This window comes from Candidatus Pelagadaptatus aseana (genome assembly GCF_040362265.1).
Classification (GTDB): domain Bacteria; phylum Pseudomonadota; class Gammaproteobacteria; order Pseudomonadales; family Cellvibrionaceae; genus Pelagadaptatus; species Pelagadaptatus aseana.
In genome coordinates, this window is sequence record NZ_BAABNJ010000005.1 from 1 (window position 1) to 57671 (window position 57671).

At 51.6% G+C, this 57671-nt stretch carries 54 protein-coding genes and 1 pseudogene (1 of these 55 running past the window's edge); 26 read left to right on the top strand and 29 right to left on the bottom strand.

Annotation, left to right across the window (positions count from 1 at the left end):
• The 10 genes and pseudogenes from ACPXV9_RS08585 to mnmG all read right to left on the bottom strand — a co-directional run.
• Positions 1 to 677, bottom strand: a pseudogene (locus ACPXV9_RS08585) (F0F1 ATP synthase subunit alpha); the annotation flags it as partial.
• 32 nt (positions 678 to 709) lie between these two features.
• Positions 710 to 1246, bottom strand: a complete 537-nt coding sequence (locus ACPXV9_RS08590) for a F0F1 ATP synthase subunit delta (protein WP_423896042.1) — start codon at positions 1244 to 1246, stop codon at positions 710 to 712.
• Positions 1247 to 1260: 14 nt separating this feature from the next.
• On the bottom strand, positions 1261 to 1731 hold the full coding sequence (locus ACPXV9_RS08595; protein ID WP_423896043.1) for a F0F1 ATP synthase subunit B: 471 nt from the start codon (positions 1729 to 1731) through the stop codon (positions 1261 to 1263).
• Between the two features lie 52 nt (positions 1732 to 1783).
• Complete coding sequence (gene atpE, locus ACPXV9_RS08600; RefSeq protein ID WP_423896044.1) at positions 1784 to 2032, bottom strand: F0F1 ATP synthase subunit C; 249 nt, start codon at positions 2030 to 2032, stop codon at positions 1784 to 1786.
• Between the two features lie 54 nt (positions 2033 to 2086).
• On the bottom strand, positions 2087 to 2995 hold the full coding sequence (gene atpB / locus ACPXV9_RS08605) for a F0F1 ATP synthase subunit A (protein WP_423896045.1): 909 nt from the start codon (positions 2993 to 2995) through the stop codon (positions 2087 to 2089).
• 82 nt (positions 2996 to 3077) lie between these two features.
• Complete coding sequence (locus tag ACPXV9_RS08610; RefSeq protein WP_423896046.1) at positions 3078 to 3428, bottom strand: ATP synthase subunit I; 351 nt, start codon at positions 3426 to 3428, stop codon at positions 3078 to 3080.
• A 280-nt stretch (positions 3429 to 3708) separates the two neighbouring features.
• Positions 3709 to 4629, bottom strand: coding sequence for a ParB/RepB/Spo0J family partition protein (locus tag ACPXV9_RS08615; protein WP_423896047.1), 921 nt, complete (start codon positions 4627 to 4629; stop codon positions 3709 to 3711).
• Positions 4630 to 4660: 31 nt separating this feature from the next.
• A complete protein-coding gene (locus tag ACPXV9_RS08620) occupies positions 4661 to 5464 on the bottom strand; it encodes a ParA family protein (RefSeq protein ID WP_423896048.1) in 804 nt (267 codons plus the stop codon).
• A gap of 20 nt (positions 5465 to 5484) precedes the next feature.
• A complete protein-coding gene (gene rsmG, locus ACPXV9_RS08625; protein WP_423896049.1) occupies positions 5485 to 6120 on the bottom strand; it encodes a 16S rRNA (guanine(527)-N(7))-methyltransferase RsmG in 636 nt (211 codons plus the stop codon).
• A complete protein-coding gene (gene mnmG, locus ACPXV9_RS08630; protein ID WP_423896050.1) occupies positions 6120 to 8009 on the bottom strand; it encodes a tRNA uridine-5-carboxymethylaminomethyl(34) synthesis enzyme MnmG in 1890 nt (629 codons plus the stop codon). Before mnmG ends, rsmG begins: the two co-directional genes overlap by 1 nt.
• A 631-nt stretch (positions 8010 to 8640) precedes the next feature.
• On the opposite strand from mnmG, the gene ACPXV9_RS08635 reads away from it, so the two are divergent.
• Positions 8641 to 9252 (top strand): chemotaxis protein CheC, encoded by a 612-nt coding sequence (locus ACPXV9_RS08635; protein WP_423896051.1) that lies wholly within the window; start codon positions 8641 to 8643, stop codon positions 9250 to 9252.
• A gap of 52 nt (positions 9253 to 9304) precedes the next feature.
• Positions 9305 to 10258: a sensor domain-containing diguanylate cyclase gene (locus ACPXV9_RS08640; RefSeq protein WP_423896052.1), complete on the top strand. Its 954-nt coding sequence runs from the start codon at positions 9305 to 9307 to the stop codon at positions 10256 to 10258.
• 28 nt (positions 10259 to 10286) lie between these two features.
• On the opposite strand, the gene mnmE is transcribed toward ACPXV9_RS08640, so the two are convergent.
• Genes mnmE through rpmH form a run of 5 tightly spaced genes read right to left on the bottom strand, consistent with a single transcriptional unit; the run spans position 10287 to position 14164 of the window.
• On the bottom strand, positions 10287 to 11651 hold the full coding sequence (mnmE, locus tag ACPXV9_RS08645) for a tRNA uridine-5-carboxymethylaminomethyl(34) synthesis GTPase MnmE (protein WP_423896053.1): 1365 nt from the start codon (positions 11649 to 11651) through the stop codon (positions 10287 to 10289).
• Between the two features lie 7 nt (positions 11652 to 11658).
• Positions 11659 to 13347 (bottom strand): membrane protein insertase YidC, encoded by a 1689-nt coding sequence (yidC, locus tag ACPXV9_RS08650; protein ID WP_423896054.1) that lies wholly within the window; start codon positions 13345 to 13347, stop codon positions 11659 to 11661.
• A 9-nt stretch (positions 13348 to 13356) separates the two neighbouring features.
• Positions 13357 to 13599 (bottom strand): membrane protein insertion efficiency factor YidD, encoded by a 243-nt coding sequence (gene yidD, locus ACPXV9_RS08655; RefSeq protein ID WP_423896055.1) that lies wholly within the window; start codon positions 13597 to 13599, stop codon positions 13357 to 13359.
• Between the two features lie 16 nt (positions 13600 to 13615).
• The gene (gene rnpA / locus ACPXV9_RS08660) at positions 13616 to 13993 is read right to left on the bottom strand and encodes a ribonuclease P protein component (protein ID WP_423896056.1); all 378 of its coding nucleotides are present in this window, start codon (positions 13991 to 13993) and stop codon (positions 13616 to 13618) included.
• Positions 13994 to 14029: 36 nt separating this feature from the next.
• Positions 14030 to 14164, bottom strand: a complete 135-nt coding sequence (gene rpmH / locus ACPXV9_RS08665) for a 50S ribosomal protein L34 (RefSeq protein WP_423896057.1) — start codon at positions 14162 to 14164, stop codon at positions 14030 to 14032.
• A gap of 468 nt (positions 14165 to 14632) precedes the next feature.
• Between rpmH and dnaA the strand changes: the two genes are divergently transcribed.
• From dnaA to gyrB, 4 genes are read left to right on the top strand one after another with little or no spacing between them, the layout of a single operon-like run.
• The gene (gene dnaA / locus ACPXV9_RS08670; RefSeq protein ID WP_423896517.1) at positions 14633 to 16117 is read left to right on the top strand and encodes a chromosomal replication initiator protein DnaA; all 1485 of its coding nucleotides are present in this window, start codon (positions 14633 to 14635) and stop codon (positions 16115 to 16117) included.
• A 45-nt stretch (positions 16118 to 16162) separates the two neighbouring features.
• Positions 16163 to 17263 carry a DNA polymerase III subunit beta gene (gene dnaN / locus ACPXV9_RS08675; RefSeq protein ID WP_423896058.1) on the top strand — a complete coding sequence of 367 codons (1101 nt, stop codon included), beginning with the start codon at positions 16163 to 16165 and terminating at the stop codon, positions 17261 to 17263.
• Between the two features lie 35 nt (positions 17264 to 17298).
• Positions 17299 to 18402 (top strand): DNA replication/repair protein RecF, encoded by a 1104-nt coding sequence (gene recF / locus ACPXV9_RS08680; RefSeq protein WP_423896059.1) that lies wholly within the window; start codon positions 17299 to 17301, stop codon positions 18400 to 18402.
• A 59-nt stretch (positions 18403 to 18461) separates the two neighbouring features.
• Positions 18462 to 20885 carry a DNA topoisomerase (ATP-hydrolyzing) subunit B gene (gyrB, locus tag ACPXV9_RS08685; protein WP_423896060.1) on the top strand — a complete coding sequence of 808 codons (2424 nt, stop codon included), beginning with the start codon at positions 18462 to 18464 and terminating at the stop codon, positions 20883 to 20885.
• 98 nt (positions 20886 to 20983) lie between these two features.
• Here the strand turns inward: gyrB and ACPXV9_RS08690 are convergent, their stop codons facing one another.
• The 10 genes from ACPXV9_RS08690 to def form a co-directional block, all read right to left on the bottom strand.
• On the bottom strand, positions 20984 to 22834 hold the full coding sequence (locus ACPXV9_RS08690) for an ABC transporter substrate-binding protein (RefSeq protein ID WP_423896061.1): 1851 nt from the start codon (positions 22832 to 22834) through the stop codon (positions 20984 to 20986).
• A 68-nt stretch (positions 22835 to 22902) separates the two neighbouring features.
• On the bottom strand, positions 22903 to 23445 hold the full coding sequence (gene gmhB / locus ACPXV9_RS08695) for a D-glycero-beta-D-manno-heptose 1,7-bisphosphate 7-phosphatase (protein WP_423896062.1): 543 nt from the start codon (positions 23443 to 23445) through the stop codon (positions 22903 to 22905).
• Between the two features lie 11 nt (positions 23446 to 23456).
• Positions 23457 to 25538 carry a glycine--tRNA ligase subunit beta gene (gene glyS, locus ACPXV9_RS08700; protein WP_423896063.1) on the bottom strand — a complete coding sequence of 694 codons (2082 nt, stop codon included), beginning with the start codon at positions 25536 to 25538 and terminating at the stop codon, positions 23457 to 23459.
• A gap of 3 nt (positions 25539 to 25541) precedes the next feature.
• Complete coding sequence (gene glyQ, locus ACPXV9_RS08705) at positions 25542 to 26498, bottom strand: glycine--tRNA ligase subunit alpha (protein WP_423896520.1); 957 nt, start codon at positions 26496 to 26498, stop codon at positions 25542 to 25544.
• Between the two features lie 154 nt (positions 26499 to 26652).
• Positions 26653 to 28815, bottom strand: coding sequence for a sensor domain-containing phosphodiesterase (locus tag ACPXV9_RS08710; protein WP_423896064.1), 2163 nt, complete (start codon positions 28813 to 28815; stop codon positions 26653 to 26655).
• Between the two features lie 19 nt (positions 28816 to 28834).
• The gene (locus ACPXV9_RS08715) at positions 28835 to 30283 is read right to left on the bottom strand and encodes a TrkH family potassium uptake protein (protein WP_423896065.1); all 1449 of its coding nucleotides are present in this window, start codon (positions 30281 to 30283) and stop codon (positions 28835 to 28837) included.
• A gap of 36 nt (positions 30284 to 30319) precedes the next feature.
• A complete protein-coding gene (trkA, locus tag ACPXV9_RS08720) occupies positions 30320 to 31705 on the bottom strand; it encodes a Trk system potassium transporter TrkA (protein WP_423896066.1) in 1386 nt (461 codons plus the stop codon).
• Between the two features lie 77 nt (positions 31706 to 31782).
• Positions 31783 to 33081: a 16S rRNA (cytosine(967)-C(5))-methyltransferase RsmB gene (gene rsmB, locus ACPXV9_RS08725; RefSeq protein WP_423896067.1), complete on the bottom strand. Its 1299-nt coding sequence runs from the start codon at positions 33079 to 33081 to the stop codon at positions 31783 to 31785.
• A gap of 2 nt (positions 33082 to 33083) precedes the next feature.
• Positions 33084 to 34034: a methionyl-tRNA formyltransferase gene (gene fmt, locus ACPXV9_RS08730; RefSeq protein ID WP_423896068.1), complete on the bottom strand. Its 951-nt coding sequence runs from the start codon at positions 34032 to 34034 to the stop codon at positions 33084 to 33086.
• 63 nt (positions 34035 to 34097) lie between these two features.
• Positions 34098 to 34604, bottom strand: coding sequence for a peptide deformylase (gene def, locus ACPXV9_RS08735; RefSeq protein ID WP_423896069.1), 507 nt, complete (start codon positions 34602 to 34604; stop codon positions 34098 to 34100).
• Between the two features lie 228 nt (positions 34605 to 34832).
• Here def and ACPXV9_RS08740 point away from each other — a divergent pair, with 228 nt between their 5' ends.
• The 5 genes from ACPXV9_RS08740 (at position 34833) to aroE (ending at position 39552) form a co-directional block, all read left to right on the top strand.
• Positions 34833 to 35858 (top strand): LysM peptidoglycan-binding domain-containing protein, encoded by a 1026-nt coding sequence (locus ACPXV9_RS08740; RefSeq protein WP_423896070.1) that lies wholly within the window; start codon positions 34833 to 34835, stop codon positions 35856 to 35858.
• A 133-nt stretch (positions 35859 to 35991) separates the two neighbouring features.
• Positions 35992 to 37128, top strand: a complete 1137-nt coding sequence (dprA, locus tag ACPXV9_RS08745) for a DNA-processing protein DprA (protein WP_423896071.1) — start codon at positions 35992 to 35994, stop codon at positions 37126 to 37128.
• Positions 37129 to 37196: 68 nt separating this feature from the next.
• Complete coding sequence (locus ACPXV9_RS08750) at positions 37197 to 37766, top strand: L-threonylcarbamoyladenylate synthase (protein ID WP_423896072.1); 570 nt, start codon at positions 37197 to 37199, stop codon at positions 37764 to 37766.
• A gap of 44 nt (positions 37767 to 37810) precedes the next feature.
• A complete protein-coding gene (gene hemF, locus ACPXV9_RS08755; RefSeq protein ID WP_423896073.1) occupies positions 37811 to 38719 on the top strand; it encodes an oxygen-dependent coproporphyrinogen oxidase in 909 nt (302 codons plus the stop codon).
• Positions 38716 to 39552, top strand: coding sequence for a shikimate dehydrogenase (gene aroE, locus ACPXV9_RS08760; protein WP_423896074.1), 837 nt, complete (start codon positions 38716 to 38718; stop codon positions 39550 to 39552). The genes hemF and aroE overlap by 4 nt, the downstream gene beginning before the upstream one ends.
• A 286-nt stretch (positions 39553 to 39838) precedes the next feature.
• On the opposite strand, the gene ACPXV9_RS08765 is transcribed toward aroE, so the two are convergent.
• Both ACPXV9_RS08765 and ACPXV9_RS08770 read right to left on the bottom strand, forming a co-directional pair.
• Positions 39839 to 40519: an enoyl-CoA hydratase/isomerase family protein gene (locus tag ACPXV9_RS08765; RefSeq protein ID WP_423896075.1), complete on the bottom strand. Its 681-nt coding sequence runs from the start codon at positions 40517 to 40519 to the stop codon at positions 39839 to 39841.
• Positions 40520 to 40536: 17 nt separating this feature from the next.
• The gene (locus ACPXV9_RS08770) at positions 40537 to 41094 is read right to left on the bottom strand and encodes a gamma carbonic anhydrase family protein (RefSeq protein ID WP_423896076.1); all 558 of its coding nucleotides are present in this window, start codon (positions 41092 to 41094) and stop codon (positions 40537 to 40539) included.
• 147 nt (positions 41095 to 41241) lie between these two features.
• Here ACPXV9_RS08770 and prlC point away from each other — a divergent pair, with 147 nt between their 5' ends.
• The 3 genes from prlC (at position 41242) to amt (ending at position 45968) form a co-directional block, all read left to right on the top strand.
• Positions 41242 to 43284, top strand: coding sequence for an oligopeptidase A (prlC, locus tag ACPXV9_RS08775; protein WP_423896077.1), 2043 nt, complete (start codon positions 41242 to 41244; stop codon positions 43282 to 43284).
• Positions 43285 to 43294: 10 nt separating this feature from the next.
• Positions 43295 to 43540, top strand: a complete 246-nt coding sequence (locus ACPXV9_RS08780; protein WP_423896078.1) for a YheV family putative zinc ribbon protein — start codon at positions 43295 to 43297, stop codon at positions 43538 to 43540.
• Between the two features lie 199 nt (positions 43541 to 43739).
• Positions 43740 to 45968 (top strand): ammonium transporter, encoded by a 2229-nt coding sequence (amt, locus tag ACPXV9_RS08785; RefSeq protein WP_423896079.1) that lies wholly within the window; start codon positions 43740 to 43742, stop codon positions 45966 to 45968.
• 31 nt (positions 45969 to 45999) lie between these two features.
• On the opposite strand, the gene ACPXV9_RS08790 is transcribed toward amt, so the two are convergent.
• Complete coding sequence (locus tag ACPXV9_RS08790; RefSeq protein ID WP_423896080.1) at positions 46000 to 46716, bottom strand: hypothetical protein; 717 nt, start codon at positions 46714 to 46716, stop codon at positions 46000 to 46002.
• Between the two features lie 425 nt (positions 46717 to 47141).
• Here ACPXV9_RS08790 and coxB point away from each other — a divergent pair, with 425 nt between their 5' ends.
• Genes coxB through ACPXV9_RS08810 form a run of 4 tightly spaced genes read left to right on the top strand, consistent with a single transcriptional unit; the run spans position 47142 to position 51392 of the window.
• Positions 47142 to 48290, top strand: coding sequence for a cytochrome c oxidase subunit II (coxB, locus tag ACPXV9_RS08795; protein ID WP_423896081.1), 1149 nt, complete (start codon positions 47142 to 47144; stop codon positions 48288 to 48290).
• A gap of 11 nt (positions 48291 to 48301) precedes the next feature.
• On the top strand, positions 48302 to 49852 hold the full coding sequence (gene ctaD / locus ACPXV9_RS08800; protein ID WP_423896082.1) for a cytochrome c oxidase subunit I: 1551 nt from the start codon (positions 48302 to 48304) through the stop codon (positions 49850 to 49852).
• Positions 49853 to 49874: 22 nt separating this feature from the next.
• Positions 49875 to 50426, top strand: coding sequence for a cytochrome c oxidase assembly protein (locus ACPXV9_RS08805; RefSeq protein WP_423896083.1), 552 nt, complete (start codon positions 49875 to 49877; stop codon positions 50424 to 50426).
• Positions 50427 to 50477: 51 nt separating this feature from the next.
• Positions 50478 to 51392 (top strand): cytochrome c oxidase subunit 3, encoded by a 915-nt coding sequence (locus ACPXV9_RS08810; protein ID WP_423896084.1) that lies wholly within the window; start codon positions 50478 to 50480, stop codon positions 51390 to 51392.
• On the opposite strand, the gene ACPXV9_RS08815 is transcribed toward ACPXV9_RS08810, so the two are convergent.
• The gene (locus ACPXV9_RS08815) at positions 51389 to 51652 is read right to left on the bottom strand and encodes a twin transmembrane helix small protein (RefSeq protein WP_423896085.1); all 264 of its coding nucleotides are present in this window, start codon (positions 51650 to 51652) and stop codon (positions 51389 to 51391) included. The genes ACPXV9_RS08810 and ACPXV9_RS08815 overlap by 4 nt on opposite strands.
• Before the next feature lie 112 nt (positions 51653 to 51764).
• On the opposite strand from ACPXV9_RS08815, the gene ACPXV9_RS08820 reads away from it, so the two are divergent.
• The 8 genes from ACPXV9_RS08820 to ACPXV9_RS08855 form a co-directional block, all read left to right on the top strand.
• On the top strand, positions 51765 to 52457 hold the full coding sequence (locus ACPXV9_RS08820; RefSeq protein ID WP_423896086.1) for an SURF1 family protein: 693 nt from the start codon (positions 51765 to 51767) through the stop codon (positions 52455 to 52457).
• Positions 52454 to 53089, top strand: a complete 636-nt coding sequence (locus tag ACPXV9_RS08825) for a hypothetical protein (protein ID WP_423896087.1) — start codon at positions 52454 to 52456, stop codon at positions 53087 to 53089. The genes ACPXV9_RS08820 and ACPXV9_RS08825 overlap by 4 nt, the downstream gene beginning before the upstream one ends.
• 3 nt (positions 53090 to 53092) lie before the next feature.
• Positions 53093 to 54181 (top strand): COX15/CtaA family protein, encoded by a 1089-nt coding sequence (locus tag ACPXV9_RS08830; RefSeq protein WP_423896088.1) that lies wholly within the window; start codon positions 53093 to 53095, stop codon positions 54179 to 54181.
• Positions 54182 to 54204: 23 nt separating this feature from the next.
• Positions 54205 to 55125 (top strand): heme o synthase, encoded by a 921-nt coding sequence (gene cyoE / locus ACPXV9_RS08835; protein ID WP_423896089.1) that lies wholly within the window; start codon positions 54205 to 54207, stop codon positions 55123 to 55125.
• 18 nt (positions 55126 to 55143) lie between these two features.
• Complete coding sequence (locus ACPXV9_RS08840; protein ID WP_423896523.1) at positions 55144 to 55830, top strand: SCO family protein; 687 nt, start codon at positions 55144 to 55146, stop codon at positions 55828 to 55830.
• 27 nt (positions 55831 to 55857) lie between these two features.
• Entirely contained in the window at positions 55858 to 56349 is a 492-nt protein-coding gene (locus tag ACPXV9_RS08845) for a SixA phosphatase family protein (protein ID WP_423896090.1), read from the top strand.
• A gap of 131 nt (positions 56350 to 56480) precedes the next feature.
• Positions 56481 to 57326 carry a UDP-2,3-diacylglucosamine diphosphatase gene (locus ACPXV9_RS08850; RefSeq protein ID WP_423896091.1) on the top strand — a complete coding sequence of 282 codons (846 nt, stop codon included), beginning with the start codon at positions 56481 to 56483 and terminating at the stop codon, positions 57324 to 57326.
• A 32-nt stretch (positions 57327 to 57358) separates the two neighbouring features.
• A protein-coding gene (locus tag ACPXV9_RS08855; RefSeq protein WP_423896092.1) for a GNAT family N-acyltransferase crosses the window boundary here: on the top strand, positions 57359 to 57671 show its 5' end (the start). Its footprint extends 1406 nt past the window's final position; only the first 313 of its 1719 coding nucleotides appear in the window; the start codon lies at positions 57359 to 57361; its stop codon lies off the right edge, out of view.

Here is a 57671-nt window from a genome sequence, read left to right on the forward strand (position 1 = left end):
GCTACGATGATGGTGTGATCCATGGCGCCGTGCTCTTCCAGCTTACGTACAACGGAAGCGATAGAAGAGGCCTTCTGGCCAACAGCTACGTAGATACACTTAATGCCAGTGCCTTTCTGGTTGATGATGGCATCAACGGCAATAGCGGTTTTACCGGTCTGACGGTCACCAATGATCAGCTCACGCTGGCCACGACCTACAGGTACCATGGAGTCAACGGCTTTCAGACCAAACTGAACAGGCTCATCAACTGACTGACGATCAATTACGCCCGGGGCGATTTTTTCGATTGCGTCAGTTTTGCTGTTACCGATTGGGCCTTTACCATCGATTGGGTTACCAAGTGCGTCAACAACGCGACCCAGCAGTTCATCACCCACAGGTACTTCAAGAATACGACCTGTACACTTACAAGTTTGACCTTCGGCAATGCCTTTGTAGTCACCCAGGATAACAGCACCAACGCTGTCACGCTCCAGGTTCAACGCCATGCCGTATACGCCGCCGTCAAACTCGATCATTTCACCGTACATCACGTCTTCGAGACCGTGAATACGAATAATACCGTCGGTTACGGAAACCACGGTGCCCTCATTCTGGGCTTTAGCAGTTACATCGAGACCATCGATGCGCTGCTTGATAATGTCACTGATTTCAGAAGGATTCAGTTGCTGCATGCTCTGTTCCTCAATTTCCTGATCCGCACGGATCAGGAGTTCATTGCTTCGGCAAGTTTGGTCAAGCGACCGCGTACCGAACCGTCAATTACTGTGTCACCCGCTCGAACCAGGGCGCCACCCAGCAGACTTGCGTCTACGTCAGTGGTGAGATTCACTTCACGGTCCAGCTTGGCACTTAAAGATTTCGCCAGTTTGTCTTGCAATTCACCGGTTAGCTCAAAGGCTGTAGTCACAACCACATCAACAGATTTTTCGCGCTGCGCTTTGTGCAGTTCGAACAACTGTTGAATCTGAGGCAACAATGGCAGGCGACCATTGGTGGCCAGGGAACCAATCAGATTGGCAACCTTGGCGTCAATTTCTTCGCCACACACACCCACAAAAGCTTCCGCTTTTTGCTCGGTGGTCAAGGATGGGGAACCCATTACCTTGGTCATTGCTTCCTGCTGTGATACAGCGGCAGCCAGTTTCAGCATTTGAGACCACTGCGCCAGAGCGCCAGCCGCGTCGGCCGCTTCAAAAGCAGCTTTGGCGTAAGGTCTTGCGAGAGTTGTAAGTTCGGCCATTGGTATTACCTCACTTACAATTCAGCTGCTAACTGGTTTACCAACTCGCTGTTAGCTTTTTCATCGATGGACGCAGCCAGTACTTTTTCAGCACCTGCCAACGCCAGGGCAGCAACCTTGCCACGCAGTTCTTCTTTAGCGCGGTTCATTTCCTGCTCAATCTCAGCTTCAGCTGCGGCTTTCAGTCGATCGCCTTCAGCCTTGGCTGAATCTTTGGCTTCCTCAACAATCTGGCCAGCGCGCTTGTTAGCTTGCTCGATGATTGCTGCGGCTTCTTCTTTCGCTTCACGAAGTTGTTGAGTGGCTTTTTTCTGAGCCAGCTCAAGATCTTTGTCTGCGCGATCCGCGGCTTCCAGACCATCGGCGATTTTCTTTTCGCGCTCTTCCATTACGGAAGTCAGCGCAGGCCATACGAACTTCATGCAGAACCACACGAAGAACGCAAACGAAATCGTTTGGCCGATCAAAGTCAAATTAATGTTCACACCGACACCTCATTCATCTTTGTTAAAAAGTTACAAAAGGGATGGGGTGTAATTAACCTACCAGGCCAGGTGCAACAACAAAGATCAGGTACATGCCGATACCAACACCGATCATTGGAACCGCATCCAACAGACCAGCCATCAGGAACATTTTACCTTGCAGAGCAGGACCTTGCTCAGGCTGACGGGCAGAACCTTCCAGCAGCTTGCCGCCCAGCAGGCCGAAACCTACAGCAGTACCCAGGGCGCCCAGGCCAATCAACAGTGCGCTCGCGATGTATACCAAACCAAGTGCTTCCATTAGTTTTCTCCAGTTTTTAAGTTGAAAAGTTAAAGTTAAAGGTTGAAATCGTTATTAATGGTGTTCGTCTACGTCGTGCGCCATCGCCATATATACGGTGGTCAACACCATAAACACGAAGGCTTGAAGAGTAATAACCAGAATGTGGAATACTGCCCATGCCCACTGCAGAACACCGCCGAATACGCCAAACACCAGGCCAGCAGAGTAGAGCAGAGCAATCAGGATAAAGATCATCTCACCGGCATAGAGGTTTCCGAACAGTCGCAATCCAAGTGAAATTGGCTTGGCGATCAGACCAACCAGCTCCAGGAACAGGTTGAACGGAATCATTACCGGGTGATTAAACGGGTGCAGGGCCAATTCTTTGGCAAAGCCACCGATACCTTTGTTCTTGATACTGAAGAAAATCATCAGCAGGAATACACCAATCGCCATACCAAGGGTGGCATTGGGGTCAGTGGTTGGTACCACTTTAAAGAACAAGTGAGGATCGCCAGAAACAGTAGCAGCGGTCAGCGGCAGCCAGTCAATGGGCACCAGATCCATCAGGTTCATCAGGAACACCCAAACAAAAATGGTCAGCGCCATCGGAGCAACCAGCTTATTGGAGTGATGAAACGTATCTTTTACGGTGTTATCGATGAACTCGACAACCAGCTCAACAAAGCTCTGCATACCACGTGGTACATCAGTAGTTGCTCGCTTGGCCGCCTTAAAGAATACAAAACTGAACAGGAAACCCAGAACCAGAGACCAACCAATGGTATCCAGGTGAATCGCCCAAAAACCCATATCCGCCGCTTCCTGAGAAGTGTGCGCCAGAGTCCAGGTGGCGTTTTCTAAGACATGTACATTGCCTTCCGCATCCACACGCTCATAACCCGCCGGCAATTTGCCGTAAGCCATGTTTTGCAAGTGGTGTTGAATGTACCCCGTTTGAGTCAAACCTTCGCTTGCCATAATTTTCTCAAGCACCCTTAATTTAAAATGTTATAAAAAAACTCTGACACCAAAGCGCTTTTAAAACATCTCAGCTTATCAGTTAGCTGCCCTGATAGCGGTTGATTACTTTCGCTGTCAACCACCATTGCAACAGCAGCATAAACAAGTAACCACCAAACAGCGCGATCATATCGACATCTTTTACCTGCAAAAACACCAGAGCGAACCCCACCAGAGTCAGCAGGTATTTACCAAGCTCACCTTTGTAAAAAGAGCGGGTGATATCTCTGGCTGCTCGCGCACCCATATAACGAAAGGCATAAATCGAAAAGTAGAGATGTGGTATGACCGCAATCAACCCACCGATCAGGTAGGAAACAGGATCCAGTTTGTCATCACGGGACAGCGCAACGGCACTCAACCCCAATACCACGGCCTGTACAGCAGGCACGATTAAAACTGGCGGTTTTTTTATGCTGGTCAAGGCTTCCTCTCAGGCTCTGTTTTGTAAGCCAATCAGGCAACGTCCGGAACCAACAGGTCTCACTCTCTACCTCGATCAAACCTCGACAATACGGGGCTTTATCACAGGCGCCGCGAATTATAGAGGTAAGGTTGCTGGCTATCAACAAAAAGCACCAGAAAAGGCTGAAGTTATAGACTAAAGCACCATATTGACGCACAGAGACACCAGAGCTGGCGTCCCGGGAATGATCTACTTAAATCAAAAATCAGGATTCATAGCCAAGATGGGCGAGGATCCCATCCAGTTCATCCAGATTATTGTAACTGAAGGTTAGTTTGCCCTTACCCTTGGCGCCATGATTGATGTGGACAGGAACACCCACTTTTTCCGACAGGCCAGTCTCGAGCTTCTCAATATCCGAATTGGCTTGCTGGGACGGCTTCTCGGACTTGGTATCGCCTTGCTGAATCTTGCGAACCAATGCCTCGGTCTGGCGTACCGATAAACCTTTGGCCACCACCTGACGCGCCACTTCCCGCTGATCACTGGCATCCAGTGACAGCAGGGATCGGGCATGCCCCATTTCCAGATCGCCATGCTCCAGCATCTTTTTGACATCATCGGTCAGGGAAATGAGTCGCAACAAATTGGTTACCGTAGTGCGCGATTTGCCGACAGCCTGAGCCACTTCCTGGTGAGTCAGCTCAAATTCATCCTGTAGGCACTTGAGGGCCATGGCCTCTTCCATGGGATTTAGATCTTCCCGCTGAATGTTTTCAATCAGCGCCATGGCAATAGCGGCTTCGTCCGCCACTTCGCGGATCACACAGGGGATTTTTTCCAGACTGGCCAATTGCGAGGCCCGCCAGCGGCGTTCACCGGCGATAATTTCGTATTTGTCGGTGCCAATAGGGCGCACGACAATGGGTTGCATAACACCCTGAGCCTTAATGGATTCAGCCAGTTCCTCCAGTGCTTCGGGGTGCATATCACGACGCGGCTGGTATTTGCCGCGCTGCAGAAACTCTATGGGTAATTCCGCCAACTTGCCATCGAGTACGTCAGTCTGGGCTGCTTCATTGCTTGTTGCGGCTGAAACTCCAACCTCTGACGCCGATGGGGTCACCGCAGCACCACCCAACAACGCCTCCAGGCCACGCCCTAATCCTTTCTTCTTCGATGCCATCTCTGTCTGTACCTTAACTGTGTCGCTCGATTTAAGCTTCTTCTTGTAATGCTTCGTTGGTAGTCGCACCGCTCTCATGACGCCGCAACATTTCACCGGCCAGCGCCAGATAGGCAACAGCACCTCTGGATTGGCGATCATAAATCAGGGCTGGCTGACCGAAACTCGGCGCCTCTGCTAGGCGAATATTGCGAGGGATGCAGGTGCGATATAGCTGGTCACCAAAATATTCCATCAATTGAGCACTGACGTCTTTGGTGAGGCTGCTGCGTGGGTCGTACATGGTGCGTAAAATACCCTCGACAATCAGCTGCGGATTAACCGTCTGTTGAATCTGGTTGATGGTATTGAGCAGGGCTGACAGCCCCTCCAGGGCGTAGTATTCACACTGCATGGGAATCAATACGCCATTACAGGCTGCCAAAGCATTGAGTGTCAGCATATTGAGCGATGGAGGGCAGTCAATAATGATGTAATCGAACTGATCACGAATACCTTCCAGCGCAATCTTGAGACGCTGATCCTTGCTGTCCAGACTGAGCATTTCCACTTCAGCGGCAGTCAGGTCGCTGTTGGAGGGCAGAACCTGAAACTTGCCACTGGGCGATTCAATGATCGCATCCTCGGCTTTGCAGGCGCCGACCAAAACCTCATATACAGTGATATCAACATCGTTCTTATCAATACCACTACCCATGGTGGCATTGCCCTGAGGATCAAGATCCACCAGCAACACTTTCTTCTTGGTTGCCACCAGGGACGCGGCCAGATTCACACAGGTGGTGGTCTTGCCAACACCGCCTTTCTGGTTGGTTACCGCAAAAATTCTGGTCAATGTTCTGTCCTTGCAGATTATTATTCTGCCGCAATGATCAACAGGTGCCGCTCGCCTTCTTCACCGGAAACCTGTAGTGGGTAAGAGGCAGAAACCTTATAGTTTTTTGCCAATTCACTCAACTCGTCTTGCGGGTAAATACCCTTCATGGCGAGGAAGTTACCACCCGATTTCAACAGGTGGTGGCAGCCATCGGTCATATCTTTCAGACTTGCAAACGCCCGGCTGATCACACCATCAAACAACTCGGGTGGCTGATACTGTTCCACCCGACCGTTGTGCACCGAGACATTGGTCAGATTCAATTCAGTCACAGCCTGAAATTGAAAACGGGACTTCTTGCCGTTGCTGTCGAGCAGGGTAAATGTCTTTTCAGGGAACATAATGGCCAGAGGAATGCCAGGCAATCCGCCCCCGGTTCCAACATCGATGTAATTATCCGCATCGATATAGGGCACCACACTCAAACTGTCGAGTATGTGTCGTGACAGCATCTGCTCGATATCGCGCACTGCCGACAGGTTGTAGGCCTTGTTCCACTTTTCAAACAGCAATAAGTAGGCCACTAATTGCTCGGCCTGCTGTTGCGATACGGAAATCCCCTGCTGTAAGGCACCCTGCAGCAATTTTTGTTGCAACTGATCCGCTGTCATCATCAGGATGCCACGCTCTTTTTCAGCAAGCCGTGTTTTTTCAGATAGATTAACAACAGGGAAACGGCGGCCTGGGTAACCCCTGGTATTCTCGAGGCCCGAGCCAGCGTAACAGGTTTGGCTTCCATCAACTTCTGTTTCACTTCATTAGAGAGGCCTTCGACACTCTGGTAATCGAAATTTTCCGGTATAGCGGTATTTTCATGTTGTTTCAGGCGATTGATATCATCCTGTTGACGGTCGATATAACCGGCGTATTTGGTCTCAATTTCAACCTGTTCACGCACCTGCTCGTCAATCTCTAGGTCGCCCTTGAGTGATGCGACGTCGTCATACCCCAGCTCCGGACGCTTTAACAGGTCATGCAAACTGAATTCTCGAGTCAGGGGGGACTTTAATTTGTCTTTGAGTTGTTCCGCTTCAGCGCTGCCAGCCTGAATCCAGGTTTCTTTGAGTCGCTGCTGTTCAAGGGCAATGGCCTCGCGTTTGTCACAGAACGCCTGCCAGCGGGCATCGCCCACCAACCCCAGTTCGCGCCCCTTTTCGGTCAGGCGCAGGTCGGCATTATCCTCTCGCAACAACAAACGATATTCGGCGCGACTGGTAAACATGCGGTAGGGCTCACGGGTGCCCATGGTAATCAGGTCATCCACCAGCACACCGATATAGGCCTCATCCCGACGCGGGCACCAGCTGTCTTGCCCCTTGGCGCGGAGTGCGGCATTGGCACCGGCCAGCAGGCCCTGAGCACCGGCTTCTTCGTAACCGGTGGTGCCATTGATCTGGCCAGCAAAAAACAACCCCTCTATACACTTGTTTTCCAGGTTGTACTGCAAATCCTGCGGATTAAAGAAATCGTACTCAATGGCATAGCCGGGACGAGTGATATGGGCATTTTCAAAACCTTTGATTGAGTGCACCAGATTTAACTGCACATCAAAAGGCAGACTGGTGGAAATGCCATTGGGGTAGAGCTCATGGGTGTTCAGCCCCTCGGGCTCGATAAAGACCTGATGGGAATCCTTGTCGGCAAAGCGATGCACCTTGTCCTCAATGGAAGGGCAGTAACGCGGACCAACACCTTCGATCACTCCAGTGTACATCGGAGAGCGATCCAGCCCCCCCATAATGATGTCGTGGGTATTCTGGTTGGTGTGAGTAATCCAGCAACACACCTGGCGAGGATGATCGGCTCTGGAGCCCATGTAGGACATCACCGGAGTGGGAGTATCGCCATACTGCTCCTCCAGCCCCGCAAAATTGACACTGCGGGCATCGATTCGGGGGGGGGTTCCGGTTTTCAGTCGATCAACCCGCAACGGCAATTCCCGCAGACGGTGTGCCAGAGCAATAGATGGTGGGTCGCCTGCCCGACCACCGGAGTGGTTATCCAGGCCGATGTGGATCACTCCACCCAGAAAAGTACCAACAGTAAGCACAACGGTCGGGGCGTAAAACTTTACCCCCATCTGGGTGACAACCCCTGCTACGCGATCACCCTCAACAATCAGGTCATCAGCTGCCTGTTGAAAAATATCCAGATTGGGCTGATTTTCCAGAATGTCGCGAATGGCGGCCTTATACAGGGCCCGATCGGCCTGAGCCCGAGTTGCCCTTACTGCTGGCCCCTTGCGTGAGTTCAATACCCGAAACTGGATCCCGCCTTTATCGGTCGCCAACGCCATGGCCCCACCCAGAGCGTCGATTTCCTTAACCAGATGACTTTTGCCAATGCCACCAATGGCCGGGTTACAGGACATTTGGCCCAGGGTTTCTATGTTATGCGTCAACAACAGTGTTTGACATCCCATCCGGGCAGCTGCCAGACAGGCTTCAGTACCAGCGTGACCACCGCCTATCACTATTACGTCATAACGCTTGGGGTAATCCATAAAACTCTCTCGATGATCGGGCCAAATAAAAAAAGGGCGCACATTATATGTTGGTCATTGGCTTTGATCAAAATTTAATCGAAAGAATTTCTATTATTTATAAATAATGAAATAGAAAAGATATATATGAATATATATAGGATTATTGTAGTTATTATATATAGTGCGTTAGATATCTGTGTATAAGCCAATATTATTCAATAAAATCATATGGTTAGGTCAATGAAAAACTCGGTATCAAAGCGGTAAAATCTGGTAATTCCACGGTATTTTTCTGTGTATGAAACAGCGACTTTCCCACAGGCAAAATGAATCGGCCATTTATCCCCAATTTAATGCAGAGCTTATTGGTCTGTTTCACCAAATTTTTTTCACAGGTTTGTCTTTTAACTTTAATAAAACCATCAAAAAGCTATATTTTTCATTAAGTTAGGGGATAAACCTGTGAGTAATTGTGGATAACCTATGTAAGTTAGGTGGATTCTTATCCACATCCCGTTTTTCGTCCTATTCCAGCGGTTACAAATAGCCTATACTTGCGCGCTGCCCCGAAGTGTCTTTTTTGAAGATGATGTACAGGGCAATAACCACTAATAACAATAATCCGAATTAAAGAATCAGATGTCTGCCCATGGGTGAAGTGGCTTTAATTACCGAAGATCAAAGGGATTGCCTGCAAGAGGTAACCAATATCGCAATGGGCCAGGCTGCAGATAATCTGGCCAGGTTGCTCGATGCTTTTGTTATCTTGCCCATTCCTCACGTTGAAGTGCTGGCGCCGACCGACATTGTGATGGCGCTGCAATCGCTTGAAGATTCCAATTCCGTATCCGGTGTATGTCAGGGCTTTATTGGCGGCGGTATCTCCGGCGAGGCCATGCTGATATTCAATGATGCCAGCTTCAGCGATCTGGCGGACCTATTGAATTACGAGGGTGAAATCGACACTCAGGCCGAGTATGAGTTGCTGATGGACACTGCCAACGTATTGAACGGAGCCTGCCTTAAAGGAATCGCGGAGCAACTGGATTGCGATTTCAGCTTCGGCCCTCCCATGTTACTGGGGCAGCATTGTCGAATTACGGATCTGCTTCAGAACAATGCCCTGTCCTGGAAGCAGGCACTGGTGGTCGAGATTAATTACAAAATCGAAAACCGCGACGTCAATTGTGATCTGCTGTTGGTCATGGCTGAAGACTCCATCGATCAGTTATTAAAGAAGCTCGATATTCTGTTGGATTAGCCACTCTTTAATTCAACCCTATTTCTATCAATCAATGTAACCAGGCAACTCCATGAGCAATAAAAAGCAGGTATTTGAAGATGTCCATTGGCTGATGGATGCGCTTCAGGGAATCGATGTGGGGCTTGTGGTGATGGATCAGAATTTCAATATTCAGGTCTGGAACCGGTTTATGCAAAACCACAGTGCCAAAACCCCCTCTGAGGTTATGGGGCAGAATATTTTTGAACTGTTTCCCGAATTACCTGAAAGCTGGTTTAAGCGCAAAGTGCAATCGGTGTTTGTGTTGCGCAATACGGCCTTCACTACCTGGGAACAGCGACCCTATTTATTCCGCTTCAAACACTATCGCCCGATTACCGGTACCTCAGAGCACATGTACCAGAACAGCACCATCATGCCGCTCATGAACTCCCATGGAGAGGTGGAGCAAATCTGTCTGGTGATCTATGACGTGACTGATACGGCGGTCAGTAAGTTAGCTCTGCAGGATGCCAATCAGGCACTGGAGAGACTGAGTCAGACCGATGCTTTGACCGGTCTCTACAATCGCGGGCACTGGGAAAAGAACCTGCAACAGGAGTTCAACCGCTTCACCCGCTATAAGAACGCCACCAGCCTGATCATGTTCGATATCGATCACTTTAAACGTGTCAACGATGAGTATGGTCACCCAACCGGGGATGCGGTCATTCGCGAAACGGCCGAGGAGGTTCTCCGTCAAGTAAGGGATCTGGATATTGCCGGGCGCTATGGAGGCGAAGAGTTCGGCATCATTTTGACCGAAACCGATGCCGATGGTGCGGTAAAACTGGCGGAGCGTCTGAGGGCCTCGATAGAACAACTAGTGGTTGAACACGAAGACTACCGTGTGCGCTTTACCATCAGTTTGGGGGTTGTCGAATTAAACGAAAGCTATGGCAATTACAAAGCCTGGCTCGAAAAAACCGATCAGGCTCTCTATGAGTCTAAAAAGCAGGGGCGCAACACGGTCACCTTGCTGTAAAGGTCAATCCAGTGAGGCGCAAGCGGGATTATTTTCCGATACAGAAACTGGAAAAAATTCTTCCCAGTAGGGCATCCGGGGTAAATTCTCCGGTAATTTCACTCAGGCAGTTTTGAGCTTGACGCAGATCCTCTGCCAACAATTCTCCGGCCGCCAAGGTTTGCAGTTGTTGCTGACCAACCAATAGCAGGTCACAGGCTCTATCCAGCGCATCCAGATGACGTCGACGGGCGGTAAAACCGCCTTCGGTGGTTCCGGTATAGCCCATACAGGTTTTCAGGTGGTCTTTGAGCTGTGATACCCCATCACCGGTTTTGGCCGACAGGGTAATCACTGGCACATCGGAGTCATCCCTCTGATCGATGGCAAGCTGGGACAGATCGCACTTGTTTTTTACCAGTGTCAGGTGGCGGGTGTCTTTTAAGGCCGCTACAAATTCAGGCCAAATATCGGCTGGGGCATTACCTTCCGAGGTGGTGGAGTCGACCACCATCAGAATCCGATCGGCTTTGTGAATTTCATCCCAGGCGCGAGCAATGCCAATTTGTTCGACCTCATCGGGGCTTTCGCGCAAACCAGCGGTATCGATGATGTGCAGTGGCATGCCATCGATGTGGATATGCTCGCGCAAAACATCGCGCGTAGTGCCTTCAATGTGGGTGACAATGGCGCTGTCCCGGCCAGACAGAGCATTGAGCAGGCTTGATTTTCCGGCATTGGGTTTGCCGGCAATCACCACGTGCATGCCCTCTCTGATCAGAGTGCCCTGGCGGGCCTGACGACGAACAGACTCGACTTGGTCGATGATGACCTGCAAGTCGTTGGCGACCTTGCCATCGGTTAGAAAATCGATCTCTTCTTCGGGGAAATCAATGGCCGCTTCCACGTAAATGCGCAGCTGTATCAAAGCTTCCACAAGGTCGTGAATCTGACTGGAAAATGCGCCCTGCAATGAATGGATGGCGTTGCGGGCTGCCTGTTCTGAAGAGGCATCAATCAGATCCGCAATGGCCTCGGCCTGAGTCAGATCCATTTTGTCATTGAGAAAAGCGCGCTCGGAGAATTCTCCAGGATTGGCCAGTCTCGCTCCCAGGTCCATGACCCGTTTCAGCAGACAATCGAGGATGATGGGGCCGCCATGCCCCTGCAATTCCAGAACGTCTTCGCCGGTAAACGAGTTGGGGCCGGGAAAGAACAGGGCAATGCCCTGATCCAACACTTCAGTGTCCGATTCATAGAAACCACCATAGTGAGCCAGCCGGGGCTCTGGTGTTTTCTGTAAAACAGCTTGGGCAATCCCCAGAGCCTTCGGCCCTGAGATGCGGATGATACCGACACCACCTTTACCCGGTGGTGTTGCTATGGCGGCAATGGTGTCGGTAGATGAGACCATAAACAGATTAAGCGTTTTCGCCTGCCTCAATCTGGCGAGTGATGACATATTGCTGGGCGATGGACAGGGTGTTGTTGACTACCCAGTACAGTACCAGACCAGCTGGGAACCACAGGAACATAAACGTAAATACGATCGGCATCATCTGCATAATGCGCGCCTGAGTTGGATCCGGTGGTGTTGGATTGAGCTTCTGTTGAATCCACATGGTCAGGCCCATGATCAAAGGCAGGATAAACAGTGGGTCTTTCACCGACAGGTCGTCAATCCAGCCCAGGAATGGGGTGTGACGCAGCTCAACGCTTTCCATCAATACCCAATAGAGGGCGATAAACACCGGCATCTGCACCAGAATCGGAAGACAGCCACCCAGAGGGTTGATCTTCTCTTTCTTGTACATCTTCATCATTTCCTGTTGCATGCGCTGGCGATCATCTCCGTAGAGATCTTTCATACGCTGCATTTCAGGGGCGAACTTGCGCATTTTGGCCATGGAGCGGTAGCTGGTGGCAGACAGTTTGAAGAACACCAGTTTGATCAGGATGGTCAGTGCGATAATCGACCAGCCCCAGCTGCCCAGCAGACCATAGATAAAGTTCAGTACATGAAACAGCGGCTTGGCTACCCACCACAACCAACCATAATCTACGGTCAGGTCAAGGTAGGGGGAAATTTCTTCGAGCCGGTAAATGTCTTTCGGTCCGGCATAAAAGCTGGCACTGATAACGCCCTGTGAGTTGGCCGCTACCGTGACTTGCGGACTGGTAAAGCCCATCAGGTAAATATCGCCACGGCTTTTGCGCAGGCTGAAGTTGTTCATGGTTTCCTGGTTGGGAATCCAGGCACTCAGAAAATAGTGCTGAACCATGGCAACCCAGCCACCCTGAATACCGGTTTTGAAGCCGCCTTTGCGCACCAGATCTTCATCGGCCAGATCGGCAAAATCCAATTTTTTGTAATTTTCTTCGGTGGTGGTCAAAGCTGCCCCCAGATAGGGCTGCATACCCAGCGCGGTGGTTTCAACCGGATTGTGGCTGTCGCGTTTAATCTGGCCAAACAGGCCGGCGGTCCAGTTATTATCGCTGCGGTTATCGATCAGGTACTGCAGTTGCACCAGATTGTCGCCACGGGTGAAGACAAAACGTTTGGTGATTGACACGTCACCTTGCTGGAATTGCAGATCGACATTCAGGCTGTCTTCCCCTTCGGCCATCTGATAGCTGGCTTGTTGGGTCACAAATTGTGGACGACCTTCGGCGGTATCGGTGGCATTGGCACCGATCAGACCACTTTGAGCAATATAGGTGGTGTATTCCGTGCGGTTGAGCAGGATAAAGGGATCGTTTGGCGTATCCAGACTCGACAGATGCTTGGGCAGAGCGACTTTGACGATATCGCCACCAAGGGTATCGATCAGTACTTCAAGGCTGTCGGTTTTAACGGAAATCAGCTGCTGCTGATTGCCTGTTGTTAATATCGGGTCAATGGCCTGTTCGTTGCCAACTGTGGCCGCGGGAATATCCGCTGTACCTTCAGAGACAGTGCTATCGGAAACGACTGGCAGGGTTTGATTTGCCAGAGTGGTTTCCTGTGACACAGCAGGGCGGTTGCGATCCTGAAAATCCCCCCACTCGTTAATCAATAAGACGGAGACTACAGCGATTGCTGCCAGGAAGAAGGTACGTTGCCAATCCATTTGTTATTACTACCGTTGCGATGAGTGATGATGAGTGTGTTTTTCCGGCACTGGATCCATACCGCCTTCGTGCCAGGGGTGGCATTTTAACAGGCGGTGCAGTGTCAGATAAGCGCCTTTAAAGAATCCGAAGCGTTCAATGGCTTCCTCTGCATAGTGCGAGCAGGTTGGATAGAAGCGGCACTGATTACCAACCCAGGGACTGAGTAAATAGCGGTACAGGTGAATCAGTTTGATCGCGATAAAGCGCATGACTTGTTCCGGTGATTTATGCTGACTTGGAATCCAGTTGGGCCTTTCTCTTTAACAACCGTTGCCACTGTTTACTGACAAGCTTCTGCAGTTGCTGATTATCGAGTCCGTCCAACCCCCGCCTTGCCAGAATAACCACATCGAGACCGGCCAGTTGGTGTTGATTCAAACGAAAGGACTCGCGCAGTATACGCTTGATTCGATTGCGTTGAACGGCCAGACGCACATTTTTTTTGGCAATGACCAAACCGAGTCGAGGGTAAGAAAGATTGTTGGGCTTTGAGAGTATCAGCAGATGCTGATGGGAGGCGCGAACAGGAGCGTCATCAAAGACAGCTCCATAGTCTCTGGCGTTGAGCAGGCGGAGAGTTTTACCAAATGCCTCGCTCGGCACGCCAGAACCTATAGAAGAACGTAAATCTGGGCTGGATTATGCAGCCAGTACTTTACGGCCTTTGGCACGACGACGAGCCAAAACTTTCTGGCCGTTTTTGGTAGCCATGCGAGAACGGAAACCGTGGGTACGCTTACGCTTCAAAACACTGGGTTGAAAAGTTCTTTTCATGGGACTGTATCCTAGTGATTTAAGTCATCTATTAAAGGTTGAATTCTTGGCGGTTCAAGTGGCCAACCTGATCTTATATAAAGAAGCTTATATAAGAAGCAAGACAGCTGAACCAAAAGAGGCGCGAATTCTATTGGATAGTCTCATTAAAATCAATGATTAATTGCCCGTTTTTTGTACGAAGCGGGGCTTTTTCGGCGATTTTATTGAAAAATAATTGCGGATAGATTTTTGCTCAGCTTACCAATAGTTTTTGCACAGGTTTATCCACAGGTTGATCTGGGTGCTTGATCCGGTTGATTCCCTATGAGTTCTGTAACTGTCTGATTTTTAATATTTTTTGAAATATTATCGGGAACAGATAAGTTTTTTGTGGATAACATAAGGGGCTTTTTAGTAAAATAATCCACTGCGTTTTGCCCCACTATAATCGCTATAAAGACAAGGGGGCGATGGTTTGTTTTTTTGATGGTTTTGGGGGCGGTTTTGCCGGAAACAATTTGGAATTACTGTTTGGACAGTTTGCAGAATGAGCTGCCGGTTCAACAGTTCAATACCTGGATTAAACCGTTACAGGTTAGCCCTGAATCACAGGAAGGTTATCTGAAATTGATAGCCCCCAATCGATTTATTGTCGATTGGGTCAATGACAAGTTCATTGATCGTATTCGCGAGTTGGCCAACGAAAGTGCCCAGCAGATAAATTTTAATGTGGAGCTGGCTGTTCTGGCTACGGCAGCGCCTGCCCGTTTTGAGAGACGCAGTTCTCCGCCGGCTCAACCCCAGATGGTGTCAGCACCCGTCGCTGCACCGGAGCCCAAATTTTCAGTACCCGATCCAATCGCTGTATCTTCTGAGTCTGTGGAACCGCCAAAGCCGATTGCTCAAGCGCGCAACAGCAATCAGGTTAATGTTGAGGGTGGGATTAAGCACAGTTCCAATTTGAATCGCGATTTTACATTTGAAAGTTTTGTCCAGGGTAAGTCCAATCAGTTGGGTCTTGCTGCTGCCCGACAGGTGGCTGAGAATCCAGGGGGCTCTTACAACCCACTGTTTATATATGGCGGCGTTGGTTTGGGTAAAACCCATCTGATGCATGCCGTGGGTAATGCTTTGTTGGAAAAAAATCCCAACGCTAAAATCGTGTATCTGCACTCTGAGCGTTTTGTTGCGGATATGGTTAAGGCGCTGCAGTTGAACGCCATTAACGATTTTAAGCGTTATTACCGCTCAGTTGATGCGCTGCTGATTGATGACATCCAATTTTTTGCCGGTAAAGAGCGCTCACAGGAGGAATTCTTCCATACGTTTAATGCTCTGCTTGAGGGTGGGCAGCAGATTATTCTTACCTGTGATCGTTACCCAAAAGAAATCCATGGTCTGGAAGAGCGATTGAAGTCACGTTTTGGTTGGGGATTGACCGTTGCTGTTGAGCCACCGGAATTGGAGACTCGGGTTGCCATTCTGATGCGTAAGGCAATGCAGGCCAACATAGAACTGCCACACGATGCGGCCTTCTTTATTGCTCAGCGGATTCGCTCCAATGTGCGTGAGCTCGAAGGAGCTCTCAAGCGGGTGATAGCCAATGCCCATTTCACAGGCCGGGATATCGACACCGGTTTTGTTCGCGAAGCGCTGAAAGATTTGCTGGCACTGCAGGATAAGCAGGTTAGTATCGATAATATTCAGCGGGTGGTGGCGGAATACTACAAGATTAAAGTCAGTGATTTATTATCCAAGCGTCGCAGTCGCTCGGTTGCCCGACCAAGGCAAGTCGCTATGTCGTTGGCGAAAGAATTAACCAATCACAGTTTGCCGGAGATTGGGGAAGCGTTTGGTGGCCGAGATCATACTACTGTGTTGCATGCTTGTCGGAAAATTCAGGAGCTTCGCGAGGAGGATGTGGATATTCGCGAAGACTGGAAAAACCTGCAGCGCTCGCTGACAACCTGATATTGATCGCATTTTTAAAATAACAGAGACAAAGAGAAACAATTCATGAAATTTACCGTATCACGAGAAGCTTTACTAAAGCCCCTACAGTTGGTTGCTGGTGTTGTAGAGCGCCGTCAGACCTTGCCGGTACTGGCTAATGTTTTGTTGGTTCTGGAAGAAGATCGCTTGTCGCTGACGGGTACTGATCTGGAAGTTGAAATTGTGGCACGTGTGCAATTGGCTCAACCAGGTCAAAGTGGTGAGTTGACAGTGCCCGCCAAGAAACTGGTGGATATCTGCCGCTCTTTGCCTGATGACGCTGAGCTGAACTTTGCCGAAGAAGATCAGCGAGTGATCCTGAAATCGGGTCGCAGCCGCTTTACCTTGTCGACTCTGCCAGCCAATGACTTTCCCAATGTGGAACAGTCACAGGGTGATCTGCAGTTCACCTGTGAGCAGCAGGATATTAAGCGTTTGATTGACCGCACCAGCTTTGCCATGGCGCAGCAGGACGTGCGCTATTATCTCAATGGTATGTTGTGGGAGGTTCAGCAGGGGCAGGTTAGGGCGGTTGCTACTGACGGACATCGTTTGGCGATGTGCACCCGCGCCGCATCAGTGTCTACAGATGATGTGGTACAGGCTATTTTGCCACGTAAGGGGGTTATTGAGTTGTCCCGCTTGCTGGATGGCGAGGATTCCGCAGAGATTATTCTGGGAGGTAATCATATCCGTGTTGTCACAGAAGAATACACCTTCACCTCCAAGCTGGTGGACGGCAAGTTCCCCGACTATGAACGAGTATTGCCAAAAGGGGGCGACAAGCTGGTATTTGGTGATCGCAACGAATTGCGTCAGGCGTTTGCTCGCACGGCAATTCTGTCCAATGAAAAGTATCGTGGTGTACGCCTGTTGTTGAGTGATGGTTTGCTGACTATTGTGGCTAATAACCCGGAGCAGGAAGAAGCTGAGGAGCAGGTTGTTGTCGATTACGCTGGTGATTCCCTCGAAATTGGTTTCAATGTCAGTTATTTGCAGGATGTGACAGGGGTGCTGAGCTCCGACACTATTAAAATGACTTTGGCTGATACTAACAGCAGCGCCCTGTTAGAAGAGCCAGATGGTGGCGATTCGGTTTACGTTGTGATGCCAATGCGCCTCTGATCATAGTCAGCCAAAGCCACTGTGCTGAGACGGCTATGTCTCTTAGACAATTAACCGTTACAGATTTCCGTAATCTGAAAACCATAAACATTGAGCCGGGCGATCGGCTCAATGTTTTTTTTGGTGATAATGGCAGCGGTAAAACCTCTCTGCTTGAATCCATTAATACCCTCTCCCTGGCCAGATCCTTTCGCACCCATAAGCAAAAAAATCTAATTAATCATGGCTCTCAGTCCTATACCGTATTCGGGAAGGTTGAGAATGATTCCAGCAGTCTTTTCTCCGTGGGTATTCAGCGCTCTAAGAACGGAGAGGGTGCGATTCGAGTTAATCAAAAGAATCTAACATCTGCGGCCGAATTGGCAGAGTTGCTTCCGGTCCGGGTGATCAACACCAGTTCTTTCTTGATACTCGACGGTCCTCCGCTGGAGCGTCGTTCAATGTTGGATTGGCTGATGTTTCACGTGGAACATGAGTTTTATGGGGTGTGGAAACAACATGAAAAGTGCGTAAAGCAGCGCAATAGTCTGCTTCGGCATGATAAAATAGATCCCTTGCAGCTCGATATTTGGGATGATGAATTGGCCCCATTGGTCAGGCGTCTGGACACAATCAGAAGTCGCGGTTTCGCCTTGCTGAAAGAAGAATTTTACAGTTTGATTAAGGATATCGAGGGTCTACCTGGGCAGCTAAAACTGCATTACAGCCGGGGTTGGGATAAAGAGTCAGACATTTGTGTTTATCTTAAACAGCACAGAGAAAGAGATATCGGCTTAGGCTATACCCGCCATGGTGCGCATCGGGCCGATATTAGGGTAACTGTTGGCGGCTTGTTGGCTTCAGAGGTTTTATCACGGGGACAGCAAAAGATCGTTATCTGTGCCCTGCTGCTGGCGCAGGGGATGGCTTTTACGCGATATACACAACGCCGTTGTGTGTACCTCATAGATGATCTGCCTGCTGAATTGGATCTTATCTATCGCAAACAACTCTGCAGTTGGCTTGAGGAGTTGGGTTCACAAGTATTTGTGACCGGGGTTCAATCCAATGAGTTGCTTGAGTCTTGGCCTGAGACAACAGAATACAAATTGTTCCACGTGAAACATGGAACAGTAGCTGAGGTAACATGTTCCACGTGAAACATGGATGACTTAGCGTTAAATAAATAAAAACGACATCATCACTATGGAGTGAGGAAATGACAGAAGAAACATCTTACGATTCGTCCAGTATCAAGGTACTGAAGGGATTAGACGCTGTCCGTAAGAGACCGGGCATGTACATCGGTGATACAGATGACGGCACCGGTTTGCATCACATGGTGTTTGAGATTGTCGATAACTCCATTGATGAGGCCCTGGCGGGTCACTGCTCTGAAATCAAGGTGATAATCCACCCGGATGAATCTGTCTCTGTCAGTGATAACGGTCGTGGGATTCCAACTGAGATCCATGAAGAAGAGGGGGTCTCAGCAGCCGAAGTGATCATGACTGTACTGCATGCCGGTGGCAAGTTTGACGATAACACCTATAAGGTATCCGGCGGCTTGCACGGTGTGGGTGTCTCGGTGGTAAATGCCTTATCAGAAACCCTGAAGTTAACCATCCGCCGTGGTGGCAAGGTTCACGAGCAGATTTATCGCCATGGTGTACCCGATGCCCCTCTGACCGTAGTAGGGGATACCGATATCACCGGTACCGAAGTTCATTTTCATCCGTCCGCTGAAACCTTTACCAATATTGAATTTCACTTTGATCACCTTGCCAAGCGGTTAAGGGAGTTGTCTTTCCTCAACTCCGGTGTCCGTATTGTTTTGAAGGACGAGCGTTCTGGTAAGGAAGAAGTCTATGAATACGAAGGTGGTTTGAGAGCCTTTGTTGAACACATCAATCAGAATAAAAATCCCATCAATCAGGTTATGCATTTTAATACCCAGCGCGAAGAAGATGGCGTAGGTGTTGAAGTGGCCCTGCAGTGGAACGACAGCTTTCAGGAAAATATCTTCTGCTACACCAATAACATTCCCCAGCGCGATGGTGGTACTCATCTGGCCGGCTTCCGTGCGGCACTGACTCGTGGTTTGAATGGTTATATTGAGCGTGAAGGCTTAGGCAAGAAGGACAAAGTTAATACCACTGGAGATGACGCTCGTGAAGGTTTGACGGCAATCATTTCGGTCAAGGTACCGGATCCCAAGTTCTCCTCCCAGACCAAAGACAAGCTGGTTTCTTCTGAGGTCAAGTCCGCGGTAGAACAGGAAATGGGCGCGGCTTTCAGTGATTATCTGATGGAAAACCCAGCCGAAGCCAAAGCGGTTGTCGGTAAAATGATTGAAGCGGCCAAGGCTCGGGAAGCGGCGCGCAAGGCCCGGGAAATGACCCGACGCAAAGGCGCCCTGGATATTGCCGGTTTACCCGGCAAGCTGGCTGACTGTCAGGAGAAAGATCCAGCCTTGTCGGAACTGTACCTGGTGGAGGGGGACTCAGCCGGTGGTTCTGCCAAGCAAGGCCGCGCCCGTAAAACCCAGGCGATTCTGCCCCTGAAAGGTAAAATCCTTAACGTCGAAAAAGCCCGCTTTGACAAAATGCTATCCAGTGCTGAAGTTGGCACTCTGATCACGGCTCTGGGTTGCGGTATTGGCAATCAGGAGTTTGATCCCGATAAGCTTCGCTACCACAGCATTATTATCATGACGGATGCTGATGTGGACGGCTCCCACATTCGTACTCTGTTGCTGACCTTCTTCTTCCGTCAGATGCGTGAATTGGTAGAGCGTGGCCATATCTATATCGCTCAGCCGCCTCTGTATAAAATCAGTAAGGGTAAGCAGGAACAATACCTGAAAGACGATGACGCCCTGACCGGGTTCTTGACTCAGGCGGCATTAGAGAATTCCTCACTGCACGTAAATGAAGACGCTCCAGCCATCAGTGGCGAAGCCCTGCAGGCGCTGGTAGAAGAATACCGCACGGTTATGGCCACAATTGATCGACTGTCGCGCCTCTATCCGGCGGATGTTCTGGAGCAGATGATCTACCTGCCGGCGCTGTCGTCGGAGAGTCTGGGTGATCAGGATGCTGTTACCCAGTGGGGTGATCAGTTACTGGCACGTATTACGTTGAACAACAACAGCGGCAGTCATCGCTATCAGGTGTTGATCAAGGAGGACCAGGAGCGTCACCTGTTCTATCCCGTGGTAGAGATTACGGCTCACGGTGTGCCTACAGAATTTGCCTTTAATCAGGACTTCTTTATGTCCGGCGAGTACGCCTCTATGGTTAAACTGGGCGGAAACTTGGAGACCCTGATAGAAGAGGGTTCCTATATTTCCCGCGGTGAACGCCGTCGCGAGATAGAGAGTTTCAAAGAAGGTCTGGAATGGCTGATGACGGAATCACGTCGTGGCTACAATATCCAGCGCTATAAGGGCCTGGGTGAAATGAACCCAGAACAATTGTGGGAAACCACTATGGATCCGGAAACTCGGCGTATGCTGCAAGTAACCATTGAAGATGCCATAGCCGCCGATCAGATGTTTACCTGCCTGATGGGTGATCAGGTAGAGCCTCGCCGTGACTTTATTGAAACGAATGCACTGGCGGTGGCTAATCTGGACGTATGATGAGCCCAAAATATTAATGTAACTTATTGATATATAAGAAAAAAGCCCGCTCACTCAGCGGGCTTTTTCTTGGTAGTAATTACTTACAACCAGTGCAGTCAGGATTGCAGCTCTTCATCCTGAATTGGTAGATAGACCGCAAAGGTGCTTCCCTGTCCGGGTTGGCTGTGGCACTTGATCTGACCATTGTGCAGCCGCACCATTTCATAGCTCAACGCCAGACCGAGGCCACTGCCAGCCCCGATCTTTTTCTGGGTTTCCGGATCGAACTGTTCAAAGCGTTTAAACAACAGCGCTTGCTGCTCTTCGGAAATGCCCATGCCATTGTCCTGCACCGCTAGCCGGCAATACAGTTTGCCATGAATTTTACGCCTGTCGACAAACACTCGAATCTGTCCGTTTTCAGGGGTGTATTTGATGGCATTACTGAGCAGATTCAACAAAATCTGGGTAAGGCGCACCGGGTCAGCCATAACAATTTTAATGGGGTAGTGCGTTGGCAAAGAAAGCCTGTGATGCTTTTCCTTGATTTGGTGTGTCAGTGTGGCAGCAGCTTCTTCGATAAGCTCTTGCAGAAGACAGGGCTTGAGGAACAGCTCAAACTTACCTGAATCGATTTTGGCCAGATCCAAAATGTCGTTGATCAGATTCAGAAGGTGCAGACCATTGCGCTTGATGGTTTCCATTGAATAGAGAGCACGGTCATCCCAATCGGAGGAGTATTTTTTCAACAGGCGTTCGCTGTAGCCAATGATGGAGTTCAATGGTGTGCGGAGCTCATGGGACATGGAAGCCAGAAATTCGGTTTTGGCGTTATTGGCCTTTTCCAGTTCCCTTGTGCGTTGACTGACTTTGAAGGCCAGACTGCGATTGATGGCTATGGTGAGACCGAGTAGCAGAGCTGTTACCAAAATAGCCAGTGCTAGAAAGTGAAACCAGGTTTTATAAGGGCCTGAGTCACCAAACATGTATCCGGAGTAATAAAAACCTTCATCCAGCTCCGATTCGAGAGGCGCCAGCTGCTTTTGTTTGTAGATGTCAGCAATTCGCTGCAGACGATTGGCATTCATTTCACCCAGTGGAATGACCTCGGGGTTGATCATACGCCGGATGATTTTGACTTCTTCCATAAACAGATTTTGGGGTTTCTGTTCCCGATGGTTGACGTATTTACTGGTGAGCCAGCGATAGACTTCAAGTGGGTGGTTTAATGCGTAGTTCCAACCCTTCAGAGTCGCCCGGCGAAAGGCCATTACCTGTTCCGGTTGGGTGCGGATAAGGGATTCACTGGTGAAAAAGTTATCACCATAAAAGTCGATGCCATAACTTGCCGGATCAATGACATTAATCTTGTACCCCAGCGCCCGATAAATAAGAGGTTGATCCGACAGGTAGGCGCTCATGGCATCGATACCATCTTCGATCAGGGCCATATCATTGAAGTTGTGACTGACATGGACGAAATCACCCCAGCCGAGACCTACTTCGTTAAAGGCAGCTTCGATACTGACGTTGTCGGTATTTTTTTGAAACATGACCTTTTTACCCGCCAAATCCAGCGGGCTGGTATAACCATTTTCTGCGAGACTGATCAAAACCAGGGGGGATCTCTGCATAATCACGCCCAGAATGACAACCGGTTTGTTGTTGAGGCGCTCGAGTATGAGTCCGGATTCACCCACACCAAAATCTGCGTGGCCATTAAGAACATCGTCAACCGGCGTTGAGCTGGCTTGGCGTTCACGCAGAATCACAGTCAAACCTTCTTCCTGGTAATAGCCCTTTTCAATGGCAGCGTAATATCCCGCAAATTGAAAACTGTGGAACCATTTTAGCTGGACAAGATAAGGGCGTGAGGCGTTGGTGTCTTGCGGCTCTGATGCCATAGCCTGAAAAGACATCTTCAAGAGAAGTAACAGCAGTGTCAAAACGAAACGGTTTATTACCATAGGCCGAGGTTCAGAAAGGGCTGATAAGCCACTTTAGTATAGAAGTCGAAGACCAGCTTGTCCGAGTTTTAGTAGTGGTCGATGATATAACCTGAGGCCGCTTGCAGGTCATCAAATACCTGAACTTCGGCGTTCAGTTGCTCAAGCTTGGGGAGAGTTCGCAGCCCTTTACCGGTTCGTACCAGAATCGGATCGCAGCCTCTCGCTAAACCGGCTTCAAGATCCCGCAGCGAATCACCAACCATAGGCCAGCCTTTGGCGCTGATAGCAAAATGATTTTCGATTGCTTCTATCAACCCCGGAAGGGGTTTGCGACAGTTGCAGCCATCATCAGGGCCATGGGGACAATAGAATATGGCGTCAATCTTGCCGCCAGCGTCTGCAACGGCGGAGGCCAACTTTGCGTGCATGGCCTCGAGATCTTCCTGTTTGAAAAGCTCCCGGGCCAAGCCTGATTGGTTGGTTGCTATGGCGACGGTAAATCCATGGCGATTGAGCTTGGCAATGGCCTCAACGCTGCCATCAAGAAGCTGGAATTCATCGACGCTTTTGATGTAATCATCTGAGTCACGATTGATCACACCGTCGCGATCGAGAATTACCAGCTTCATCGATCGTGCCCTTACTGTTTGGCCGGTGCCAACAGGGAAATATCCGCGACTTCCAAAAACAGGTTGCGCAGTGTAGCCAGTAGAGCAATCCGATTGTTCTTCAGGGCTTCGTCATCGGCCATCACCATCACATCGTCAAAGAAGGTGTCGATGGGCTGGCGCAGAGCTGCCAGTTGCGCGAGACCTGCCGAGTAATCGCGGGAGGCAAACAGTGGCTCAACCACTTTGGCGATATCGTTAATAGCATTGGCCAAAGCCTGTTCAGCCGGTTCTTGCAGCAGACCCTGATTGATCTCTGTTGCGGGTTCGCTGTCCAGTTTCGCCAGAATATTGGAAACGCGCTTGTTGGCTGCTGCCAGTGCTTCGGCTTCCGCGAGCTGGGTAAAACTGTTTACAGCGTGAACCCGCTTATTGATATCCAGTGGCTGGGACAGATTCTTGGCTTGTACTGCCTGGAATACCGCACCATTGATGGATTCTTCTTCGTACCAGGCACGGAAGCGCTCGACCATATAGTTAAAGGCCGTCTCAACGGTTTCTTCAACATCCTTGATGTTACTGCCATGCTGTTGGGCCGCAACGGTTAACAGCTCTCGCAAGTCCAGGGCCAGCTCTTTCTCTACCAACAGGCGCAGCACACCCAGACTGGCGCGGCGCAGGGCAAAGGGGTCTTTGGAGCCGGTAGGCTTCTGACCAATACCGAAGATACCACTGAGGGTATCGATGCGATCAGCCAGAGCAATGATGGTACCGGTTTCGGTTTCCGGCAGTTTGTCGCCTGCGAACTTTGGCAGATACTGCTCGTACATGGCCTTGGCTACAGACTCGTCTTCGCCATCGTTAAGCGCATAGTAGTATCCGGCCAGACCCTGCATTTTGTCGAACTCGCCCACCATGTCCGACACCAGATCGGATTTGCACAGCTCTGCCGCTCGCTGCGCTTTGGTGCTATCGGCGCCGGTTTGTTCGGCAATATAAGCGGCCAAAGATTTAACCCGTTCGGTTTTGTCGAAGATGGAACCCAGTTGAGCCTGGAAGACAATCGGCTTTAAGCGTTCACGGAACTGCGACAGGCTGGTCTTCTTATCGGTTTCAAAGAAAAATGCGGCGTCAGCCAGACGGGGACGGATCACCCGCTCGTTACCGTCGATCACCTGTTGTGGGTCGGTGCTGACGATATTGGCAACGGTAATAAAGTAGGGCATCAGCTTGCCGTCACTGGCGACTACATGGAAGTACTTCTGGTGCTCTTTCATGGAAGAAATCAGGGCTTCTGCCGGCACTTCCAGGAAGCGATCTTCAAAGCGACCGGTCAGAGCAACGGGCCATTCCACCAGTGCCGTTACCTCATCGAGCAGATCGTCGCCAATCACGGCAACGCCGCCAACTTTTTCGGCTTCGGTACTCACCTGTTCGCGAATCAACTGCTGGCGTTTGGTGAAGTCCACCTCTACGTAGGCGATTTCCGGTAACTTCTTCAGGTAGTCGTCGGCATTTTCAACTTCCAATACCTGGTTGTAGTGAAAGCGATGGCCGCGGGTTTCGCGCGAAGCGGTCAAACCCAGAATACTGGCGTCAACAATTTCATTGCCGTAGAGCATGACCAGCCAGTGTACCGGGCGAACAAATTCGGTGCGGCTGGCACCCCAACGCATGCGCTTGGGAATGGGCAGGGCATTCAACGAGGCTTCAACAATATTGGGAAGTAAACTGATCGCACGTTCCCCACCGGTTTCTACACGGCACACCAGTTTGTCGGCTTTGCCATCGTTTTCGGTAGCGAGATCACTGACGCTGAGTCCGTTCTTTTTGGCAAAGGCTTCGGCAGCTTTGCTGGGGTTGCCATCGCCGTCAAAGGCGATTTTCGCCGGCGGGCCCCAAACGGTTTGTTGCTTGCGCGGAGTCTCGGCTTCCAGTGCGCGAATCACCGCAGTGAGGCGGCGTGGACTGGCATAGGCTTCTACAGCGGCAAAGGCCAGACCGGATTTCTGACAACCGTCCTTGATGCCATTGGCGAAGGCATTCATCAAGGTTTTGAGAGCTTTTGGTGGCAGTTCTTCGGTGCCTAATTCAACTAGAAAATCTGCAGCCATGGTTTACTTCTCACTCTCAAGTTGTTGTAACACCTGATCGCGCAGCTCGGCCTCGGCCAGCGGGAAGTTCAGGTTTTTACGGGCATCAAAATAGGCCTGGGCAACGGCTCGGGCCAGAGTACGCACGCGCAGGATATAGCGTTGGCGCTCAGTCACAGAAATGGCGTGGCGAGCATCCAGCAGGTTAAATGCATGGGAGGCTTTCATCACCATTTCGTAGGCGGGCAGCGGCAAATTCTTTTCGATCAGACGCTGGCTTTCTGATTCGCAGGTATCAAACGTCTTGAACAGAAAATCAACATCGGCTTCTTCAAAGTTGAAGTGGGACATCTCCACTTCGTTTTGCAGGAATACGTCGCCGTAGGTGACTTTGTTCCCATCGGGGCCAATGGTCCAGACCAGATCGTAGATGGAATCCACACCCTGCAGGTACATGGCGATGCGCTCCAGACCGTAGGTGATTTCGCCGGTTACAGGGAAGCATTCAAGACCGCCAACCTGTTGGAAATAGGTAAACTGGGTCACTTCCATGCCGTTGAGCCAGACTTCCCAGCCCAGGCCCCAAGCACCCAGAGTGGGTGATTCCCAATTGTCTTCCACAAAGCGAATGTCGTGAATGGTTGGATCAATACCCAGCTCTTTCAGCGAGCCAAGGTAGAGTTCCTGAATATTGGACGGCGAAGGTTTCAGCACCACCTGATACTGGTAGTAGTGTTGCAGGCGGTTGGGGTTTTCACCGTAACGGCCATCGGTAGGGCGACGACAGGGCTGTACGTAGGCACTGTTCCAGGTCTCCGGGCCAATAGCGCGCAAAAAGGTGGCCGGGTGAAAGGTGCCGGCGCCCACTTCCATATCCAGTGGTTGCAGAATGACGCAACCCTGACGCGCCCAGTATTGCTGCAGGGCCAGAATCAGACCCTGAAAAGTACTTACATCGGCATTGTGGTTGGCACTGTCGATGGCTTGCGATGTGCTGACTTCAGACACGTTTGTCCGCCCCTTAAAAATCAAAAACAAAATAGGTCGCAGATTATAGCGTCAGCATCAGGCTGCACCAAGGGACAGGCACGTAAAAGCCCGGTGAATAGGCAATAAAACCGCTATTTTGAAAAAATCAGGAGAAAATAGTCGGGTCTGGCGAGTAGCTGTTCAGATATTCGATCAGCTCGTTGGCGAACAGGGGCTTGGAGAAATAGAAGCCCTGATAATAATCACAACCTAGAGTGCTCAAGATCGCCAGTTGGCGCTTGTTCTCAATACCTTCGGCAACGGTTTTGATGCCCAGAGCCTGACTCATGGCGATAATGGATTTGATCAGGGAGCGGGCTTCGATGCTGTCGGCCATGTTGTTGACAAAGGAGCGGTCGATTTTAAGAAAATCGATGGGGAAGCTGTGCAGATAGCTCAGTGAAGAATAACCGGTGCCAAAGTCATCCAGCAGTATCGGGCAGTTGGCGTTTTTGAGTTGATGCAGCGCTTCGCGTAAACGATCCTGCTCGCTTGCCAGTAGGCTTTCGGTGATCTCAAAACTGATTTGTTCGTTGTCGATGCGGGCGTGCTCAATAATTTCCAGCCAGCTGGAAATGTCGTGATTGAGTTCCTTGAATTCAGCGATTGAGCGGTTCACCGAAATACTCAGCTGGTGGCCCTGACTGTTGAGAGTCTCCAACATGGTGCAGCTTTGCTGCAAAATCAAATTGCCCAGCAGGTGACAGAGACCAAAATCCTCGGCAATGGGAACAAACTCAGCCGGTGACACCAAGCCATCGGGCGAATTCCACCGCGCCAGTGCTTCCAGTTTGGTGATCTGACCGGTTCGGGCACAGATGATCGGTTGAAAAGCCGCTTCCAGTTCCCGTTGATCCAGTGCTTCGGCTAACTGCTTTTTTAATTTCAGCCGTTGGGTGTTGGCTTGCTGAATGTGCGACGTGAAAAACTCGTAGCGATCTTTGCCCTTGGATTTGGCGTGTTGCATGGCTTGATCGGCTTTGGCCAGCAACTGCTCGGCGTTGGTGCAATCCTCAGGGTAGAGGGAAATACCAATGGTGCCGCTGATGGTGATCGGGTCATCAAATTCGGTAAAAGGCTGGCGCAGTAATTCCAGCAGTTCTTCGGCCAGAGGCTGGGCACCAAGGTTGTCGTCCAGGCCACTGAGTGCCAGCACGAATTCATCACTGCCAAGGTGTCCGATCAGATCGGTGGAACGGTATTGATTCTGCAGACGCCGGGCCAGCAGTTGTAACAATTGATTGCCGGTGTTGTGACCCTGAATGCTGTTGATGCCCTGATAGCCATCGAGATCGATCAGCATGACAGCGCAGCGATGATGACTGCGGTTTTCCTGCTTAATCAATTGATCCAACCGATCGAGAAACAGTTGGCGATTGGGCAGATGGGTCAGGTTGTCGAAATTTTTATTGAAGAAGGCTTCTTCTCTGGCCTGATTCAGGTCAGTGATATCCTTGTGGATGGCCAGATAAAAGATATTGTTACTGACCGGTTCGGTGATGCGCTGTACCCGCATGTATTCCGGGTAGAGCTCACCGCTTTTCTTGCGATTGTATATTTCACCTTCCCAGTGACCGTGCTCGTTGATGGCCGACCAGAAGCGCTGATAGAAATTGTCGTCCTGTTGGCCGGATTTCAGCAGATTGGTTTTCTGCCCCTGAGCTTCTTCGGCGGTGTAGCCGGTCAAATCGGTAAAGGCCTTATTGCAAGAGACGATTTCGTATTGGTCGTTGGTGATGACCACCGCCTCTTCCATTTCCGAGATAATGGCCTGTGACAGGTTGAGTGATTGTTGTTTTTCACGGCGTTCGATATCGCCAGCGATTAAGCCCGAGAACAGAGTAAACAGGGAGCAGACGGCCTCTTCGTTATCAATCTTGCCCTCGTAGAGTGCGACAATAATACCAAACACATTGCCATGGGAGTCGTGCAGCGGTGTCCCGACATAGCTGTTGATGCGCATATCGATCAGCATTTGATCGTCAGGGAAGCACGCCTGAACATTGCCGTTGTGGCAGCAAACCCGGTTGTCGGTCACTATGGCGCAGGGTGTGTGCTCAAGGTCGTAACTGAAATTGTCAGCGCGTTTGCCTTTCTGGAAGTAGGCCTCGGTGGTCGCCAGAGTGCGGTTGGCATTGATGCGGGCGATAAAGGTGTGGTCGGCATCCACGACTTCGGCCAGTGCCGAAGTGATATTGTCCAGCAGGTTGCCTCCCCGGCGCCGGGAAAGTCTGGAAACTACCGAGACAACATTTTCATCAATAACCATTTAACCCATCTTATTATTATCAGCGACGCCAAAACATCGGGGACAATAATACTAGCAGGGTAAATACTTCGAGGCGACCCAGAAGCATGGCAAAACACAAAATCCACTTGGAAGGATCATTGATATTGCCATAGTGAGCGGCCACTTCGCCCAGACCCGGACCCAGGTTATTGATGCAGGCACCCACCGCGAAAAACGCGGTGATCACATCGAGTCCCGTGCCCAGCAGGATCAGAAACATGATCATAAAAGCCAGCACGTAGACGGAGAAGAACCCCCATACCGCGTCAATCACCCGATCGGGTACCACGGTGTTGCCCACTTTAACGGGGATGACCGCATTGGGGTGAATCAGTCGGTGGATCTCACGGGTACCCTGTTTGATAACCAGTAACACCCGGATCACCTTACTGCCACCGGCCGTGGAGCCGGCACAGCCCCCCATAAAGGAAAAGTACAACAGCATAAATGGCAGCATATTGGGCCAGCTGCTGAAATCCGTGGTGGCAAAGCCGGTGGTGGTGAGCATCGAAACCAACTGGAAAACGCCATGACTGATGCTGTATTCCAGATCAAAGATGCCATACCAGTAGAGCATGGCCACCGTAATCATGCTGCCGCCGATAATGGCACTGGCGTAGAGTTGGAATTCTGGATCGGCAAAATAGTGCAGAATACTTTTGTTGCGCCAGCTGAAAAAGTGCAGGGCAAAGTTGACTCCGGACACCATCATAAACAGGGTGCAGATGGCCATAATCAGTTCACTGTCGAAGTAACCGATACTGGCGTCGTGGGTGGAAAAGCCGCCGATGGCAACGGTGGAGAAGGCGTGGCAGATGGCATCAAAAAATGACATGCCCGCAAACCAATAGGCAAGGGTGCACAGCGCGGTCAGGCCGACGTAAATAAAGAACAGCGCCTTGGCGGTTTCGGTAATTCGCGGTGTCAGTTTGCTGTCCTTCACCGGCCCCGGAGTCTCGGCCCGGTACAACTGCATACCACCAATGCCCAGCATGGGCAGAATCGCTACCGCGATAACCACAATACCGATACCGCCCAACCACTGCAGTTGCTGGCGGTAGTAGAGGATGGATTTGGGTAGTTGGTCGAGTCCGGTAATAACCGTGGCACCGGTGGTGGTTAGCCCGGACATGGATTCAAACAGGGCGTCGGTAAAGCTGAGCTCCAGACCCTGGGAAAACATCAATGGCAGTGACCCAAAGATACCCAGCACTGTCCAGAACAGGGCGGTGATCAGAAAGCCATCGCGGGTGCGCAGGTCCTGACGCACCCGGTGCACCGGAAACCAGGCCAGCAGGCCCGTGGTGAATGTGATTGCGAAGGCGATGGCAAAAGCGGTGTGGTTATTGTCCTTGAACAGGATCGACACCATCATCGGCGGAAACAGGGTCAGGCTGAACAGCATCAGCAACAGGCCAAGAACCTTGAAGATAACCGTAAAATGCATAGGTATTCGCTTACTCGATTGCCGTGGCCATAAACCTTAAAAGAATGAAAACCCAACCTGAAACAGTTGTTCAATGTCGGGGGTGTGCTTCTTGTCGACCAGAAACACGATCAGGTGATCGCCGGTTTCTACTACGATGTCATCGTGGGCGATCAGCACTTCATTGCCTTTTTCCGTTTCCCGGACAATGGCACCAATGGTAGCGCCATGGGGCAGATCGATTTCATCCAGAGCTTTACCGACCACCTTGGAGGTGCGCTGGTCTCCGTGGGCGATCACCTCAATGGCCTCGGCAGCACCGCGGCGCAGTGAGTGTACCTGAACAATATCGCCGCGCCGCACGTGGGTCAGCAGGCTGCCAATGGTGGTCTGTGACGGGGAAATGGCGATATCGATTTCGCCACCCTGCACCAGATCCACATAGGCCTGATTGTTGATCAGCGTCATCACCTTGCGGGCACCCAGGCGCTTGGCCAGCATGGACGACATCACGTTGGCCTCGTCATCGTTGGTCAGGGCCAGAAACACATCGGTGTCTTCGATGTTTTCTTCCAGCAGCAGATCCTGATCAGAGGCACTGCCGTGCAGGACAATGGTGCGGCGCAGGCGTTCTGACAAATAGCGGCTGCGCTGTTCACTGTATTCGATCAATTTGACGCTGTAGCGCGATTCCAAATTGCTGGCCAGACGAAAACCAATGTTGCCGCCGCCGGCAATGATGATGCGCTTGTACTGGGTTTCCAGACGCCGCAGTTCACTCATTACGGCACGGATATCGGATTTGGCGGCAATAAAAAAGACTTCGTCGTCGGCCTCAATCACCGTCGAGCCTTCCGGCGTAATGGCGCGATCGCGGCGATAAATGGCGGCCACCCGAGTATCCACCGAGGGCATGTGCTCGCGCAGATAACGCAGTTCCTGTCCCACCAGCGGGCCACCGTAATAGGCTTTTACGGCAACCAGTTGCACCAGACCATCGGCAAAATCCAATACCTGCAGTGCTCCGGGGTGTTCAATCAGGCGGAAAATATAATCGGATACCAGCCGTTCCGGGCTGATCAATACATCGATGGGGATGGCCTCGGTGCCAAACAGCCGGGATTGGTTGAGGTAGGCGCTGGCCCGCACCCGGGCAATTTTGGTTGGGGTGCGAAACAGGCTGTAGGACACCTGACAGGCAATCATGTTCATCTCGTCGTTGTTGGTCACGGCGATCAGCATGTCGGCGTCTTCCACGCCGGCCTGAATCAGAACGTTAGGGTGGCAGGCTTCGCCATAGACCGCACCGATGTCGAGACGATCGCGCAGCTCAGCCAGGCGATCCTCATCGTGATCAACCACGGTGATATCGTTGGCTTCATTGGCCAGATTTTGTGCAAGCGTTCCGCCTACCTGGCCAGCCCCCAGAATAATAATCTTCATGCCTGTCCTTCATGAATTCCCCAAGCTAAGTGAGGAATTGTAACGCCGACTGATAGTGAATCCTATAGACCCTACAGTCATTCTTTTCTTAAGCAACAGTAGTAAAAACCGTCATGGCCGCCTGATTGTGGCAAGAGTTGGCGACCACAGGTCTGTTCCTGACCCCAATCGGCAGTGATCGGGATGTGTCTGGCATCTGATTGCTGTTTCAGAAACTGTTCAACGACTAGGGTGTTTTCAGTGGGCAGCACCGAGCAGGTCGCATAGATCAGCAGGCCTCCGGGTTTCAGGGTTGGCCAGAGGTTTTGGAGCAGTTGCAGTTGGCTTTGTGCCAGAGGGGTGATATCGGTGGCCTTGCGCAGCACCTTGATGTCCGGGTGGCGGCGAATCACACCGGTGGCCGAACAGGGGGCATCGAGCAGGATGCGGTCGAATGGTTTGCCATCCCACCAGTCGTCCAGTCGGTTGGCGTCGCAACAGATCAGTGTGGCCGAGAGACCCAGGCGTTCAAGATTTTCTCTGACGCGCACCAGACGGCGTTCTTCCAGCTCCAGCCCCACCACTTCGTCGAGTTGTGGCTCCAGCTCCAGCAGATGGCCGGTTTTACCTCCGGGGGCACAGCAGGCATCCAGTACCCTCTGCCCGGGGGCCAGCTCCATCAATGGCGCTGCCAGTTGCGCGGCCTCATCCTGAACACTGAGCCAGCCCTGATTAAATCCCGGTAGCTGGGTTACGTCACAGGCTGCAGCCAGAGTAATCCCAAAGGGGCTGAAAGGTGTGGCTTTGGCATCAGCCATTTGAGACAGCAGGTCATTACGGCTCTGCTGGTGGCTATTGAGTCGCAGGGTAAACGGCGGGTGATCGTTATTGGCGGCAAAGATGGCATCGGCCCGATCCGGCCAAAATTGTTCAACCTGTTTGCGCAGCCAGTTGGGGTGGGCGGTTTGAAAGGCTGGGCTGTTGAGCATTTGTTCGTGCAGGGATTGCCGCTCTCGCAGATAGCGGCGCAGCACACCGTTCAGCAGTTTGCTGGCCCAGGGCTTTTTCAGCTCCCGGCAGGCTTCGACGGTACTGCTCAGAGCGGCGTGTTCCGGAATACGGGTGTAGTCAATCTGATAGAGACCCAGTAACAGCAATGCCTGGATATCGGAGTCTTTGGGTTTGAGAGGTTTATCCAGCAAGCGGCCAATCACCGATTGCAGTTTGGGTTGCCAGCGCAGGGTGCCAAAACACAATTCCTGCAGCAGGCCGCGATCCTTGGTGGCTACTTTATCTTGCGCCGGAGTCATCAGGCTGGCCAGTGAAGCCTGTTGTTGCAGCACCTGGGCCAGGGTAATGGCGGCTTGGGCCCGGACACTCAGGGTTGGGTTAGCCACGATCAGCCAAAGACCTTGCCGGGGGCAAAGCGCTCTTTGTAACCGTTGAGGATGTTGGCTACTGGCAGCGCCTTTTTGCCGGGCAGTTGCAGGGTTTCAATTAACAGGCTGCCTTCGCCAGTGGCGACTTCAATGCCGTCGTTGCTGGCAGCAATAATGGTACCCGGTTGGCTCGAGCTGCTTGCGGCCAGTGGCTTGGTCTGCCAGACGCGAATACGATCCTTGCCGTCGACAAAATAGGCGACGGGGAAGGGGTTAAAGGCTCGTACCATTTGCTCAATTTGCCGGGCCGGTTGCTGCCAGTCGATGGCGGCTTCCTGTTTGCTGAGTTTGTGGGCGTAATTGGCCTGCGAGTCATCCTGAACTTGCGGCTGGCTGGTGCCAGAAGCCAGTTGTGACAGGGCTTGCAGTAGTGCCGGTCCCCCTTGCGCCTGCAGTTTGTCGTGCAGGCTGCCACCGGTTTCATCGGGGGCGATGGGGCAGTGGGTTTTAACCAGCATGTCACCGGTGTCCAGACCTATGTCCATTTGCATGATGGTGACACCGCTCGCGTTATCACCGGCGGCAACAGCTCGCTGAATGGGAGCGGCTCCCCGCCAGCGCGGCAGTAATGAAGCGTGGACATTGATGCAACCCAGCCGCGGGGTGTCGAGTACGACCTGAGGCAGTAGCAGGCCGTAGGCCACCACCACCATAATGTCGGCGTTCAGGTCTTTTAATTGTTGCTGATCGACTTCGTCTTTGAAATTTTGCGGTTGATAGACCGGCACCTGATGTTGTTCCGCCAGCTGTTTCACTGGGCTGGAGACAAGCTTTTTACCGCGTCCGGCTGGACGGTCCGGCTGGGTGTAGGCCGCTATCACCTGGTGTTCGCTGTTGAGCAGCACCTGCAGGTGGTGGGCAGCAAAGTCCGGGGTGCCGGCAAAAATAATGCGAAGGCCAGAATCAGACATGCAATGAATCCTTGGTCTGTATCAATAGAAGAGGGGCTGGTAACGGCAGCGGGCTGGAATTGATCAGGCGCGCTGGCGGTGAACCTTTTCCAGCTTTTTACGGATGCGATTGCGCTTCATGGTGGAAATATAGTCCACAAACAGTTTGCCGTTCAGGTGATCCAGCTCGTGCTGGATGCAGACTGCCAACAGACCATCGGGCTCGAGGGTAAAGGCTTCACCATGGCGATCCAGCGCTTCGACCTGAATGCTGGCGGGGCGATCGACGGTCTCATAAAAACCCGGAACTGAGAGGCAGCCCTCGTCATAGGGCAGGGTGTCATCGGCCAGCACAGTTACCTTCGGGTTAATAAAGACCAATGGGTCGTCCTGTTCCTCGGAGATGTCCATGACCACAACCTGTTTATGAACATTGACCTGAGTGGCGGCCAGACCGATACCCGGTGCGGCGTACATGGTTTCAAACATGTCGTCGATCAGGGTTCTGATGTCATCGTCCACCTGATCAACGGGCTCGGCAATGGTGCGCAGACGTGGGTCTGGAAACTCAAGGATGGGTAATAGGGCCATAATTAACTGTCTTTAGTGATCGGTTGTTTGTGAACTCGGTTCAAAAACCTGCAGATAGAGATCAATGTTCTAGTAAAAATGCAACAATCGCTGCTAACATTATGAATCATACAGTATTTCGGCCTTTGATAGCGGTTGAAATAGGCTGTAGAAAGGCTCCGGCATTTCACAGGTGTTTGGCTATTATAAAGATACTGCTGATCACCGGACACAACAGGATCGATTCTAATGAAAAAAATACTGCTAGGTATGGCGGCCGCGTGGCTGAGTTTGTCAGTTCAGGCGGATGAGATTGTGCTCAATGATTCGCACCCTGATAGCCACGTGGTGGTCAAAGGTGACACCCTGTGGGATATCTCCGAAACCTTTCTCAAGAGCCCATGGATGTGGCCGGAGATCTGGCACGCCAATCCACAGATTGATAACCCCCATTTGATTTACCCCGGTGATGTGATTCGTCTTATCTATATCGATGGCAAGCCACGTCTGACGGTAGATCGCGGTGAAACAGGCCGGACTTACAAATTGTCCCCATCCATGCGGATTGAGCCGCTGGGTGATGCGATTCCGGCGATCCCTCTGGATGCCATCAACAGTTTTTTGAGTCGCAGTCGGGTGGTGCTCAACGGTGAGCTGGATGAGGCTCCCTATGTGCTGGTTGGTGCGGAAAAACATCTGGTACTGGGGGCGGGTGACCAGCTATACGCCCGCGGTGATTTTACCGAGAGTAGTCCGGTCTATGGCGTTTACCGCAAAGGCAAGGATTTTATCGATCCGGAAACCGATGAAAAGCTGGGTACCCAGGCGCTGGATATTGGTTCGGTCAAACTGGAAACGGAAGAAAACGGTATTGCCACCTTCTCTGTTTCCCGAACCACTCAGGAAATTCGGGTAGGCGACCGTTTGCTGCCCAATGAGGAGCGTTCCATTGATTCGACCTTCTTCCCATCTGCGCCCGATACCGATATTGAAGGGGTGGTGATCGCCGTGGAAGGTGGTTTGACCCAAGTTGGCAGCATGGACGTTGTGGCTATCAATCGAGGTGACCGTGACGGTCTGGCCATTGGCAATGTGTTAGCCATTTATAAAACCGGTGGCAAAGTTCGCGATCGCATTGCTGGTGATACGGTGGATCTGCCGGATGAGCGAGCGGGCTTGCTGATGGTGTTTCGTACCTTTGAGCGCATGAGCTATGCGTTGGTATTGGAAACCACTCGTCCCCTTTCTGTTGAAGACAAGGTACGCAACCCCTGATAGTTTCAGGCGGTAAATAAACCGGGATACTCTCCCGGTTTTTTTATGCCCGCGATAAACCATACCTTCTACCTATCATCAAACAGTGACGGCGATGGGATGCTGTGCGGCTTTGGTTTATACGGAGCTGGCTATGTCCTGGTGGCAAGATCTGGAATCCCCCGATCAACTGATTGCCTTGCTGCAGTATTTACCCGGTATGGGCGCTCGCCAGTATCTGGCTTTGATCAGGGCGGGCATCACACCGGAGCAGTTGCTGCAAACAACGGAAAGTCAATTGCGCTCGCTGTTGCCACCAAAGCTATTGTCGTCGTTGCTGGAGTTGCGTCAGCGGGGAGCAACCAGTGACTGTTGGTTGCAATTCAACAAGGATCTGGCTCTGCTGGATTCCATCGGGGCAGAGATCATTACCCACACAGATGATCGCTACCCACAGCTGTTAAAGGATATTTCCGATTACCCACCGGCTCTCTATGTACTGGGAAACAGTGATGCGCTATCACAGCCGCAATTGGCGGTGGTTGGCAGTCGCAATATGACCCGCGGCGGTGCCGATAACGCCTTTCGCTTTTCTGCCTGTCTGGCGCAGGCCGGATTCACCATAACCAGCGGTCTCGCTGCCGGCATTGATGCCCGAGCCCATGAGGGCGCACTCAGTGTGGGAGGCCATACCATTGCGGTCATGGCCACAGGGATCGATCGCGTTTACCCGAGCCGGCATCGCCAGCTGGCCGACTCGATAATTGCCGGTGGCGGTTGCCTGATTACCGAGTTCATTCCCGGCACTGCACCTTTGGCCCGGCACTTTCCCAGCCGTAACCGTATTGTCAGCGGCTTGTCTCTGCGCGTTTTGGTGGTAGAGGCGGCGCCACGCAGCGGTTCGCTGATCACTGCAAGGCTGGCACTGGAGCAGGGGCGCGAAGTGTTTAGCATTCCCGGTTCCATTCATAATCCTCAAAGCCGCGGTTGCCATGATCTTATTCGGCAGGGGGCGACACTGGTGGAAACCGCATCAGACATTGCCGAGGAACTGCAAGGCTGGTGCAGTCATCAGCCTGCCTTGTCTGAATCATGGCCTTCTCAGCCCCATAAGCCTGAGCTGGATGACTCCGAGCAGCAATTGCTGGATGCGCTGGGCTATGATGTTGCGCCATTGGAGCACTTGGCACAGCTGACCGGCTGGCAGACGGAAATCCTGTTACCTGTGTTGATGGGATTGCAGATCAAAGGTCTGGTGGCACAACAGGGGGCCGGATACCAGCGCTTGTGAAGCTGCCGCCTCTGGGGTAACTTTGCGCCTTTTATCCGGCTACGGTCTGACAAAGCAAAGAGGCGCAAATGGATTGGTCCAGACACCCAAAAATTCAACGAACCGCTGACCTGATGTGGGGTGGTGCGGTGATTGCCTACCCGACAGAAGCGGTCTGGGGTCTGGGGTGCGCACCTCATGATGAACAGGCGGTGTACCGTATTCTGGCGCTGAAAAAACGCAGTATGAGCAAAGGCCTGATTCTGGTAGCGTCTTCGATGGCGCAAATCGAGTATCTGTTACGTCCCCTCAGTGAAGACCAGCGCCAGCAGATGGCCGCCAGCTGGCCAGGGCCAGTTACCTGGCTGATCCCGGATTTGGAAGATCAGGTGCCCGATTGGATCAAAGGTCAGTTTGATTCGGTGGCTGTGCGAGTGACGGATCACCCTCTGGTGTGCGGCTTGTGCGACGCATTTGGTGGTCCGATTGTTTCCACTTCCGCCAACCCTCAGGGATTACAGCCCGCGCTCGAAGGCTGGCAGGTGCGTCGCTACTTTGGCGACAGTGTTGATGTGATTACGCCGGGGCGAGTGGGCGGTAATGCCAATCCTTCAGAAATTCGCGACCTTCGCACCGGTCGCATTATTCGCAACAGTTAATTCCCTAGAAGTTAATCAGAAACACAGACATAAGGTTAGAAGTTATGCAGCCGGACAAACAGGCGGTTAAAGCCTATTTAATGGACTTACAGGATCGCATTTGTCAGGAACTGGCCGAGGAAGATGGCGGCGCTGGTTTTGTTGAAGACAGTTGGCAGCGGGAAGCTGGTGGCGGCGGTCGCACCCGGGTACTCGATAATGGCGTTGTGATCGAGAAGGGCGGTGTTAACTTCTCCCACGTCTTTGGTGGCGAGCTGCCGGCATCGGCGACGGCTCACCGCCCGGAGCTGGCCGGTCGCTCCTTCGAGGCCATGGGGGTTTCGCTGGTTATCCATCCGAAGAATCCCTATGTGCCCACCAGTCACGCTAACGTGCGTTTCTTTATCGCCGAGAAGGAGGGTGAAGATCCGGTTTGGTGGTTTGGCGGTGGCTACGATCTGACACCCTACTACGGTAACCGGGAAGACTGTGTTTTCTGGCATCAGACCGCTAAACAGGCTTGCGACCCTTTTGGAGACGACATTTATCCACGCTTTAAAAAATGGTGCGATGAATACTTTTACCTGAAACACCGCGATGAAGCCCGTGGTGTCGGTGGCCTGTTTTTCGATGATTTCAACGAACTGGGCTTTGAGCAAAGTTTTGCTTTTATGCGCGCAGTGGGTGACAGCTACACCAAAGCGTATCGACCCATTATGGCGGCCCGTAAAGAGGTTGCTTTTGGTGAGCGCGAGCGTGATTTTCAGCTCTACCGGCGTGGTCGCTATGTGGAATTCAATCTGGTATTCGATCGCGGTACCTTGTTTGGCTTACAGACCGGTGGTCGCACCGAATCGATTCTGATGTCGTTACCACCCATGGTGCGCTGGGAGTACAACTGGAACCCGGAGCCCGGCTCACCGGAAGCAGAACTGACCGAGGCGTTTCTGCCCCATCAGGATTGGGTGAAATGACCATGGCTGAGGATCAGTATGCGGTATTCGGCAACCCCATTGCCCACTCCAAGTCGCCGGATATTCACGGCCAGTTTGCCAGCCAGACCGGCGAAGCATTGCAATACACCAAGCAGCTGGTGGCCGAGGATCAGTTTGCCGCAGCGGCCCGTGAATTTTTTGCGACGGGTGGCAAGGGGCTGAATATCACCGTGCCCTTCAAGCTGGACGCCTATGAATTTGCCGATCAGTTAACCGAGCGGGCTACCAACGCCGGAGCGGTAAATACCCTGAAGCTTGAAGCCGATGGCAGCATCATTGGCGATAATACCGATGGTTTTGGCATGGTGTCGGACATTACCGACAATCAGGGTTGGACGGTGAAAGGTAAGCGGGTTCTGGTGTTGGGTGCCGGTGGTGCGGTGCGCGGGGTATTGCAGCCACTGCTGGAGCAAAATCCGGAGTTGGTGGTTGTGGCCAACCGCACGGTTGCCAAGGCCGATGCTTTGGCCGAGCAGTTTAAACGCTACGGAAAAATTGCCGGCTGCGGGTTTGATGAGTTGTCAGGGCAGCCATTTGATTTGGTGATTAATGGTACGTCGGCCAGTTTGAGTGGTGACCTTCCACCGTTGCCGGATGACTTGTTGGCTGAAGGGTCTTGCTGCTATGACATGATGTACGGGGCTGACTTAACCGTATTTTTGCACTGGGCCAAGGAGCGGGGTTGCTCCAATCTGGCGGACGGTCTGGGTATGTTGGTTGGTCAGGCGGCGGAGTCGTTTTTTGTTTGGCGTGGGGTTCGGCCTGAGATTACGCCGGTGATTTTGTCTCTCCGTAGCAAACTGTCATCCTGAAGCACGAAGTGCTGAAGGATCTCTTTGTTCTCTTTGGGTGCTAACGACGGGAGCGAGACATTTGGTTTCTGGGAACGCGTGAATACTGTTATGGCCATGGATGGCTTGTATGCAGAAAATGCAGGAGCAATTTTCTGCCCCTGTAGCTCTTTGATGACATCCCTGTCATCAAAGCCCCAGAAACCAAATACCTCACTCCCTTTACAACTCACTTCGTACCAAAATTTTGAAAATCATAACAATACTTGATGCCAAGAGCTGTGACGGGTGAAGTGTTCCCAATTAATTAAGCAAAAATAGCTTCACGATGCTTCTCAATATTAGGTCGCATCTGCTGCTTGATAATCGAGTAGGTATTGCGATCTTTCTGCGCCAGCATCTTGGCAAACTCAAAGGTTTTTTCCTGCAGTTCTTCCAAGCTGAACAAGCCGTCCACCACATTGGCTTCCAGACACTCAGCCCCGGTCAGTGCCCGACCCAACAGGCACATTTCTTTCAATACCTGTTTGTTTGGCAGTACATCGACCAGATCCTGCATCAGTGGGGTAAACGGAATCTGAATGTTGACTTCCGGGTAGCAGAAGCGACCGCGGTCAGCGCGCATAAACCGGAAATCGCAGCCGGTCATCAGGATGGCACCGCCGGCGTAGCAGTTGCCATTGATGGCAACCACGGTGGGCATATTCAGCATGGCCAACTTGAACATGGCCTTTTCCAGAGTTTTTACGAAGTGCTGAACACCCTCTGGCGTTTGCGCCATCATCCACTCGAGATTGATGCCGGTGGAAAACGTTTTTTCATGCTCGCAGGTGATCATCAGGGCTGTGTTGCCCTCAAAGCTGGCAATTTCATCCAGTTTGGCAATGTAATCCTCGACCACTTCTTGGGTCAGTTTGTTTTCATTGGCGCCATCGGTCAGGGTCAGTACGTGAACGCCGTCTTTCAGTTCCAGTTTTAAAGTGGACATTATTGCTCTCTCTGATTTTAGTAATGGTTTTTATCAAGGCGCAGTTCCAGATACTGATCCTTGAGTTTTACATAGTTGTCGGAAGTGTAAGGGAAGAAATTTTTCTCCGATTCTTTTAATGGCCGCAGAGGCTTGGCTGGGTTACCGGCGTAGACATAGCCGCTTTCCAGACGCTTACCCGGTGGCACCATGCAGCCGGCACCAATGATGACTTCTGACTCAACCACAGCGCCGTCCATAATAATGGCGCCATTGCCTACCAGTACCCGATCGTGGATGGTGCAGCCGTGTAACACGGCGCGGTGTCCTACCGTCACCTGATCGCCGATGGTCAACGGCCAGCCGCCGGGATTGAAATCGCTGGTGTGGGTGATGTGCAGAATCGAGCCATCCTGAATGCTGGTGCGGTTGCCGATGCGGATCTGATGCATGTCACCGCGAATCACTGCCATGGGCCAGACAGAACTGTCATCGCCAAGGTGAACATCCCCCAGTACCTTGGCGGCATCATCGATATACACCCTTTCGCCCAACTGCGGTTTCTGCTGCAAGTGATTTATGGTGGCTTTTCCCATCGTCCAGTCCCGTTGCTCCAGATTTGTGGGGCGTATCTTAACAGGGTTGGGATTCTGGCAGGAAAATATGAACCCAAAAAGTGTATGATGTGACAAACGTTTTTACCGATTGTTGTTAGAGTTTCCGCCAAAGGTTTTTCACGGTTTATGAGTACTGCCAACCCATTATTAAACGATTCTGAACTGCCCCTGTTTACTGCCATTCAGGCCGAGCATGTAGAGCCTGCCCTCGATCAATTGTTGCAAGACTGTCGCGATCATCTGGTCCGAACCCTGGCGGCCAATAGCGATGCCAGTAGCTGGAGCAGTCTGGTGCAGCCGTTGGAACAGCAGGACAATATTCTTAACAAAGCCTGGTCTCCGGTTAGCCATATGAATTCGGTGGTAAATTCTGATGCGCTGCGCGACGCCTACACCAACAGTCTTGGCAAGTTGACCGAATACGGGACCGAGGTTGGACAGAATCGCGAACTGTACGACGCCTATCAGAGGCTGGCGGACAGCGATGGCTTTAAGGATTTGAATGTAGCGCAACAGACGGCGGTCAATAATGCCCTGCGGGATTTCAAGCTGGCCGGCGTGGCACTGCCGGAGCAACAGAAGCAGCAATTTGCCAAAATCAAAAAGCGCCTGTCGGAACTCGGCACCCAGTTTGCCAATAATGTGCTGGACGCCACTCAGGGTTGGTACAAGCAACTGGATTCGGCTGAGCAGTTGGCTGGATTGCCGGAGGATCAGTTGGCGCTGGCGGCTCAGGCTGCACAGCAGAAGCAGGAAACTGGCTATGTGGTGACTCTGGATATCCCCTCCTATCTGGCGGTTATGACTTACGCCGATAATCGCGAACTGCGAGCTGAAATCTATCGAGCCTACAGTACCCGGGCCTCGGAGCAGGAGCCCAATCCCGGCAAATGGGACAATCAGCCGGTGATGGAGGAGATTCTTCAGCTGCGCCATGAACTGTCGCAACTCCTGGGTTTCAACAATTACGCTGAGCGCTCACTGGCCACCAAGATGGCGGAAGACTGTGATCAGGTCGAAAGCTTTCTGGTGGATCTGGCAGAGAAAAGTAAACCAATTGCCCAACGTGAACTTCAAGAGCTGGCAGACTTTGCTCAACAACAGGGCTTTGCCGGTGAACTGCAAGCCTGGGATATTCCGTATTACAGTGAAAAGCTGAAACAGCAGACCTATGCCATTTCTCAAGAACAGCTGCGTCCTTATTTTCCTGTCGATCGGGTTGTGAGTGGCCTGTTTGAGATTGTGAACCGGTTGTTCGGTATCCAGGTGGTGGAGGGTCAGGCAGACAGCTGGCACCCGGATGTGCGCTTTTTTGATGTCAAACGTGACGGTGGGCGAATTGCATCTTTCTATCTCGATCTCTACGCCCGGGAGAACAAGCGCGGCGGTGCCTGGATGGACGTTTGTCGTGATCGCTGTCAGGTATCCGGTGAACAGCAGTTACCGGTGGCCTATCTGGTGTGTAATTTTACCCCGGCGGTGGGCCACAAGCCGGCACTGTTGACTCACAACGAAGTGGTAACCCTGTTTCATGAGTTTGGCCATGGCCTGCACCATATGTTGACCCAGATTAATGTTGCTGCCGTCAGTGGTATCAGTGGAGTGGCTTGGGATGCAGTGGAATTACCGAGTCAGTTTCTGGAAAACTGGTGCTGGGAGCCTGCAGCGCTGGCGCTGATTTCCGGGCATTTTGAATCCGGTGAAGCCTTGCCGCAGGACATGCTCGATAACCTGCTGGCGGCGAAAAACTTTCAGTCTGCGCTGCAGATGTTGCGACAGATTGAATTTGCGCTGTTTGATTTCCGCCTGCACCGAAATTACCAACCGCAAACCTTCGAGTCCGTGCAACAGGTTCTCGATCAGGTGCGCAGTGAGGTCGCGGTGGTGCAGCCGCCGGCGTTCAATCGCTTCCAGAATGGTTTTTCCCATATTTTTGCCGGCGGTTATGCCGCCGGGTATTACAGCTACAAGTGGGCAGAAGTGCTGTCCAGTGATGCCTTTGCCCGGTTCGAGGAAGAGGGGGTATTCAATGGCGATACCGGCCGTGACTTCCTGAATACGATATTGGAGCAGGGCGGTTCGAGAGAGGCGATGGTGCTGTTTGAAAATTTCCGCGGCCGTAAACCTTCTGTTGATGCGCTATTGCGTCACAGTGGCATTCAGAATTGAGAGAGAGAATATGGCGTTTGATAAACGACGTTTTATAGCCGGTGCCGTTTGCCCCCGCTGTGAAGAAATGGACAAGATAGTGGTGTACAGCGAAGCGGGTAAAGAGTTTCGCGAGTGTGTCAGCTGTGGTTTCAAGGACGAAATGCGCTTCCAGCAGCATGTTAGGGAGCTTGACACCCGGGTGAATCAGACTGAGGAAGTGAAACAGGCTGAAACCCAGGTGCTGCAGTTTCCGCCTCTTGGTACAGACAAGTGATCAGCTTAACGTCTGATAATTACAAATAATAAGCACCTTTATGGTGCTTATGACCTCTTTATTTTTATGTTATGACCTGTATTGGTGCTTTTTTGTGGCTTGGTTTGTTGTTTAAGTCACATTTGGCGCCAGTTTCGTCCTTGGCCTGATTGTTGCCTAGCTCGTTCGAGCTTTCGTGTTGTGATAATGAGGTGTTTAAGTGAAGTCTTCACGATTTTATATTTTGTTTTTATTTTTCCCTGCCCTTTCTTGGGGCTCCGAAGCAGAGGTTAAAGCCGCTCTCGATCTTGTTTGGGTTTTGTTGTGCACTGCATTGGTGCTGTTTATGCAGGCTGGCTTTACTCTGTTGGAAACCGGTTTAACCCGTGCCAAGAACACCATCAATGTTGCGATAAAAAACATCAGTGATCTGGCGGTGGCCAGTCTGATTTTCGCATTGATGGGGTACGCGGTCATGTTCGGTGACAGTGCCGGAGGCTGGTTTGGCACCAGTCACTTCGCCATGGCGGGGCTTGAGGAACCGGCCGATCTGGCTTTCTTTGTGTTCCAGCTGGTGTTTGCTGGCACAGCGGCCACCATTGTTTCTGGCGCGATTGCCGAGCGTATGCGTTTTAACGGTTATCTGTTGGTGTGTTTGGTGATTGCCGGGTTTATCTATCCCGTGGCGGGTCACTGGATCTGGAACGGAGACGGTTGGTTGGCTCAAAAAGGGTTTGTTGATTTTGCCGGTTCGACTGTGGTGCATGGGGTTGGTGGTTGGCTGGCTCTGGCTGGCGCTATGGTGTTGGGACCACGGCTGGGGCGTTTTGATGAATCGGGCAAGCCACAGGCTTTGCCCGGTCACTCTCTGGTGTTGGCCACGATTGGGGTGTTTGTGCTGTGGTTTGGCTGGTTAGGTTTTAATGCCGGTTCCACACTGGAAGCGTCTGATGCCATTGCCGGTATTGTGGTTAACACGGTGCTGTCTGCAGCGGCCGGTGCTGTGGCGTGTATGGTGATCAGCACCATGGTGCGTGGTCGCGTTGAAGTCGAAAAAGTGCTCAATGGTGTTATTGGCGGGTTGGCGGGTATTACCGCTGGCTGTGCCGTTGTAGGTCCTGGAGGCGCCATTATCATTGGTTTGGTCAGCGGTCTGGTGGTTTATATGGGTGAAGCGCTGTTGCTGTCCCTGAAAATTGATGACCCGGTAGGCGCGGTTGCGGCGCACGCTTTCGCTGGCCTTTGGGGAACCTTGGGGCTGGCGCTGGTTGCGCCTGCCTCTGAATTGCCGGCCGGGTCGGCACTGGCTCAGTTCAGTGTACAGCTGTTGGGTGTAATGTCTGTGGCCTTCTGGTCGCTGTTGACCGGATTGATGCTGTTTGGCCTGCTGCGAGCGTTCAATGCGTTGCGAGTGAGCCCGGAGGATGAAGAACAAGGCTTGAATGTTGCTGAGCACGGTGCGCGTACCGTGTGGCTCGACACTCTCAAAACCATGGAGCGCATTGTCGAAACCGGAGATCTGCGTGAGCGGGCCCCGGTTGAATATGGCACTGAAGCCGGAGTTACGGCCCAAATGTTCAATCGCATGTTGGATGCGTTTCAGGAGTCATTGGGTCATCTGGTGTATTCCAGCGAAAAACTGCGGACGGAAGCGGGCGGTTTGCAGAGCAGTTCAGGCGCTATTCGCACCATGGCCAGTCAGGGCAGCCACAGTAGCGTAACGTTGCGTGAAGCCATGGATGAGATTGCATTGGCGATTCGCGATATTGCCCAACGTGCCGATGAGACCGCGCAAGTCGCTGCCGATGCCAACCATCAGGTTACCGCTGGTGAACACGAATTAAGCAGCGCTCTGGCCGAGATTGAAGCCCTGGCCGAGAAAGTTGAAAACGTTGCCCGATTGGTGGGCCGCTTTGATGGTCACGCCGACTCGATCAATGTCGCCGTTGATGCGATCCAGCAGATTGCGGCCAGTACCAACTTATTGGCGCTCAATGCAGCCATTGAGGCGGCACGTGCAGGTGAGCATGGGCGCGGGTTTGCCGTCGTGGCTCAGGAAGTACGTGAGCTTTCAGTTCAGGCTCAGGAATCGGCTACAGAGATTGGTCAGGTGATTGATGAGCTGCAGAACGAAGCCAAAAATGCCCGTGCAGCCATGGACGACAACTTGTCACTGGCACGTCGCAGTGTGGCCCGTGCCAATGAAACCCGAACGACGCTGGCTGATGTAACTGAGGCCGTAGGGCGAATTACCGATCTCAATGCTGCCGTGGCGGTAGCGGTTCAACAGCAGCAGGTTTCTGCTGCCGACGCAGCTCGGGATGTTGGTGCTCTGTCCGACGTGGCCTCTGATCTGCATAGCAGATCCGATAAAGCGGGCGATCGAAGCCATCGGGTTGCTGCCATGGCCAGTGAAATGGCGTCATTGGCAGCGCGCTATCAGGTCTAACCTAGGTGCGGCCTGATTACCGGCTCCGAAACTAGTTAAGGATGGTTTTGGGGCTGTCTGCAGCCGCCGGGAAATTACTGGTAAAATTCAGGTTGATGGAGAGGTCTTCCGCCAGGCAGGGCCAGCGTTTGATCTCTTCGTACCAGCCATTATCCCGGTGCTCTTCTATATAAGCCTGAAAGGCTTCACTCTGAATGCTGCTGTGGCGGGCCATAATCAGATCCACACAGTATTGCACCGCACTGTCGAGTTCATTGGCAAAAGGTTCACCAATCAAATAATGAATGATCAGATTTGACCGGGTCATATCCATGGGCGCCAGTGGTTGCCCGCAGAGATTGATAAAGCGATCGTTAACTTCTTCGATCAGGCGATGAGCCAGATAGGATTCATCCATTAACGCCCGCATTCCGGAGTGACTTTCCAGCAATTGTGGTGGCTCCAAAAAGAAATCGCTGGCAACTTTGAGCACATAGGAGATGGGTTCATCGATTTTTGCGTCCTCAGCCAGAGTGTGGATCGCCTCGATAAACTGAGGCACATGCTGAATGTAATCCATGATAAACCCGTGCAGGGTGTCGACACTGTTGTGGCTGGGTAGCTCGATGGCGGTGTGCAGGGATGGCAGTTGCTGCTCCAGAAGGGACTTGAGTTCAGCCGTTTGCTGTTCATGAACACGAGCTGTCGCAATCGTGGACTGAATCAGCCCAAGATTGGTTTGCACGGTATGTTGCAGCGGGATGTCCATGGAAGAAAATCAAATATCTTACGCAATTGTTACAAGGACTAAGTATGGTTCAAATTGCTCGATTGCAAAGAACGAAAGCTCATAACATGCCGAAAAGCCATCCGTTTGGTTCTTAGAGGCTGTTAAAAACACCGTTTGTTTAATAATTATACGAAGTATCCAGTTTGACTTTTATTCGATTGTGCGCCATACCTGATAGGTCGCGGCATTTTGTCGCACATGGGTTGTTACAAAAAAACCGGTAAAAGCCCAGCCAGAGTTTCTTGGGTAGTGATTCAGACCCCTGATAAATCACCGTTTCACCTTGTTTCAGGTTGCAGTCGACCGAGGTAAGGGTGCCCTGGCGTTTGTTGTAGTTAGAAATAAATAGTTAGCAAAACTGATAATAAGAAACACATAACAATAACAACACGGAGACAACGGCGATGTTGAATCAGGCGAGACGGCTGTACGCCAGTCTGCTTGCTTGCGCCTGTCTGTGCCTTGTGTCGGTACAGAGTTGGGCGGAAGAAGCGCCGCGCTGGGGGGTGAATATGCCCGAAGGCGTGACCCCGGTTAGCCGGGAAATCTACGGACTGCACATGGATATCTTCTGGTGGTGCGTAGGCATTGGGGTGGTGGTGTTCGGTGTGATGTTCTACACCATGATCGTGCACCGCAAAGAAAACGGTGCCAAGGCGTCCAATTTTCATGAAAGCACCACGCTGGAAATTATTTGGACCATAGTTCCCTTCCTTATTTTGATTGTGATGGCCATTCCGGCCACCAATACCCTGCTGAAAATTTACGATACCGATGACGCCGAGATGGACATCATCATCACCGGTTATCAGTGGAAGTGGAAATACGAGTATCTGGGTGAGGATGTCAGTTTCTTCAGTAACCTCAGTACCAGTCGTGACGAGATTGAAGGTCGAGCGCCCAAGGGCCCCAACTATCTGTTGGAAGTGGATGAGCCGCTGGTGATTCCGGCGGAAACCAAGGTTCGCTTTTTGATTACTGCCGCTGATGTGATTCACGCCTGGTGGGTCCCCGATCTGGCCGTAAAGAAAGACGCCATTCCCGGTTTTATCAATGAATCCTGGACTTATGTGGAAGAGCCCGGCATCTATCGCGGCCAGTGCGCTGAATTGTGCGGTAAAGATCACGGCTTTATGCCGGTGGTGGTCGAGGTGTTGCCTAAAGAAGAATACACCGCCTGGATTGGTGCCAAAAAAGAAGAAGCTGAGAAGCTTAAGGCGTTGACCGAGAAGACCTTTACCTTTGATGAGCTCTACGCTCAGGGTGAGTCGCGTTACGCCACCAGCTGTGCCGCTTGTCACGGCGTCAACGGTGAAGGCGGTGTTGGCCCGGCGATCAAGGGCAGTGCCATTGCCGCCGGTAACCTGGCGGCGCACATGGACATCATCGTTAACGGCAGTGCCAACAACCCGATGATGGCGGCCTATGGCCCGCAGCTGTCGGAAGCGGACATCGCCAGCGTCATTACCTTCCAGCGCAACGCCTGGGGTAACAATATGGGCGACAGCGTGCAGCCCATCGACGTTCTCAAATTCAAACAACAGTCAGAGTAAGGAGGTAAACAATGGCACACGGTCCTGCTAAAGGCATAAGCCGGTGGTTGTTTACCACCAATCATAAAGACATTGGCACCATGTACCTATGGTTCAGTTTTGCTATGTTTTTGATGGGCGGCGTGTTCGCACTGGTGATTCGCGCCGAATTGTTTGAACCGGGGATGCAGATTGTCGACCCGGAATTCTTTAACCAGATGACCACCATGCACGGTTTGGTGATGGTGTTCGGGGCCGTGATGCCGGCCTTTGTCGGGCTGGCCAACTGGATGGTGCCGATGATGATTGGCGCCCCGGATATGGCGTTGCCGCGGATGAACAACTGGAGCTTCTGGATTCTGCCGTTCGCCTTTGCGATGCTGGCGTCCACCCTGTTGATGGAAGGCGGGGCACCCAACTTCGGTTGGACTTTTTATGCGCCTCTATCCACTACCTACGCGCCACCGAGTGTGACCTTCTTTATCTTTGCGGTGCACATCATGGGGGCCAGTTCGATTATGGGGGCGATCAATATCGTTGCCACCATTTTGAATATGCGCGCGCCGGGTATGACCCTGATGAAGATGCCACTGTTTGTGTGGACCTGGCTGATTACCGCCTACCTGCTGATTGCGGTGATGCCGGTACTGGCCGGTGTGGTCACCATGATGCTGATGGATATTCACTTTGGCACCAGCTTCTTTGATGCCGCTGGTGGTGGTGATCCGGTACTGTTCCAGCACATCTTCTGGTTCTTCGGTCATCCCGAGGTGTACATCATGATCTTGCCGGCGTTCGGTGTGGTCAGTGCGATTATCCCCACTTTTGCCCGCAAGCCGCTGTTTGGTTACGCCTCCATGGTGTACGCCACGGCGTCCATCGCGTTTCTGAGCTTTATTGTCTGGGCGCACCACATGTTTACCGTGGGTATGCCGGTGGCCGGTGAGTTGTTCTTTATGTACGCCACCATGCTGATTGCGGTGCCCACCGGGGTGAAGGTGTTTAACTGGGTGACCACCATGTTCAAGGGTTCCATGACCTTTGAAACGCCGATGCTGTTCTCGGTGGCGTTTGTGATCCTGTTTACCATTGGTGGTTTCTCCGGTCTGATGCTGGCGATTGCGCCGGCGGACTTCCAGTACCACGATACCTACTTTGTGGTGGCACACTTCCACTACGTGCTGGTGCCCGGTGCGATCTTCTCGATTACCGCGGGTGTCTATTACTGGCTGCCCAAGTGGTGCGGGCGCATGTACAACGAGACCATGGGCAAGACCCATTTCTGGATGGCGTTTATCGGCCTCAACCTGACCTTCTTCCCTATGCACTTTGTGGGCCTGGCGGGTATGCCACGACGGATTCCGGATTACGCTCTGCAGTTTGCCGATTTCAATATGATCGCCAGTGTCGGTGCCTTCCTGTTTGGCGCCGCCCAGATCATGTTCCTGTTTAATGTGATTGCTACCATTAAGTCAGGCAAACCGGCAACGGATGAAGTCTGGGAAGATCCGGATGGTCTCGAGTGGACCGTGCCTTCACCGGCGCCTTACCACACTTTTTCGACGCCACCGGAAGTGAAGTAAGAAATAGGAGCGGCGACTTAAAATGACAGACGGCGTACAACAATCAACTCCGAAACTGATCGCCAAGTTATTTGGCGTGGTGGTGGGGATGTTTGTGTTCGCCGTCTGGATTATGCCACCGCTCTACGATGTCTTTTGTGAAGTCACCGGCCTGAATGGCAAAACCGGTGATAAGTATGAAGCGGTCGCCATTGAGGTGGATACCAGCAGAACCGTCAAGGTGCAGTTTCTGGCCACCAACAACGAGGGCATGCCCTGGTCGTTTGAGCCCATGCTCGACAGCATCGAAGTACACCCGGGGCAGGAGATGGAGATCCGCTATCTGGCTCGCAACCCCACCAGTGAGGATATGGTGGGACAGGCGGTACCCAGTGTGGTGCCTTTCAAGGCTGCCGAATACTTTCACAAAACCGAATGCTTTTGTTTTAACCAGCAACCGCTGCCTGGCGGGGAGAGTGCTGAGCTGCCACTGAGATTTATTGTGGATCAGGACATTCCCGATCAGGTACGCACCATTACCCTGTCCTATACCTTATTTGATATTACGGATCGGGCAACAGTGGCGTTACGTTAAGACAAAACGATTAATCCGCAACAACCAAAAAAGAAACGCGGGGTAGAAAAAATGTCCAGTGAAGGAAGTTATTATGTACCGGAGCAAAGTAAGTTACCGATCTTTGCTTCCGTGGGATTGTTCCTGACGGTTTATGGTGCCGGCAGTGCACTCAACGGCAGTGAAAACGGCTCCACCATTTTATTTATCGGCGGCCTGCTGTTTGCCTTTGTTCTGTGGAACTGGTTTGCCACAGTGATCGCAGAAAACCGGGCAGGCCTGAACAGCGATCAGCTGAAACGCTCTTATGTGTGGGGCATGGGTTGGTTTATCTTCAGTGAGGTGATGTTCTTTGCCGCCTTTTTTGGTGCGCTCTATTACGTGCGAACCTTCTCAATACCCTGGTTGGGGGGAGAAGGTGATAAGGGTGTTACCAATATGCTGTGGGAAGGCTTTGAAGCCACCTGGCCGGTGATGATTACACCGGATGTGGCCGTTAATGGCGACTCCGCCAAGATGGTGGGCCCAGAGAAAAGCCTGAGTTATTCCACGGTGGATTCCATCTGGAAATGGTTGCCCTTCTGGAACACCGTGGTGCTGCTGACTTCCAGTGTCACCGTGCATCTGGCCCATGTGGGCTTGAAAAATGACAATCGCAAGCAATTCAATTTCTGGCTGGGTGTAACCGTTGCGCTTGGTATCTTCTTCCTGATTTTACAGGCCGAGGAATACTACGATGCCTACACCAATCTGGGACTGACGTTGCAGTCGGGTATCTACGGTGCCACCTTCTTTATGTTGACCGGCTTCCACGGTGCCCACGTCACTCTGGGTACCTTTATGTTGCTGGTGATGTGGTGTCGCTCGGTATTCAAGGGCCATTTCAGTCACGATGACTGTTTTGGTTTTGAGTCCGCCAGTTGGTATTGGCACTTTGTGGATGTGGTCTGGGTGGGCTTGTTTATCTTTGTCTATATTCTCGGTTAATGATCGGGTGTGCTCTGGGGTGTGCTGATATTTCCGGAAACCGGACCGGCATCCCAGGGTGCAGAACTGCCCAGTTGGCCAGTGGCCAAACCATAGAGGATACAGACCAGTAACAACGCGGCCAGGCAGACCCGAATACCCAATGCATAGAGCGTGCGCTTGGATTCGGAGCCAGAATCTTTCAGCAGAAACACCAGACCACTGCTGAGGCTGGCCACAACGGCCACAAACAAAATAACAATAACGGCTTTAAGCCACATAGAAAGTCACCTTTTATTTTTGATGAGCAGTAGGGTGATCCATAGCATGAACAGCAAGGCGGTATCGCTAACAGTAGCATTTAATTGGAAGTTAAGCCTTCTCGGCTTGGTCATGCTTCCGGTTTTGTTGCGCCTTGGATTCTGGCAGCTGGAACGCGCAGAACAGAAACATCAGTTGCAGGCAGAGCTTGATCGTCAACGCCATTTGCCCGCACTGACGGCTGATCAATTATTTACCCAATCGAACACCCGCTATCGCCGCATTGAGTTGCACGGTGTGCTGGATAATGACCACAGCTGGTTGCTGGATAACAAAATCCGTCAGGGCCAGGTGGGTTACGAAGTGATTTCTCCTTTGCAATTGCCCAGTGGTGAAACCGTGTTGTTGAACCGGGGCTGGTTACCAGCACCGAGATTACGCAGCGAGCTACCCGGTATTCCGAATATCGCACGCCCTATCCATGTGACCGGATTTTTACATCAGCCCAGTGATAACCCGATGGTGCGAGAGCAGGATGGCGATGAGGGCTGGCCACGCCGAATTCAACAGATTGATATTGCGGTTCTGTACCAGCAATTGGGGCTTGAGCCGTCGCTGCCTTTTTTGCTACGACTGGATGACAGCAGCGATGGTGCTCTGGTGACCCAGTGGCAGTGGCTCAATAACAGCCCGGCCAAACATCAGGGCTATGCTGTGCAGTGGTTCAGCATGGCGATTGTTCTGGTGGTGGCATTGGTGTTTGCCAACAGCAATCTGGGACAGATGATTTTTCAACACAACAATAAAAAGAGGACTGCACAGTGAGTGCCGTGATGTCGCGATCAGGTAATGCAAACAGTAATAACGAGAAAGTGAACAACAACGGCTGGTTGATCCTGGCGGCGATTATGTTGCCCATGGTGTCGGCCTATTTTATTTTTAAAACCGGCATTGGTATGCCAACGGGAACCGTCAATAAAGGTGAACTGCTGCGCCCGGCAACCTCGGTAACCGCGTTGGATTATGTTAATCAGGACGGCAAGAAAGTGCGGCCGTTTGATGGCAAGAAATTGTGGCGCATGGTGATAGTGGCCGACGATCGCTGCGATGATGTTTGTCGTCAGCAATTGTATCTGTCCCGCCAGGTTCATATCCGTCTGGCAGAAAAATCAGTGCGGGTTGAACGGTTGTTTCTCAATACCGGTGCACCCTTGTCTCAGGATTTTGCAGAGTTTCTGAAGCAGGAACACCCCCGGTTACAAGCGCTGCAAATCGTTCAATCACAATGGCGTGACACCTTCTCTGAAACGTCGATCGCCGATCATCCACTCAATGGCAGCCACATCTACTATCTGGATCAGGAGGGCTACGCCATGATGAGTTACGACAGTGAGCATTCCGGTGCCGATCTGTTGGATGATATCAAGCGTTTGCTGAAATATTCCTACGAGGAGTGAGTCATGAAGTGGTCGGCATTGAGTGGTTCAGCAAAGGCAATATTGGCCAGTGTGGTACTGGCGGCGGTAGTGGTGTCACTGGGAGCGTTTACCCGTTTGGTGGATGCTGGCCTGGGTTGTCCCGACTGGCCCGGTTGTTATGGCCATATACTGTGGCCAGATACAGCACAGGAAATTGCTCTGGCCGAACAGGCTTTTCCAGATGCGCCGGTGGACGCGGATAAAACCTGGCCAGAGATGGTGCACCGCTATTTTGCCAGCGCACTGGGGTTTGTGATTCTGTGCTTTGCTGTTTACAGCTGGAAGCATCGCAAACAGCAAAACACCCCGGTTAAGCTGCCCCTGTTTTTACTGGCGCTGGTTATTCTGCAGGGGCTGTTTGGCATGTGGACGGTTACACTCAAGCTGTGGCCACAGGTGGTCACCACGCATCTGCTCGGTGGCTTTACCACCCTGACGTTGCTTTGGTTAATGTTCTTGCGACTGAGTCATCGTGATTGGCAGTTGCAAAAAGTCACTACTTCGCTGACACCGCGAGGGCTTACTCGGCTGCGCAAACTGGCGATGGCCGGATTGGTCGCGGTGGTATTGCAGATTTCACTGGGCGGCTGGACCACGTCCAATTACGCGGCACTGGCCTGTGTTGATTTCCCCACCTGCCACGGTGAGCTCGTGCCCGCCATGGATTTTAAAGAGGGTTTTAATTTCACTCAGGATATTGGACCCAATTATCTGGGCGGGGTGATGGACAGTGACGGTCGCACCGCCATCCATTGGAGCCATCGCGTGGGCGCATTGGTCGTGACCGGGGTTTTACTGTTACTGATGGCCGCATTGATTCGCACAGGTTCGGCGCACTTGAAGAAGCTGGCGGGAGTGATTGCTCTGGTACTGGCCATACAGATAGCCCTGGGCATTACCAACATTGTGGCGATACTGCCGTTATCGGTAGCAGTGGCCCACAATGGTGTAGGTGCACTGTTGCTGATGGTGATGGCGACGGTGAATTATCGTTTGTGGTGCTTTGTGAGTGCGTCAGAACAAGATGCGGCCATCGGGCTCAATCCAACAGCAGTAACATCCAATATCTAAATAATAACAAAAAGGAAATGGCGATGACTAAACAGGCAATGGTAACAGGCGCAGTGGATCAGGCGTCCTGGCGGGATTATCTGGAGTTGTGCAAACCCACGGTGGTGGCGCTGATGATTCTGACGTCGATGGTAGGGATGTTGCTGGCCTCTCCGGGTCTGGTGCCGCTGGAGGTGATGATCCTTGGTAATCTGGGGATTGCCCTGTGTGCAGGTTCGGCGGCGGTGATCAATCATCTGGTGGATCGCCAGATCGATTTGAAGATGAAGCGCACACTCAACCGGCCGGTTGCCACGGGTCGCATTGAGCCGCTTAAGGCGCTGGCCTTTTCCCTGGTACTGGGTGTGGCTGGCATGGCGATTCTGTTAGCGTTTATCAACCCTGTGACAGCCTGGTTAACCATGGCGTCACTGTTGGGGTACGCCGTGATTTACACGTTGTTTTTAAAACGTGCCACACCTCAGAATATCGTGATTGGTGGCATTGCCGGTGCCGCGCCGCCACTGTTGGGCTGGACCGCAGTAACCGGTGAAATTCACGGTTATGGTCTGCTGCTGGTATTGATTGTGTTTGCCTGGACGCCACCGCATTTTTGGGCTCTGGCGGTGCATCGCAAAGAAGACTACGCCAACGCCGAGATTCCGATGTTGCCGGTAACCCATGGTGAGCGTTACACCAAGATTCATATTTTTCTCTACACCATTATTTTATTCGCAGTCAGCCTGCTGCCCTTTGCCACTGGCATGATGAACTGGTTGTACCTGCTCGGGGCTGTGGTGTTGGGCCTTGGGTTTCTCTACTGGGCCGGTGTGTTGCTGTTTACCGAGCAAAAGAATGCGGGGATAGAGACCTTTAAATATTCCATTATTTATCTGATGGCTTTGTTTGTGATTATGTTGCTCGATCACTACCTGTTGCCAATCAGCCCTCTTGCGGCGATTTAGGAGTCGGTGGTGAGTGATATGGTTTCAGAGGCAGACATCCCGGCAGCGGTAAAATCCCCCAGCCAGAAGCGCGGTATTGCCATTACCATTGGGGTGATTTTGGTTTTTATCTCTCTGGTGATGGTGGGCTTTATCAATAAAATCACCACACCCAGAATTCTCAGTCCATTAGAGTTGCGAGCCAATGGTACGTTTGTTTTTGACAAGCCGCGCATCATCAAGGATTTTAATTTGCTGGATCACAAGGGTGAGGTATTTAACCTGCAACAGCTGCAGGCCAAATGGAGCTTGATGTTTTTTGGCTTTGCCAGCTGCCCGGATATTTGCCCAACCACCATGGCGCAACTCAAGCAGGTCAAAGATCAGTTGGATCAAGACATTCGCGATCAGGTTCAGGTGATTATGGTGAGTGTTGATCCGGCGCGCGATACGGTAGACAAACTGGCGTTGTATATGCCGTATTTTGATCCGGAGTTTATTGGGTTAACAGGTGAATTTCTGGAGATCAAGCGTCTGGCAAATCAATTGAATATGGCGTTTGTTAAAGTCCGAACCGGAGACGATCCCATGGATTACAGTGTCGATCACAGCGGCAATATTGCGTTGGTTAATCCCAGAGGTCATTATCACGGCTTTATCAAAGCACCACTGGATAACGGCAGAATCAAACTGACACTGCAGTCACTGGTGACCACTTTTGAGTAAGCTTAAAAAGCTGACGGGGTTTGAGGTATGAAAACCATCCATTTAATTCGCCACGGTAAATCCAGTTGGGATGATTACCAGTTAACCGATATGGAACGACCGCTAAAACAACGGGGGATAAAAGACTGCGAGATCATGGCGCCGTATATCGCCCAGGTCGGATGCAAATTTACCCACACCTTTGTCAGCCCGGCACGTCGTGCCGAGCAAACCATGGAGTTGCTTGCCGATCACCTCGATACACCCGTGTCCTGGCAAATTGATGAACGCCTCTACACCTTTGACTGCGGAGAAGTGCTGGCTTGGCTGCGTGACATAGACAATGATATCGATGAGGTGGTGGTTGTGGGACATAATCCTGCGTTAACGGATTTGCACAATCTGTTAACGGGCGAGTGCCTGTACAATCTTCCCACCTGCGGTTATCTGCAATTACAGTCCAGCGCAAAAAAATGGCAGCAGTTGAAACCCAAGTCGTCAGAGTGTCTTCACTTTATCAAGCCCAAGCAATTCAAGTAATTCTTACTTTCCTTTCAGACCCTTTTGCTGGCCTCGTGCTAGTGTCATAAAAGTATCGCGATTGTGTCACACACTGTTCATGGCAGTGCCATAAGTTGCTCCCCATGACATAGCAATCAAGACGCGACACTATGAAACGCACCCATTACCGCACGGTGTTTTTGTCCGATATCCATCTGGGTTTTAAAGACTGCAAGGCCGAATACCTGTTGAGCTTTTTAAAATCCATCGAGTGCGACACGCTCTATTTACTCGGTGATATCGTTGATATGTGGTCGATGAAAAAACGCTTTATGTGGCCTTCCAGTCATTACGAAGTGTTAAAGGCCATTTTTAAAATGGCAAAAAAGGGAACCCGGATAATTTATATTCCCGGTAATCACGATGAACCCATGCGCGATTATATTGAGCATATGATCGGTCCTGTGGAAGTGCATGAAGATTTTATTCATATCACGGCGCAGGATAAAAAACTGTTGCTATTCCACGGCGATATTCTGGATTCACAAATACGCTTTGGTAAGTACACCAAGATCGTTGGCGACTTGGCCTACGACCTGCTGTTGTTTGTCAATCGCTGGGGTAATTTTTTCCGCCGCCGTTTTGGTTTTTCCTATTTTTCGCTGGCCTGTTATTTGAAAAACTCGGTGAAGAATGCCCGCGAAGCCATAGAAATTTTTGAGATTGCCGCCGCCCATGAAGCCAAACGCCGCAATCTCGATGGCGTGGTGTGTGGCCATATTCATCAGGCCGAAATTCGAGTGATTGATGGCATCCTCTATTGTAACGATGGCGATTGGATTGAAAGTTGCACCGCGATGGTGGAAGACGAAACCGGTCATCTGGAGATCATTCACTGGAGCGATCTACAGAAATCGGTGAAGAAAGTGTCCATTAAAAACCAAAGCGAGAATAACGGTGTGGAAATTGTAGCACCGGCTGATGAGGCACCTTTGGCGGCTCGAAACTATGCCTGAATAAATGCCTCAGGTCGCAAGAGAGAAACCCTATGATCTCCGTTGAAAATGTTGTATCCGAACAGTTGCCACCTGCGGTGAGCAAATACGCTTTTATTCGCAAAATGGTTGTGGCCTTTTTGCGCTTTCTGTTTCACGAATCGGAATTCAAATCCTTTGAAGAAAAATACCCGCACCTGAAAGGGTTTGATTTTATTGATCAGGTACTTGATCACTTTGATTTCCAGTACTCGGTCAGTGATAGAGAACGCGAGTGCATTCCGGCGGAAGGGCCAGTAGTCATTATCTCCAATCACCCCATCGGCAGTCTGGATGGTTTGGCGCTGCTGAAAATGGTCAGCGAGG

Bases quoted from the DNA above. Each gene is read 5' to 3' on its own strand.
- ACPXV9_RS08590 (WP_423896042.1), bottom strand. From the start codon at position 1,246: ATGGCCGAACTTACAACTCTCGCAAGACCTTACGCCAAAGCTGCTTTT.
- atpE (WP_423896044.1), bottom strand. From the start codon at position 2,032: ATGGAAGCACTTGGTTTGGTATACATCGCGAGCGCACTGTTGATTGGC.
- atpB (WP_423896045.1), bottom strand. From the start codon at position 2,995: ATGGCAAGCGAAGGTTTGACTCAAACGGGGTACATTCAACACCACTTG.
- ACPXV9_RS08615 (WP_423896047.1), bottom strand. From the start codon at position 4,629: ATGGCATCGAAGAAGAAAGGATTAGGGCGTGGCCTGGAGGCGTTGTTG.
- rsmG (WP_423896049.1), bottom strand. From the start codon at position 6,120: ATGATGACAGCGGATCAGTTGCAACAAAAATTGCTGCAGGGTGCCTTA.
- mnmG (WP_423896050.1), bottom strand. From the start codon at position 8,009: ATGGATTACCCCAAGCGTTATGACGTAATAGTGATAGGCGGTGGTCAC.
- ACPXV9_RS08635 (WP_423896051.1), top strand. From the start codon at position 8,641: ATGGGTGAAGTGGCTTTAATTACCGAAGATCAAAGGGATTGCCTGCAA.
- ACPXV9_RS08640 (WP_423896052.1), top strand. From the start codon at position 9,305: ATGAGCAATAAAAAGCAGGTATTTGAAGATGTCCATTGGCTGATGGAT.
- mnmE (WP_423896053.1), bottom strand. From the start codon at position 11,651: ATGGTCTCATCTACCGACACCATTGCCGCCATAGCAACACCACCGGGT.
- yidC (WP_423896054.1), bottom strand. From the start codon at position 13,347: ATGGATTGGCAACGTACCTTCTTCCTGGCAGCAATCGCTGTAGTCTCC.
- yidD (WP_423896055.1), bottom strand. From the start codon at position 13,599: ATGCGCTTTATCGCGATCAAACTGATTCACCTGTACCGCTATTTACTC.
- rpmH (WP_423896057.1), bottom strand. From the start codon at position 14,164: ATGAAAAGAACTTTTCAACCCAGTGTTTTGAAGCGTAAGCGTACCCAC.
- dnaA (WP_423896517.1), top strand. From the start codon at position 14,633: ATGGTTTTGGGGGCGGTTTTGCCGGAAACAATTTGGAATTACTGTTTG.
- dnaN (WP_423896058.1), top strand. From the start codon at position 16,163: ATGAAATTTACCGTATCACGAGAAGCTTTACTAAAGCCCCTACAGTTG.
- recF (WP_423896059.1), top strand. From the start codon at position 17,299: ATGTCTCTTAGACAATTAACCGTTACAGATTTCCGTAATCTGAAAACC.
- gyrB (WP_423896060.1), top strand. From the start codon at position 18,462: ATGACAGAAGAAACATCTTACGATTCGTCCAGTATCAAGGTACTGAAG.
- ACPXV9_RS08690 (WP_423896061.1), bottom strand. From the start codon at position 22,834: ATGGTAATAAACCGTTTCGTTTTGACACTGCTGTTACTTCTCTTGAAG.
- gmhB (WP_423896062.1), bottom strand. From the start codon at position 23,445: ATGAAGCTGGTAATTCTCGATCGCGACGGTGTGATCAATCGTGACTCA.
- glyS (WP_423896063.1), bottom strand. From the start codon at position 25,538: ATGGCTGCAGATTTTCTAGTTGAATTAGGCACCGAAGAACTGCCACCA.
- ACPXV9_RS08710 (WP_423896064.1), bottom strand. From the start codon at position 28,815: ATGGTTATTGATGAAAATGTTGTCTCGGTAGTTTCCAGACTTTCCCGG.
- ACPXV9_RS08715 (WP_423896065.1), bottom strand. From the start codon at position 30,283: ATGCATTTTACGGTTATCTTCAAGGTTCTTGGCCTGTTGCTGATGCTG.
- trkA (WP_423896066.1), bottom strand. From the start codon at position 31,705: ATGAAGATTATTATTCTGGGGGCTGGCCAGGTAGGCGGAACGCTTGCA.
- fmt (WP_423896068.1), bottom strand. From the start codon at position 34,034: ATGTCTGATTCTGGCCTTCGCATTATTTTTGCCGGCACCCCGGACTTT.
- def (WP_423896069.1), bottom strand. From the start codon at position 34,604: ATGGCCCTATTACCCATCCTTGAGTTTCCAGACCCACGTCTGCGCACC.
- ACPXV9_RS08740 (WP_423896070.1), top strand. From the start codon at position 34,833: ATGAAAAAAATACTGCTAGGTATGGCGGCCGCGTGGCTGAGTTTGTCA.
- dprA (WP_423896071.1), top strand. From the start codon at position 35,992: ATGTCCTGGTGGCAAGATCTGGAATCCCCCGATCAACTGATTGCCTTG.
- ACPXV9_RS08750 (WP_423896072.1), top strand. From the start codon at position 37,197: ATGGATTGGTCCAGACACCCAAAAATTCAACGAACCGCTGACCTGATG.
- hemF (WP_423896073.1), top strand. From the start codon at position 37,811: ATGCAGCCGGACAAACAGGCGGTTAAAGCCTATTTAATGGACTTACAG.
- aroE (WP_423896074.1), top strand. From the start codon at position 38,716: ATGACCATGGCTGAGGATCAGTATGCGGTATTCGGCAACCCCATTGCC.
- ACPXV9_RS08765 (WP_423896075.1), bottom strand. From the start codon at position 40,519: ATGTCCACTTTAAAACTGGAACTGAAAGACGGCGTTCACGTACTGACC.
- ACPXV9_RS08770 (WP_423896076.1), bottom strand. From the start codon at position 41,094: ATGGGAAAAGCCACCATAAATCACTTGCAGCAGAAACCGCAGTTGGGC.
- prlC (WP_423896077.1), top strand. From the start codon at position 41,242: ATGAGTACTGCCAACCCATTATTAAACGATTCTGAACTGCCCCTGTTT.
- ACPXV9_RS08780 (WP_423896078.1), top strand. From the start codon at position 43,295: ATGGCGTTTGATAAACGACGTTTTATAGCCGGTGCCGTTTGCCCCCGC.
- ACPXV9_RS08790 (WP_423896080.1), bottom strand. From the start codon at position 46,716: ATGGACATCCCGCTGCAACATACCGTGCAAACCAATCTTGGGCTGATT.
- coxB (WP_423896081.1), top strand. From the start codon at position 47,142: ATGTTGAATCAGGCGAGACGGCTGTACGCCAGTCTGCTTGCTTGCGCC.
- ctaD (WP_423896082.1), top strand. From the start codon at position 48,302: ATGGCACACGGTCCTGCTAAAGGCATAAGCCGGTGGTTGTTTACCACC.
- ACPXV9_RS08805 (WP_423896083.1), top strand. From the start codon at position 49,875: ATGACAGACGGCGTACAACAATCAACTCCGAAACTGATCGCCAAGTTA.
- ACPXV9_RS08810 (WP_423896084.1), top strand. From the start codon at position 50,478: ATGTCCAGTGAAGGAAGTTATTATGTACCGGAGCAAAGTAAGTTACCG.
- ACPXV9_RS08815 (WP_423896085.1), bottom strand. From the start codon at position 51,652: ATGTGGCTTAAAGCCGTTATTGTTATTTTGTTTGTGGCCGTTGTGGCC.
- ACPXV9_RS08820 (WP_423896086.1), top strand. From the start codon at position 51,765: ATGCTTCCGGTTTTGTTGCGCCTTGGATTCTGGCAGCTGGAACGCGCA.
- ACPXV9_RS08830 (WP_423896088.1), top strand. From the start codon at position 53,093: ATGAAGTGGTCGGCATTGAGTGGTTCAGCAAAGGCAATATTGGCCAGT.
- cyoE (WP_423896089.1), top strand. From the start codon at position 54,205: ATGACTAAACAGGCAATGGTAACAGGCGCAGTGGATCAGGCGTCCTGG.
- ACPXV9_RS08840 (WP_423896523.1), top strand. From the start codon at position 55,144: ATGGTTTCAGAGGCAGACATCCCGGCAGCGGTAAAATCCCCCAGCCAG.
- ACPXV9_RS08845 (WP_423896090.1), top strand. From the start codon at position 55,858: ATGAAAACCATCCATTTAATTCGCCACGGTAAATCCAGTTGGGATGAT.
- ACPXV9_RS08850 (WP_423896091.1), top strand. From the start codon at position 56,481: ATGAAACGCACCCATTACCGCACGGTGTTTTTGTCCGATATCCATCTG.